The organism is Photobacterium panuliri, assembly GCF_059920555.1.
Window position 1 is genome coordinate 346028 of the sequence record NZ_CP197193.1, and the last position, 56994, is coordinate 403021.

The 56994-nt window shown below is 45.2% G+C and carries 59 protein-coding genes and 1 riboswitch (2 of these 60 only partly in view); of the genes, 42 read left to right on the plus strand and 17 right to left on the minus strand.

What is annotated here, in order from left to right:
* The 8 genes in view from ACSF8X_RS17685 to ACSF8X_RS17720 are tightly spaced (at most 6 nt apart) and all read left to right on the plus strand, a layout consistent with a single transcriptional unit that may run on beyond the window.
* Positions 1-1040: the 3' portion of a TadA family conjugal transfer-associated ATPase gene (locus tag ACSF8X_RS17685; protein WP_047879938.1), read on the plus strand. Its footprint begins 229 nt before the window's first position; the window shows 1040 of its 1269 coding nt (coding positions 230-1269); its start codon lies off the left edge, out of view; the stop codon is at positions 1038-1040.
* A 3-nt stretch (positions 1041-1043) separates the two neighbouring features.
* Positions 1044-1952, plus strand: a complete 909-nt coding sequence (locus ACSF8X_RS17690; protein ID WP_047879939.1) for a type II secretion system F family protein — start codon at positions 1044-1046, stop codon at positions 1950-1952.
* The gene (locus ACSF8X_RS17695) at positions 1952-2797 is read left to right on the plus strand and encodes a type II secretion system F family protein (RefSeq protein ID WP_084722337.1); all 846 of its coding nucleotides are present in this window, start codon (positions 1952-1954) and stop codon (positions 2795-2797) included. The genes ACSF8X_RS17690 and ACSF8X_RS17695 overlap by 1 nt, the downstream gene beginning before the upstream one ends.
* Positions 2798-2803: 6 nt before the next feature.
* A complete protein-coding gene (locus ACSF8X_RS17700; protein WP_500851844.1) occupies positions 2804-3520 on the plus strand; it encodes a tetratricopeptide repeat protein in 717 nt (238 codons plus the stop codon).
* 5 nt (positions 3521-3525) lie between these two features.
* Positions 3526-4011: a TadE family protein gene (locus tag ACSF8X_RS17705; RefSeq protein ID WP_500851845.1), complete on the plus strand. Its 486-nt coding sequence runs from the start codon at positions 3526-3528 to the stop codon at positions 4009-4011.
* A complete protein-coding gene (tadF, locus tag ACSF8X_RS17710; protein WP_500851846.1) occupies positions 3992-4546 on the plus strand; it encodes a tight adherence pilus pseudopilin TadF in 555 nt (184 codons plus the stop codon). The genes ACSF8X_RS17705 and tadF overlap by 20 nt, the downstream gene beginning before the upstream one ends.
* 1 nt (position 4547) lies before the next feature.
* On the plus strand, positions 4548-6041 hold the full coding sequence (locus ACSF8X_RS17715; protein WP_500851847.1) for a TadE/TadG family type IV pilus assembly protein: 1494 nt from the start codon (positions 4548-4550) through the stop codon (positions 6039-6041).
* Between the two features lie 6 nt (positions 6042-6047).
* The gene (locus ACSF8X_RS17720; protein WP_500851848.1) at positions 6048-6689 is read left to right on the plus strand and encodes an OmpA family protein; all 642 of its coding nucleotides are present in this window, start codon (positions 6048-6050) and stop codon (positions 6687-6689) included.
* 140 nt (positions 6690-6829) lie between these two features.
* Here ACSF8X_RS17720 and thiD read toward each other — a convergent pair whose 3' ends face one another.
* The gene (gene thiD, locus ACSF8X_RS17725) at positions 6830-7657 is read right to left on the minus strand and encodes a bifunctional hydroxymethylpyrimidine kinase/phosphomethylpyrimidine kinase (protein ID WP_500851849.1); all 828 of its coding nucleotides are present in this window, start codon (positions 7655-7657) and stop codon (positions 6830-6832) included.
* Positions 7658-7727: 70 nt separating this feature from the next.
* Positions 7728-7840: riboswitch (TPP riboswitch) on the minus strand.
* 171 nt (positions 7841-8011) lie between these two features.
* On the minus strand, positions 8012-8575 hold the full coding sequence (locus tag ACSF8X_RS17730; RefSeq protein ID WP_047879947.1) for a PhnA domain-containing protein: 564 nt from the start codon (positions 8573-8575) through the stop codon (positions 8012-8014).
* 232 nt (positions 8576-8807) lie between these two features.
* Here ACSF8X_RS17730 and ACSF8X_RS17735 point away from each other — a divergent pair, with 232 nt between their 5' ends.
* Both ACSF8X_RS17735 and ACSF8X_RS17740 read left to right on the plus strand, forming a co-directional pair.
* A complete protein-coding gene (locus ACSF8X_RS17735; RefSeq protein ID WP_500851850.1) occupies positions 8808-9287 on the plus strand; it encodes a hypothetical protein in 480 nt (159 codons plus the stop codon).
* Positions 9288-9458: 171 nt separating this feature from the next.
* The gene (locus tag ACSF8X_RS17740) at positions 9459-10697 is read left to right on the plus strand and encodes a trypsin-like serine protease (RefSeq protein WP_047879949.1); all 1239 of its coding nucleotides are present in this window, start codon (positions 9459-9461) and stop codon (positions 10695-10697) included.
* A gap of 71 nt (positions 10698-10768) precedes the next feature.
* Here the strand turns inward: ACSF8X_RS17740 and ACSF8X_RS17745 are convergent, their stop codons facing one another.
* Entirely contained in the window at positions 10769-12055 is a 1287-nt protein-coding gene (locus ACSF8X_RS17745) for a cytosine deaminase (protein ID WP_500851851.1), read from the minus strand.
* Positions 12056-12067: 12 nt separating this feature from the next.
* Positions 12068-13309: a cytosine permease gene (gene codB / locus ACSF8X_RS17750; RefSeq protein ID WP_500851852.1), complete on the minus strand. Its 1242-nt coding sequence runs from the start codon at positions 13307-13309 to the stop codon at positions 12068-12070.
* A gap of 777 nt (positions 13310-14086) precedes the next feature.
* On the opposite strand from codB, the gene ACSF8X_RS17755 reads away from it, so the two are divergent.
* Positions 14087-14749, plus strand: coding sequence for a response regulator transcription factor (locus tag ACSF8X_RS17755; RefSeq protein ID WP_047879952.1), 663 nt, complete (start codon positions 14087-14089; stop codon positions 14747-14749).
* A 40-nt stretch (positions 14750-14789) separates the two neighbouring features.
* Here the strand turns inward: ACSF8X_RS17755 and ACSF8X_RS17760 are convergent, their stop codons facing one another.
* Both ACSF8X_RS17760 and ACSF8X_RS17765 read right to left on the minus strand, forming a co-directional pair.
* Positions 14790-15053, minus strand: coding sequence for an Lpp/OprI family alanine-zipper lipoprotein (locus ACSF8X_RS17760; RefSeq protein ID WP_047879953.1), 264 nt, complete (start codon positions 15051-15053; stop codon positions 14790-14792).
* A 184-nt stretch (positions 15054-15237) separates the two neighbouring features.
* Positions 15238-15834 (minus strand): SCO family protein, encoded by a 597-nt coding sequence (locus tag ACSF8X_RS17765; protein WP_500851853.1) that lies wholly within the window; start codon positions 15832-15834, stop codon positions 15238-15240.
* A 778-nt stretch (positions 15835-16612) separates the two neighbouring features.
* Here ACSF8X_RS17765 and ansB point away from each other — a divergent pair.
* Positions 16613-17674, plus strand: coding sequence for an L-asparaginase 2 (gene ansB / locus ACSF8X_RS17770; protein ID WP_047879956.1), 1062 nt, complete (start codon positions 16613-16615; stop codon positions 17672-17674).
* A 79-nt stretch (positions 17675-17753) separates the two neighbouring features.
* On the opposite strand, the gene ACSF8X_RS17775 is transcribed toward ansB, so the two are convergent.
* From ACSF8X_RS17775 to ACSF8X_RS17785, 3 genes are all read right to left on the minus strand, one after another.
* Complete coding sequence (locus ACSF8X_RS17775) at positions 17754-18665, minus strand: polyprenyl-phosphate transporter (RefSeq protein WP_500851854.1); 912 nt, start codon at positions 18663-18665, stop codon at positions 17754-17756.
* Positions 18666-18782: 117 nt separating this feature from the next.
* Complete coding sequence (locus ACSF8X_RS17780; RefSeq protein WP_500851855.1) at positions 18783-20075, minus strand: sensor histidine kinase; 1293 nt, start codon at positions 20073-20075, stop codon at positions 18783-18785.
* Positions 20076-20077: 2 nt separating this feature from the next.
* On the minus strand, positions 20078-20752 hold the full coding sequence (locus ACSF8X_RS17785; protein WP_047879959.1) for a response regulator transcription factor: 675 nt from the start codon (positions 20750-20752) through the stop codon (positions 20078-20080).
* A 140-nt stretch (positions 20753-20892) separates the two neighbouring features.
* Between ACSF8X_RS17785 and ACSF8X_RS17790 the strand changes: the two genes are divergently transcribed.
* The 4 genes from ACSF8X_RS17790 (at position 20893) to ACSF8X_RS17805 (ending at position 24328) form a co-directional block, all read left to right on the plus strand.
* Positions 20893-21909, plus strand: a complete 1017-nt coding sequence (locus tag ACSF8X_RS17790) for a glycosyltransferase family 2 protein (RefSeq protein ID WP_500851856.1) — start codon at positions 20893-20895, stop codon at positions 21907-21909.
* Positions 21910-22042: 133 nt separating this feature from the next.
* On the plus strand, positions 22043-23389 hold the full coding sequence (locus ACSF8X_RS17795; protein ID WP_500851857.1) for an ArnT family glycosyltransferase: 1347 nt from the start codon (positions 22043-22045) through the stop codon (positions 23387-23389).
* A 103-nt stretch (positions 23390-23492) separates the two neighbouring features.
* A complete protein-coding gene (locus ACSF8X_RS17800; protein WP_047879962.1) occupies positions 23493-23744 on the plus strand; it encodes a hypothetical protein in 252 nt (83 codons plus the stop codon).
* Between the two features lie 167 nt (positions 23745-23911).
* The gene (locus ACSF8X_RS17805) at positions 23912-24328 is read left to right on the plus strand and encodes a VOC family protein (protein WP_240478335.1); all 417 of its coding nucleotides are present in this window, start codon (positions 23912-23914) and stop codon (positions 24326-24328) included.
* A 48-nt stretch (positions 24329-24376) separates the two neighbouring features.
* On the opposite strand, the gene ACSF8X_RS17810 is transcribed toward ACSF8X_RS17805, so the two are convergent.
* Both ACSF8X_RS17810 and ACSF8X_RS17815 read right to left on the minus strand, forming a co-directional pair.
* On the minus strand, positions 24377-24547 hold the full coding sequence (locus ACSF8X_RS17810; protein ID WP_169753942.1) for a hypothetical protein: 171 nt from the start codon (positions 24545-24547) through the stop codon (positions 24377-24379).
* A 289-nt stretch (positions 24548-24836) separates the two neighbouring features.
* Complete coding sequence (locus tag ACSF8X_RS17815) at positions 24837-25148, minus strand: DUF3081 family protein (RefSeq protein ID WP_047879964.1); 312 nt, start codon at positions 25146-25148, stop codon at positions 24837-24839.
* 304 nt (positions 25149-25452) lie between these two features.
* Between ACSF8X_RS17815 and ACSF8X_RS17820 the strand changes: the two genes are divergently transcribed.
* Positions 25453-26637, plus strand: coding sequence for an amino acid aminotransferase (locus ACSF8X_RS17820; protein ID WP_500851858.1), 1185 nt, complete (start codon positions 25453-25455; stop codon positions 26635-26637).
* Positions 26638-26698: 61 nt separating this feature from the next.
* On the opposite strand, the gene ACSF8X_RS17825 is transcribed toward ACSF8X_RS17820, so the two are convergent.
* The 4 genes from ACSF8X_RS17825 to ACSF8X_RS17840 all read right to left on the minus strand — a co-directional run bounded on the left by ACSF8X_RS17825 (position 26699) and on the right by ACSF8X_RS17840 (position 30495).
* Positions 26699-28417 (minus strand): ATP-binding protein, encoded by a 1719-nt coding sequence (locus ACSF8X_RS17825; protein WP_500851859.1) that lies wholly within the window; start codon positions 28415-28417, stop codon positions 26699-26701.
* 8 nt (positions 28418-28425) lie between these two features.
* On the minus strand, positions 28426-28959 hold the full coding sequence (locus tag ACSF8X_RS17830) for a heme NO-binding domain-containing protein (protein ID WP_047879967.1): 534 nt from the start codon (positions 28957-28959) through the stop codon (positions 28426-28428).
* A 218-nt stretch (positions 28960-29177) separates the two neighbouring features.
* Complete coding sequence (locus ACSF8X_RS17835) at positions 29178-29684, minus strand: hypothetical protein (RefSeq protein WP_047879968.1); 507 nt, start codon at positions 29682-29684, stop codon at positions 29178-29180.
* A gap of 82 nt (positions 29685-29766) precedes the next feature.
* Complete coding sequence (locus ACSF8X_RS17840; RefSeq protein WP_500852113.1) at positions 29767-30495, minus strand: nitroreductase family protein; 729 nt, start codon at positions 30493-30495, stop codon at positions 29767-29769.
* Positions 30496-30820: 325 nt separating this feature from the next.
* Here ACSF8X_RS17840 and ACSF8X_RS17845 point away from each other — a divergent pair, with 325 nt between their 5' ends.
* The 4 genes from ACSF8X_RS17845 (at position 30821) to ACSF8X_RS17860 (ending at position 34659) form a co-directional block, all read left to right on the plus strand.
* Positions 30821-31522, plus strand: a complete 702-nt coding sequence (locus ACSF8X_RS17845) for a hypothetical protein (protein WP_500851860.1) — start codon at positions 30821-30823, stop codon at positions 31520-31522.
* A 122-nt stretch (positions 31523-31644) separates the two neighbouring features.
* Positions 31645-32274 (plus strand): SDR family oxidoreductase, encoded by a 630-nt coding sequence (locus ACSF8X_RS17850; RefSeq protein WP_500851861.1) that lies wholly within the window; start codon positions 31645-31647, stop codon positions 32272-32274.
* A gap of 139 nt (positions 32275-32413) precedes the next feature.
* Positions 32414-33538, plus strand: a complete 1125-nt coding sequence (locus ACSF8X_RS17855; RefSeq protein ID WP_500851862.1) for an acyl-CoA desaturase — start codon at positions 32414-32416, stop codon at positions 33536-33538.
* A 239-nt stretch (positions 33539-33777) separates the two neighbouring features.
* Positions 33778-34659 (plus strand): L,D-transpeptidase family protein, encoded by an 882-nt coding sequence (locus ACSF8X_RS17860; protein ID WP_047879972.1) that lies wholly within the window; start codon positions 33778-33780, stop codon positions 34657-34659.
* Positions 34660-34710: 51 nt separating this feature from the next.
* Here ACSF8X_RS17860 and ACSF8X_RS17865 read toward each other — a convergent pair whose 3' ends face one another.
* Positions 34711-35340, minus strand: coding sequence for a hypothetical protein (locus ACSF8X_RS17865; protein ID WP_500851863.1), 630 nt, complete (start codon positions 35338-35340; stop codon positions 34711-34713).
* Positions 35341-35514: 174 nt separating this feature from the next.
* On the opposite strand from ACSF8X_RS17865, the gene ACSF8X_RS17870 reads away from it, so the two are divergent.
* A complete protein-coding gene (locus ACSF8X_RS17870; protein WP_500852114.1) occupies positions 35515-36864 on the plus strand; it encodes a HAMP domain-containing sensor histidine kinase in 1350 nt (449 codons plus the stop codon).
* Positions 36865-36938: 74 nt separating this feature from the next.
* On the opposite strand, the gene ACSF8X_RS17875 is transcribed toward ACSF8X_RS17870, so the two are convergent.
* Positions 36939-37385 carry a hypothetical protein gene (locus tag ACSF8X_RS17875; RefSeq protein ID WP_047879975.1) on the minus strand — a complete coding sequence of 149 codons (447 nt, stop codon included), beginning with the start codon at positions 37383-37385 and terminating at the stop codon, positions 36939-36941.
* A 271-nt stretch (positions 37386-37656) separates the two neighbouring features.
* On the opposite strand from ACSF8X_RS17875, the gene ACSF8X_RS17880 reads away from it, so the two are divergent.
* The 20 genes from ACSF8X_RS17880 to dhaK all read left to right on the plus strand — a co-directional run.
* Positions 37657-39750, plus strand: a complete 2094-nt coding sequence (locus ACSF8X_RS17880; protein ID WP_047879976.1) for a TonB-dependent siderophore receptor — start codon at positions 37657-37659, stop codon at positions 39748-39750.
* 162 nt (positions 39751-39912) lie between these two features.
* Positions 39913-40674: a DUF3450 domain-containing protein gene (locus tag ACSF8X_RS17885; RefSeq protein ID WP_500851864.1), complete on the plus strand. Its 762-nt coding sequence runs from the start codon at positions 39913-39915 to the stop codon at positions 40672-40674.
* Position 40675: 1 nt separating this feature from the next.
* Entirely contained in the window at positions 40676-42019 is a 1344-nt protein-coding gene (locus ACSF8X_RS17890; RefSeq protein WP_500851865.1) for a MotA/TolQ/ExbB proton channel family protein, read from the plus strand.
* Positions 42019-42579, plus strand: a complete 561-nt coding sequence (locus tag ACSF8X_RS17895) for a MotA/TolQ/ExbB proton channel family protein (RefSeq protein WP_500851866.1) — start codon at positions 42019-42021, stop codon at positions 42577-42579. The genes ACSF8X_RS17890 and ACSF8X_RS17895 overlap by 1 nt, the downstream gene beginning before the upstream one ends.
* A complete protein-coding gene (locus ACSF8X_RS17900; RefSeq protein ID WP_500851867.1) occupies positions 42579-42983 on the plus strand; it encodes an ExbD/TolR family protein in 405 nt (134 codons plus the stop codon). Before ACSF8X_RS17895 ends, ACSF8X_RS17900 begins: the two co-directional genes overlap by 1 nt.
* Entirely contained in the window at positions 42983-43600 is a 618-nt protein-coding gene (locus ACSF8X_RS17905; protein ID WP_047879980.1) for an energy transducer TonB, read from the plus strand. The genes ACSF8X_RS17900 and ACSF8X_RS17905 overlap by 1 nt, the downstream gene beginning before the upstream one ends.
* The gene (locus ACSF8X_RS17910) at positions 43597-44772 is read left to right on the plus strand and encodes a tetratricopeptide repeat protein (RefSeq protein ID WP_500851868.1); all 1176 of its coding nucleotides are present in this window, start codon (positions 43597-43599) and stop codon (positions 44770-44772) included. Before ACSF8X_RS17905 ends, ACSF8X_RS17910 begins: the two co-directional genes overlap by 4 nt.
* 326 nt (positions 44773-45098) lie before the next feature.
* The gene (gene fusA, locus ACSF8X_RS17915) at positions 45099-47120 is read left to right on the plus strand and encodes an elongation factor G (protein WP_500851869.1); all 2022 of its coding nucleotides are present in this window, start codon (positions 45099-45101) and stop codon (positions 47118-47120) included.
* Positions 47121-47501: 381 nt separating this feature from the next.
* Positions 47502-47969: a GNAT family N-acetyltransferase gene (locus ACSF8X_RS17920; RefSeq protein ID WP_500851870.1), complete on the plus strand. Its 468-nt coding sequence runs from the start codon at positions 47502-47504 to the stop codon at positions 47967-47969.
* Positions 47970-48366: 397 nt separating this feature from the next.
* A complete protein-coding gene (locus ACSF8X_RS17925) occupies positions 48367-49440 on the plus strand; it encodes an SGNH/GDSL hydrolase family protein (RefSeq protein ID WP_500851871.1) in 1074 nt (357 codons plus the stop codon).
* A 178-nt stretch (positions 49441-49618) separates the two neighbouring features.
* The gene (locus ACSF8X_RS17930) at positions 49619-50248 is read left to right on the plus strand and encodes a PepSY-associated TM helix domain-containing protein (protein WP_500851873.1); all 630 of its coding nucleotides are present in this window, start codon (positions 49619-49621) and stop codon (positions 50246-50248) included.
* Positions 50249-50276: 28 nt separating this feature from the next.
* Complete coding sequence (locus ACSF8X_RS17935; protein ID WP_047879986.1) at positions 50277-50798, plus strand: DUF2271 domain-containing protein; 522 nt, start codon at positions 50277-50279, stop codon at positions 50796-50798.
* Between the two features lie 18 nt (positions 50799-50816).
* Positions 50817-51650 (plus strand): DUF4198 domain-containing protein, encoded by an 834-nt coding sequence (locus tag ACSF8X_RS17940; RefSeq protein ID WP_500851874.1) that lies wholly within the window; start codon positions 50817-50819, stop codon positions 51648-51650.
* Between the two features lie 65 nt (positions 51651-51715).
* Positions 51716-52033, plus strand: a complete 318-nt coding sequence (locus tag ACSF8X_RS17945) for a hypothetical protein (protein ID WP_500851875.1) — start codon at positions 51716-51718, stop codon at positions 52031-52033.
* Positions 52030-52605 carry a DUF6162 family protein gene (locus tag ACSF8X_RS17950; RefSeq protein WP_500851876.1) on the plus strand — a complete coding sequence of 192 codons (576 nt, stop codon included), beginning with the start codon at positions 52030-52032 and terminating at the stop codon, positions 52603-52605. Before ACSF8X_RS17945 ends, ACSF8X_RS17950 begins: the two co-directional genes overlap by 4 nt.
* Positions 52606-52672: 67 nt before the next feature.
* The gene (locus ACSF8X_RS17955; protein ID WP_047879990.1) at positions 52673-53596 is read left to right on the plus strand and encodes a metal ABC transporter solute-binding protein, Zn/Mn family; all 924 of its coding nucleotides are present in this window, start codon (positions 52673-52675) and stop codon (positions 53594-53596) included.
* Positions 53596-54351, plus strand: coding sequence for a metal ABC transporter ATP-binding protein (locus ACSF8X_RS17960; RefSeq protein WP_047879991.1), 756 nt, complete (start codon positions 53596-53598; stop codon positions 54349-54351). Before ACSF8X_RS17955 ends, ACSF8X_RS17960 begins: the two co-directional genes overlap by 1 nt.
* Positions 54351-55223 (plus strand): metal ABC transporter permease, encoded by an 873-nt coding sequence (locus ACSF8X_RS17965; RefSeq protein WP_047880031.1) that lies wholly within the window; start codon positions 54351-54353, stop codon positions 55221-55223. The genes ACSF8X_RS17960 and ACSF8X_RS17965 overlap by 1 nt, the downstream gene beginning before the upstream one ends.
* Before the next feature lie 23 nt (positions 55224-55246).
* Positions 55247-56158, plus strand: a complete 912-nt coding sequence (locus ACSF8X_RS17970) for a metal ABC transporter solute-binding protein, Zn/Mn family (protein ID WP_500851877.1) — start codon at positions 55247-55249, stop codon at positions 56156-56158.
* Positions 56159-56842: 684 nt separating this feature from the next.
* On the plus strand, positions 56843-56994 hold the 5' end (the start) of the coding sequence (dhaK, locus tag ACSF8X_RS17975) for a dihydroxyacetone kinase subunit DhaK (protein ID WP_500851878.1). The gene runs 913 nt beyond the window's last position; the window shows 152 of its 1065 coding nt (coding positions 1-152); it begins with the start codon at positions 56843-56845; the stop codon falls past the right edge of the window.

A 56994-nucleotide genomic window follows, 5' to 3' on the forward strand; every position in this document is an offset into this window, starting at 1 on the left:
TCGAGGATCAGTCGATCACAGACATCATGGTTAACGGTCCGGACAATATTTTTTTCGAGCGTAACGGTAAGTTGCAACGCTCGGATATTACATTCGTTAACGAGCCTCAACTGTTGGAAATTGCCAAGCGCATTGCGGCGCGTGTTGGCCGACGGGTGGATGAAATGTCGCCGACAGTGGATGCTCGTCTTGAAGATGGCAGCCGGGTCAATATTGTTATCCCGCCCATCGCGCTTGATGGTACCGCGATCTCTATCCGTAAGTTCCGTGAACAGAAAATTGGACTGGAAGAGCTGATCAGCTTTGGTGCGCTGTCTTATGAAATGGCGCGTGTGCTGATGATTGCTGCGCGTTGTCGTTTGAATATTTTAATCTCGGGTGGTACTGGTTCGGGTAAAACAACGTTGCTTAATGCATTGTCGCAATATATCGATAATGATGAGCGTGTTATCACCATTGAGGATGCGGCAGAACTTCGCTTGCAGCAACCTCATGTTGTACGCCTAGAGACGCGTGCCGCCAGCATAGAGAATACCGGTGCGATCTATCAGCGTGATTTGGTGATTAATGCCCTGCGTATGCGCCCTGATCGAATTATTTTGGGCGAGTGCCGTGGTGCTGAGTCTTTTGAAATGCTCCAGGCGATGAATACTGGCCATGATGGTTCGATGTCAACCTTGCACGCCAACTCGCCGCGTGATGCCATTGCTCGTGTTGAGTCTATGGTGATGATGGCGAACTTGAATCAGCCGTTGGATGCTATTCGCCGCACTATTGTTAGCGCGGTGCAGTTGGTTATTCAGGTTAACCGTCTTCGTGATGGTTCGCGTAAGATCACTAGTATTTCTGAGATCGTGGGTCTTGAAGGAGATAATGTCGTAATGGAGGAGATTTTCCGTTTTCAGCCTGATGACACCCACTTTAGTGAGAAAGTACAGGGGCAGTTTGTTACTCAGGGCATTATGCAGCGTTCAGAACTGATGAAAAAAGCACAGTTCTTTGGTTTGCATAATGAGCTGATGGCTGCGTTTAGGCAGTAAGCGATGTTCTTTTCCTTATCTTTGATTTTGTTCGGTATCGCCCTATATCTTTGGTGGGGCGGTAAGCGTGCTCGAAAAGTTTCATATTTTGAAGATATTAGCCAAGATGTTCCCAAGCTCGAATTTCAAGCAATAAATGTTAAAAGCCTGAATAAAGGCGGTCGGTTTCAGAGAATCAAGGATGAGTGCAGTCCGATCCTCGCCATGCTGGGAGATCGCGCTACGGTCATCATTACGGTTTTTCTCAGTACTGTGGTTATGGTGGCTTGGTACATTAACTCGCAATTGCTGCATTTGCATTCGCAGTGGGTAACCTTGCTGTTTCCTGTGGTAATGATTTGGATGGGGTGGGGCTGGCTGATAAAGAAACGCCGTAATGATTTTGAACGTAGTTTCCCTGATGCATTGAATTTGTTGATGAGTGCGGTTACGGCCGGTGATAGCTTGATGCAGGCCATCAGTTATGTGGGTGAAAGTCTAGATAACGGGATAGGGCGTGAGTTTAAAAATATGGGCGAACGTCTGAAAATGGGCGAAAGCCCTGATGTTGTTTTTCAGCGTGCCAGCAAAAATTACCCTTATCCGGCTTTTTTGTTTTTTGTTGTGACAATGCGGGCCAATATGGCCCGTGGCGGCCAGTTGAAAAGCGTATTGGCTCGCTTGATTCGTGTATTGGTCGATGCACGTACGCTTGAAAAGAAAAAGATGGCGATGACATCAGAGGCACGTATCTCTGCCAAAATTGTCGCAGCCATTCCAGTGCTATTCATGGTGTTGTTAAACTATATTAATCCGGCAAATGTGGATTTTATATTGAATGACCCTCAAGGCCGTTATGTTCTTTATTATGTACTAGGCAGTGAAGCGATTGGTTTAGGCATTGTTTGGCTGTTGGTTCGGAGTGTGAAGTAGTGGCTATTTTTATATCTATTATATTGTTTGCTGTTGTTTTCGCTATTTTGTTCACTCGACATTATAAAAGTAGGCGTGCTAAGGCTAATGCGCGAGTCTATTTTAATATGCATCGTGAAAGCATGATTGAACGATTGAATATTATGCTGGTGCGTTTTGGACAGAAATACAGGAAGGAACTCGAGCAAAAGTTGATTGATGCTGGTATTTATAACACCAATTTTGCTAAATATTATTTTCCGATAAAAATGTCAGTTATTGGAATGGTTAGTATATCTATTGTCATGAGTGATTTCTCTAGTAGTAATAAACTTGTGATCGGTATGCTTTGCATGATTGCCATTATTGTAATTCCGGATATGGTATTAGCCGCACGTAAGGCGGCATTGATCCGAAAAACATCGCAGCAATTGCCTTATATGCTGGATATGATGTCGGTATGCGTACAGACCGGAATGACCATTGAGGCATCGCTGGTGTATCTTGGTGCTGAATTGGAATCGTTCGATAAGGACTTGTGCTTTCAAATACGTAAAACATCAGATTCGGCCCGATTATATGGGCTCGAAAAAGCCCTCAATGATTTAAGCGAGAGGATCCCGACCAGTGAAGTACGTAGTTTTGTTCTTACTTTAATCCAAAACTTACAATACGGTACATCGATTGCTAATGTATTGAGTGATTTATCGGAAGATATGCGAAAGATGGAAGTGCTGACGATTGAGGAAAAGATCGGAAAATTATCAGCGAAAATGAGTATTCCATTGATTTTATTTATCATGTTTCCAATTGTTATTTTGATTTTGGCTCCTGGAATCATGCAAATGTCACTAGATATCGGATAATCGGCTATGAAAAAAAATCAGTTTGTCATTGCGACTATGGTGGTAGCATTATTGAGTGCGTGTTCGTCTACCGTAGCACCTACTTCAACCGTAACTGACATGACTAAATTGGGTAACACTCAAGGTGTGATTGAATATTACAAACAGCAATTAGTTACCCATTCTGACGATGAGTCTATTATGATTAAATTGGCTGATGCGTATTTTAAATCTGGAGATGTAGAGTCAGCGTCATTTTATGTCCATCATGTTCTTGAAAAAAATCCACGGATTGAAAATGCTCAACTTTATGTATTGTTAGGTGATATATATAGTCGGCAAATGCAATATCAGAAGGCACTTTCTGCTTTTGATAGAGCCTATGTAAGTGGTGATGCTAGTTCTGATTTACATATTCGCCGCGGTATGGCTTATACCGAGTTGAAACAATATTCTGACGCAGAATATGAATTTAATGCAGCACGCCTTAACGGCGGTGATGATCTGACAATAAAGAATAATCTTGCGGTACTGATGTTAGCACAAGGGCAATATAAATCAGCCGTTGAGATGCTTATGCCTGTTTATAGACAGAACCCTAATAATCAGACATTGAATGTTAACCTTGCAATTGCATTGATAAAAGCAGGCAATAAGGACACTGCAATTGACGTATTGAAGACGATGTATGGCCACGAAGATTTGAATAAACTTGTGTTGCAAGTACAGCAGATGGGGCAATAAGTCTTATGAGACTGGCAAGGCAGAAAGGTGCTGCTACCATCGAGTTTGCACTTGGCGGGATCCTGTTGATGCTGGTCTCGTTCGCAGTTATCGAGGTTTGTTTTCGCATTTATGTCGTCAATGTGACGGAATATGCCTTACGAGAAACGATCCGTGAGACGAAAACATATCAAGGTAAAAGTAACTACGATCGCTATCAGATGCAGTTTAATCGTTTTTTATCTCAAGAAGGGACCTTATGGCATTTTTTGATAGCCAAAGATCAATTTACTCTGTCTGCAAAATATTATAAATCATACCGCGATTTGGTTGATAATCGAGCCGCGAGTGCTAGTGATGTTTCACCTGAGTATGTATTGGCAGATATAACCCTTTCTTATTATTACCAGCCACCTTTATTGGCTTTAGCAGATAAAAAAGTCACGATTTCGCGATCGATGTTATTGAACTTAGAGCATGAAGGATGGCCCGGTGAAGATATTGGTCGGTAAGCAAAAACAGCACGGGGCAATGGTTGTTGAGTTTGCACTGGTGCTGTTTATATTGTGTGCATTGTTTGTTTTTGTTTCTGATCTTAGCCATCAGTTATTGGTGCGCTCGCAGCTTGACCGAGCGAGCTTTTCATTGGTTAACATATTGAAAGAACGCACTCGTTATTATGGGTCAATGGTTGATGGCAAGCCTGTACCTAGATTTGAACTGTCGCAAAGAGATATTAGTGATATGCAGAGATTGGCAGGGCGCTTGCTTGATACTCCCGTTGATGATGTCGCCATTAGTATTGAAGCTATCGTTGATAATGATATTCAGCCCGCTTTTACGAGTGCCGCGTTTAGGCGTCTGGGATGTGTGCCAGTGTCGTCGATGGTGTCAAATCGGGAGTTGGTTCCCGTGGAAAATGGTAAGGCATATCCGCTATATCGAGTGACCTTGTGTTCGCCCGTTTCTTCGTGGTTTGCACCATTTATGGGGATGAAACGTAAAAATCCCACGGTCGTTTCTAGCTCAATTATGCCAGGCCGTTAATATGAATGGGCCATTTTATAGAGCACAAAAAGGTGTTGCCGCAATATGGTTTGCGATGTTGCTGGTGCCGTTAATGGCGCTGATCTTTTTGGCAATTGAAGGAACGCGGTATATCCAGGAAAAAAGCCGGTTGGAAGATGCCACCGAAGCCGCTGCTTTGGCGATTACAATTGCCGACAATAAGGGTAAAGCCAAATCCATGGCTGAAGATTATGTTCGGGCATATGTACGAGATATCGATGCCATCAATATAAAAACGGTTCGTACATTTCAAGAGAGCAAGCCCAACATCGGTCAGGAAGAATATGTGCAATACAGCGTTGATGCCAGAACGTGGCAGCATACGTGGTTTACGAGTTCCCTTATTCCTTCTTTTTCGCCCGAGCAAGATATTGCTGGTCATTCACTGGCTAAGAAATATCCTCAGTATCTCGGCGATAGGGATGTCGATATTGTTTTTGTTTCTGATTTTTCAGGTTCAATGAACAGAAGTTGGCAGGGACGTTCGCAGTTGTTTTGGTTGAAGAATGCCATCAATAGGATTTCATCTAATATTTTGGTACCTGATCCGGATGATCACATTATCAAAAACCGAGTGGCCTTTGTTCCGTTCAATATGCGGGTACAAGACAAAATCAACAATAGGCTGATTTGCAATACTCAGCTTCGATATAACAATTACCGAAGCTCGGTGAGTACGCTGGATTACGAAGAAGTTGATTGGTCGTTTTGGGCTCCATACAGTCTCAATACTCTTCAGCAATGTCGCCAGAATTCTCGTTATTGTCCTGGTTATTCAAGAACCACCAAGCATCATCGGCGAGAGGAAGCCAAACGAATCTATGATGTATTGTCTACTAACTCATGGCGTTTGATTGACTACCCGTATTATGTTGATTATTCGCAGACAGTTGCTGATGCATTTGTAAATAAAGTGGACTATGAACAACTGCACTATGACAGTTCAGAGAACAATCTATATAGCCAAAAGTATAACTGTTCGCGTGGTTCTGACGCATTCTGGACGATAGGATTGTCATCGTCTCAATCGGCGCTATATAGGGTGCAGCAGATGGGGGCAAACGGCGCAACGGCGGCTTATCAAGGAATTTTGCGCGGAGCGCAGGTAATGGCTGAAGGGCGTCCAAAAAGCCATGATCCAAAGGTATTGAAAGCGTATCGAGAGCGCTTGAAGATGATCTTGATATTGAGTGATGGCGAGGAATCTCCATATCGAAATGTTCTACCTGAGTTAGTTAACAGAGGATTATGCGATAAGATTCGTGCTGGTTTTAGCGATAGCGAACAGCCGCTATATATCGGTGTTGTCGGCATTAATTTCAACGCTAGCCATCAGAGTGGTTTTCAACGCTGTGTGGTTAATCCCGATGAAGATATTATTGATGTCAACGATGTTGATGATCTGATAGATAAAATTGAAGAGTTAATTAAAAAAGGTGCCCGTTCAAGCGGTATTACAAAACTGTACGGATAATTAAAAATGTTGAAAAAGTTATTTCCACTCGTGTGTTTATTACCATTGAGCTGCGTTGCCGCTAGTGGTGATGATCTGGCGATTGAAAGTTATTGTAGTACTGGCCAGTATGCCGTTGTCCATCGGGTCGAAATTGGGCAGGTGCAGGGTATCGGTCAGCATCGGAATGGTTTTTTGCAAATATCGGTCCCCAGTGAGTCAAAAGCCTTGAAGAAGGCATTGTTGGATGCTGCGCAGCCTCTGGGGATATCGGCCCAGTGCATAGAGTATCTTGATGGCAAGCAACTGCTAGTAATGACAGGCGATAAGTCTCCTCAGTCGTCATTACTTGGACGGGTCTATTTTGACTTTGACAATGCACAGTTAACCCCATTCTCTAAACAAATTTTGGATTATGTCGCTCGTCAGTTAGCAAAATCCGAACAGGTTGTCGCATTGCAGGGCAATACGGATAATCGTGGTAGCCAAAAATACAACTACCAACTAGGTATTAAGCGAGCTGAGCAAAGCGCAGATTATTTGCATGGAAAGGGGATTCGATCACAGCGTTTGCTTGTAGAAAGTAAAGGTGAGCAGGCCCCCATAGAAACCAACGATTCCGAATTTGGTCGTGAGAATAACCGTCGGGTAGATATTATCTTGCCGTAATGATTTTTGGTTGATAATTCGTACGCATGAAAAAGCCAGCCTTTTTAGGGCTGGCTTTTTTATTGTCTATGAAAAGCCGTTGGGTTGCTGTGCAATAGTAAATGCTCATCCGTAGATCGATGCTGAATGAGAAGGTTTGTCTAGCTTGGTTTACCGTTGAAGGCAAAGAAGTGATGGACCGGCCCATGCCCGGAACCAATCTTCAAATCGTCAGCGTGTCTGAGCGCGTCTGTAATATATTGCTTGGCAAATTTGACGGCGATTGGAAGGGGATAGCCCTGGGCAAGAAATGAGGCAATGGCAGCAGAGAGGGTACAACCCGTGCCGTGGGTATTGCGTGTGGCAATTCTGGGCGTTGAAAGACGAATGACCTCATTGGGCAAGATAAGGAGATCAGTACAGCTTGCAGCTTGTTCTAAATGTCCGCCTTTAAGCAAAACGGATTTTGCACCCAATAGGCGCAGCGCATCAATCAGGGTTTCCATTTCATCTTCAGAAGTGGGAATTGGGCAGCCTAGTAGGGCGGCGGCTTCAGGCAAATTGGGGGTGATGATATCAGCTAGCGGTATTAGCTCAGATTGCAGGGTGGAAATAGCCGTTTGTTCAAGCAGCAAATCACCGCTGGTTGCCACCATAACGGGATCGATAACAAGGAACTTAGGTTGGTATTGCTGCAATTTGTTTGCAACGGCTTTTATGATGCGACTATCGCTAAGCATGCCGATTTTGACTGCTTGAATATCGAGATCAGAGAATACAGCGTCTAATTGTTGTTCGACAAATGAAGGATCGATTCCTAAGATACCACTGACACCTTGGGTATTTTGTGCGGTAAGGGCGGTAATGACAGAGCAGGCATAGCTGCCCGTAGCGGAAATTGCCTTGATGTCTGCTTGAATACCGGCACCACCACCACTGTCCGAGCCAGCGATAGTCAGAGTGATGGGAGTCTTGGATGAATTGGCCATGTCTACCTCGTTATTTGGCGTGGGTAGCGTGGCTTTTCTATGGGGGTAGTTGGTTTACACCTATAGAGGGAACAAAGTCATGCTAGTTCCCTACGCCATTATTAAATGGATCAGGTTCAACGGGTCCCACTCTTTGCGCTTGGCGGTGGTGGTCTCAGCCTTTTGGCTCCCCGACTAACTCTGTTTATATTAACAGATATATTCTTGAAAATTCAATTTGAGATAGATTCTTAGCTTTTGATCCACGTTGAGGTATCAAACTCATCATATTCAAAGAATGGCAAATAAAATTTGATGGCGTCTATTATAAAAAAACCGCCATTAAAGGCGGTTTTTTTGGAAAGAGTCAGGCTCTTATTTCTTACGGCAGTATTCAGCAATGATGAACATTGTCTGACCGTTTACTTTGCCTTGAATGTGCTTAGGATCATCAGTCAGGTTAACACCACGAACAGCAGTACCCTGCTTGATTACCATGCTTGAACCTTTAACTGGCAGGTCTTTGATGATAGTAACATCATCGCCTTTTTTCAGTTCAACGCCGTTTACGTCGCGTGGTTTGTCTTCGTCGGCTAGTAGGCCTTTTTCTGCCCACTCAATTTTGTCTTCTTCTAGGTACAGCATGTCTAGTAGATCTTGAGCCCAAGTTTCAGAAGACAGACGCTTAAGCATACGGTATGCCATTACCTGTACAGCTGGTTCTTGGCTCCACATGCTGTCGTTCAGGCAGCGCCAGTGGTTTTGATCTAGTGTTTCAGCATCTTCGATTTCGCTACGGCACTTTTCACATACCAGCACACAACTTGCAGCAGTTGAGTCTGGAGAGGCTGGTACTTCATATACTTTTAGATCGTCAGTAGAAGAACACAGTTCACATTGCTCGCCAGCGCGCTGTTTTACGATTGATTCAATACTCATAGTTATTATCCGTAGATGTGTAATGGTAGAAGTTACCCATACAGGTAATTGTTCTGTTTATTATGCCATTAAATATAAATAATGGAAGGAATCAAGATCAAGATCACATTAATTAGCTATATTGTGTTCAAAATTCCAGCAGTTAACATTGCGTTTGTAATGATAGTGTGATGCAGGTGTGAGTGAAATGAGTCTATAATCTGAATAAAAATATTACTACATGAGGGATTATATGAAAAAAACATGTATTTTTTTGTCATTGATGGCGCTATTCGGTTGTAACGATGATGATATGGAGGCTGCATTAAAGGGAGACACTCGGGTTTTTGCAGTTGATGGGGCGAAGGTGGATACCGTGCTCGTGAGTAAATATTACACGCTTGATGAGGCGGAAGCGTTGATCGTTATTCCCGATGAACTGCCGCGAGGTGATCTTGCCGGTTTGCAAAATTTGGGGGTAAAAGAAGAGGTTCAGTGTGGCTACATTGATACGACAGATGAAATTTGTTTTACGCTAAATGATTCAGCCAGTTGTTTACCAAGCGAGGTAAAAATGCTCGGTGTTAAAATCTATACGATTGATATTGAGAATATTGATGAAGCGGTAGATTTTGGTTTTTATCCTACCATTACCTCTCAGTTAACGGGGGCATTTATTGATTTCGATATTGAAAGTGCCCCTTGTCCATTAACAGGCAATGAGGTCATTTAAGTTCACTGTTAACAATGGGTTATGGAACTCGCATAGCACTAAAATGATGCAATGATGTAAGTTAACTCGAATGTGGGGCGTAATGACTCGCATTTTGTCATTCTTCTATCTGTGGTTTCTATAAGGGCTTGTTATTCTGCTCAGATTGAATGGATTCTGGAGTAGTTAGGAATGAAAAAAGCCCTTCTGGCCTTGGCGACCTCTATGCTTTTACCATCGATGATGGCAGGAGCATCGAATGTTACCCCTTATGTCGTTGGTGGTGATCCTGTAACCGATATCAGCAATCACAGTTGGATGGCTTCGTTGCGTGTTCTTCCTATGGATAATGCTCATAACTGTGGCGCGTCAGTCATTAGTGAAAACTGGGCATTGACAGCAGCCCATTGTGTCGTGAGTTATGATTCGAACTCGAAAAAGCACTTTGTAATTCAGCCGCACCAACTAAATCTTGCGGTTGGCTCACCAACGCTTGAGTTGACCGATGTTGGTCACCTTTATTCAATATCGCATGTCGTTGTCCATCCTGACTATTCACCGGGGGCTTTGGTTGAAGGTGACTTTGATGGTTCGCAAGAAGTGGTTAAAACTGCATTGCAGAACGATATTGCTCTATTGCGGGTTAGCCGTCCATTCCCATCGGATTCGGTGACACCGATTACTCTAGCGGCCCCAGATGTTGCCAGTGAGATCGATACCCGTTTGGCTCAGGAGTGGGATCCGGCAAACCGTGTTAAAAATAATAGGCTATCTGGATGGGGATTTGTTGATCCAGGTGCCAGTATTCTACCTAATGAGCTTCAAGAGGCTTATTTGACCCATGTTCCTATTGCTGATTGTTTTGCCCTTATTGAGCAAGGTAATGGGATGCACGGTATTATAGCCAGCCCGTTCGATCAGACTAAGATATGTACTATAGCACCTGAGATTCGAGATGATATTGTGATTGATCCTGATGATCTGACCAATGAAGGGGAAGAGGAAGAGGATCAAGAGGAAGTGTTGGATGGTGATTATGGTGCTGACTCCTGCAAGGGGGACAGCGGTGGCCCGCTTCGCGCACAAGATGAGTTAGGTAATTGGGTTCAGGTTGGTATTGTGAGTGGTGGTGTGACAGGTATACCGACATGTGGTTCGGTTAATCGTCCATCATTCTATACTCGTGTTGGCACTTATTATAATTGGGTGATGCGAGTGATCGCGAAAGTGCCTGAGAATCCAATCTCGCCACCAGCTTATATCATTGAGCAGGATAAAGAGGCCAGTGGTAATGGATGTAATCCTAATGCAGATGGCATTTCACCAACGAACTGTGAAATGGGCAAATATGTTGATTCAAGCGGTGGCTCTACCGGTTGGGCATGGTTGCTAACATTGGCAGGTCTCGGGTTTATTCGACGTAAGCGCTAACCATTCGAGTTGCTTTTAAAAGAAACGGACGCATTTCAGCGTCCGTTTTTGTTTTGTGTTAAGTCGACGATTTAGCGACGAAAGGTGACAGGCTCAGCATTCTCTCCGAGATGAATATGAGTAACCGCTGGCTGCGTTTTAGCAATAATCTTGCCTTGGCGAATTGAGTAGCGAACAGGGACTTGGCGGCGAACGGCGTCAAAGCCGTTTTCTGCTGGCAGAATCAAAAGGTTGCCTGGCTTGCCCTCTTCGATGCCGTAGCGATCTTGAATGTTCAGAGTTCGCGCTGAATGAGTGCTGATCAGATCTAGCCCATTGTTGATTTGCTCATAGCCCATAACCTGACAGACATGGAGCCCCATGTGAAGTACTTGCAACATGTTTGCCGTGCCTAGTGGATACCATGGGTCAAAGACATCATCATGGCCAAAGCAGACATTAATGTTGGATGCTAGCATCTCTTTGACGCGCGTAACGCCACGTCGTTTTGGATAGTCATCGAAGCGCCCTTGCAAGTGGATGTTTACCAATGGATTGGCAACAAAGCTAATACCCGACATTTTGAGCAAGCGGAACAGACGGGATGCATACGCGCCATTGTATGAATGCATTGCAGTGGTGTGGCTTGCCGTGACTTTATCACCCATCTCATATTTGTGGGCGAGTGCAGCGAGAGTCTCTACAAAACGAGACTGCTCATCGTCGATTTCATCACAGTGCACATCAATGAGGCGGTCGTATTTACGTGCTAGCTCAAAGGCAAAATGCAGAGATTCAATACCGTACTCACGGGTGAATTCAAAGTGGGGAATTGCACCGACGACATCTGCGCCCATTTTAACGGCTTGTTCCATTAATTCTTTGCCGTTAGGGTAGGAGAGAATGCCCTCCTGAGGGAACGCTACGATTTGAATATCAACCCATTCCTTCATTTCTTCTTTGACTTCAAGCATTGCTTTAAGGGCAATGAGCGTTGGGTCAGAAACGTCGACATGGGTACGGACATGCTGGATACCGTTGGCAATTTGCCATTTCAGCGTTTGCTTTGCACGGCGTTTGACATCTTCCACTGAGAGCATTGATTTACGTTCTGCCCAGCGTTCGATACCTTCAAAAAGCGTTCCGGAAATGTTCCAGTTAGGCTCACCGGCCGTTTGCGTGGTATCAAGGTGAATATGCGGTTCACAAAACGGAGCGATTGCCATGCCGTTTTCGCCATCCAAAATGACACCATCGAAGTGGAAGGCATTATCCATAGTTTTGATCGCTGTAATAGTTCCCTCTTCGATGAGGATTTGATGCAGGCCTTCCTTGCCACGTAGTGTAATGTTTTGAATTAGCATGTTTGTGCTTTGCATCGAGAACGATCCTTATGCATTTGCCGTTTGTTGGTTAGGTTTACGGTTCAGTAGCGGGTTAAGTACAAGGTAGCTTACCGCGCCGCCGATAACGGCGTTGATAGGTACGACACCTGGCAGGAAGTGACCTGCTGCAACACCCACCGCAACACCCATGATTGCCGCCCAGTTAACAGTGTTGAATTCTGCGTTAGCAAAGTCTTTGTAACGATGACGGTTTTTCAGAAAATCTGCAATGATAATTCCGCCGATAGGAGGAATCGCCGCCGACAAGAAGGTTAGCCAGCCAACGAAGTTGTTGTACAGCCAAAGCGCACACAGGGTACCGATAAGGCCGTTTGCCATCGATAGGTATTTGCTGGACAGGCCGGTAATGTTTGAGAAACCCAGACCTGAAGCGTATAGCGCGTTGTCATTGGTTGTCCAGATATTCAAGCCGAGTACGATGATAGCTGGAATCAATAAACCTTGTGCAATCATTACTTCTGAGATGTCAGATTGGCCAGTTGCCGCAGCACCCGCAGCGCCAAATATAAACATCAGCGAATTACCGATGAAGAAGGCGATCATCGTGACCAGTACAGCTCCCATCGGCTTTTTGCCAAAGCGGACAAAATCAGCTGTTAGTGAGCCAGCAGAAATAAATGATCCGACAACTAATGCTAACGCGGTAGAAAATTCAATAGGTTTTTCCGGTGTAATGGTTTTGAGGCCTTCGATGCCCCCAGCACTGCCAACGGCTTCGAATACAGAGTAGCCACCAAGAATTGCGATGGCAGGAACCGCGATGGCGGAAAGAATCATGAGGGCGGAAATGCCGAAGTAGACCGTGGCGGTCATGAGTAGGCCGGAGACTAAGATAAGAATGTTAGTGTCGATGCCAGTCGCTTTTTGAACGGGAATAGCGAACATTGCGACCCCCACACCAAACCAACCAACTTGTGTACCGCCGAGAAGAAGAGAGGGAAGCCAAGAGCCTTTGGAGCCGAAAGAGAAACGAGCGAGAAGATGGGTGGAAAGTCCAGTGGAAGCGCCGATGTAACCGAGGAAGGAAGTGTAGATACCGAGGATGAGATTGCCAATAAGAACTGCGAGAAAGAAATCATTGAAGGAGAGTCCCGTTCCTAATGTTCCTCCTGTCCACATACTGGCTGAAAAGAAGGTTAACCCTAACATTACCATGGTTAAGGAGAGAACACCTTTGCGTGCCGTGCTTGGTACTGGACCAAGGCTGTAGTTGTTGTCGCTTGCCATTCTTAAACCTCTACATCTCGCTATTATCGTTATAAATCGCCTACCTTTTAGGTAAACGGCGCGTATTTTATGTTTTGTTTGTTTTCTGTCAATTATAAATTGATGTTTTTTGTTTGTTGAGATCTTTTAGTTTTAAAATCAATTACTTAAAAATAAGGCGTTTTTTGTTATCTTACGAATAAGTGTTGTTATTTTACGTATTTTGAGTTTGGTTTCTGGTTTTAATCTGCGGTTTGATTTGATAGCGGTCTGTGCTGTCTGTTTTTTCATTATTGATTTATGGAGCTCGAGAAGTAAACGGTTGCGATTTCGATTTCATCTTAAGTGCGTGTTTTTGTGATATTTATTCTCATTTAAATCATATTTTTCTTTGGTAAATTACAGTTATGCTCCTTTTTTGGGTTGAGGTTGCTATTTTTGTGTGTTTTGCAGAGAGGGTTTTGAACATCAGTAGTGTGCAGAATACGTTTTGTGAATATATTATGCTTTTTCTTATTAGCCTGTGGATAAGTGATTTATCCACAAAAGCTGTGAGTAACTCTGTGGGAAAGGCGTAGGGGCTATGAACCATGCCGCTTTCAGTAAAGTCAATACTTTATGATGCTAAAAGTGATGTAATCGTTTGCGGTATTTGTTCTGAAATCCGTCATAGTTGGTTGGCTAGATATGATGGATGAGTTCGCTATCAACTCGTGGTTGTGAGCTTCTATTACTACTTGCTTGTACGCTGAGAATACATAGAATTACTATTTTCAATTCCCATAATATGAGAGTGTTTTGTCAAAGATTCTTGTCGTAGATGATGACCAGCTGCTTTGTGAGTTACTAGAAGAAGTGCTCGTTGATGAAGGCTATGATGTTTGCTGTGTTCATTGTGGTGATTCAGCATTACGTTACTTAGAAGAGCGGGGTGTTGACCTTGTTTTGTTGGACGTTATGTTGCCAACTATTGATGGGATGCAGGTTGCAAGACGTATCTGTCAACGTTTTGCAATACCAATAATGATGTTGACAGCGTTGGCTGACGAATCTTCATTACTTGATGGGTTAGACGCTGGTGCCGATCATTATTTAGCTAAGCCTTTCCATGTGCCGGAGTTACTTGCTCGGATTAAAGCAATGCTGCGCAGAGTGGGGTTAGAAAAACAGCGTATTCATATGGCTCCTTCTGCGACTCCGATTTATGCTGAGCTTGATCGTGTTCCTTTGACTGGTACTGAAAAAGAATTGCTTGAATATTTGGTCAGCCATAATGGTATTGTGGTCTCAAAAGCCGAATTGCAAAAAGAAGTACTAAAGAAAGAACTCAGCCCGTTTGACCGAAATTTAGATATGCATATTAGTAATATTCGTCGCAAAATGGTGATGTCAGGTTTATCTAAGAAGCATATCAAAACGGTAAGGGGATTAGGCTATAGTTTTCTGGAAACAGCCGGATAATGGTGGGGATAAAAAAAAGAGGCGCCGAAGCGCCACTTTTTTATTTTCTATAGGAACTTGCAATGTTGTCAATACGCTGATTGGCGCGCATTGCTTCTTGATATGCAGCGTCAGAGGCTGCGCGTGCGTCGTTAACTGCACCTGCTAGTTGATCCTGCTGACTTTGCAGCGCACCTACTTGATCAGAGAGCATATCGACTTTATTTGTGAGCTGCTGCATTTGATCGACTTCATCTGAGCTAGAGCAACCTACAAGTGTTGCACTCAGAAGAATGCCTGCAAGGATAGATAATGAACGGTTCATTTTTCTTTCTTCTCCTTTGTTTGCCACTACAGACCGAGCGTTAAATTATCAGTCGGCAGAATTAGTATGGCAGATGTTGATGCATTTGCTGCTCGAACATTAATTTATCTTATTATTTTTCTCTCAAATATGAGAAAACCCGACTGAGCGGGTTTTCGCTGTTTTGAGTGTAATAATTCTGATATTAAGCTTTGTTTGAGGATGTTTGGAGCACTCGTGAAATGGCATCGACAAGAATATCAGGGTTTAGAGTATGCTGTACCTTTTCTATTAGGTCGCCGTTTGGGGTAAGGAAATAGAAGTAGGAGCTGTGGTCAACAGCATAGTCAAGAGCAGAGTCTTTGAGCTCGGTTCGGATATAGAGCACACCGTATTTTTCAGCAAGAGCTTTAGTCTGGGCTTGTGTTCCTGTCATACCGATAATATTTTTATGGAAATATTGTGCGTATTGAGCACTTTTTTCTGGCGTATCTCGGTCAGGATCGAGCGTAATGAAAATTGGCCATAGTTGTGACAGTTGCTGAGGTTTGATTTTCTGTAGCGCCGCGGAAAGAACTGCTAGAGACGTTGGGCATACATCTGGGCAGTGGGTATAGCCAAAGTAGATGACACGTATCCGAGGATCCTTGGGATCGTATAGATCAACCGCCTCATTAGCCGTTTCCAAAAAATTCAACGGGTATTCCGGTCCTGTTTTCTCAGGATTGCTTCGGTCAACGATAAGGCTGGTTATAAGGCCGGCAGCAAGAGCTAGGGCAAGGATAATCCATTGATATTTCACTTTTCCATCCTCAATGAGATAAATACAGGTTCAAATTCATGCTCATGGTTGGAAGGGATAATCGTTCCTTTCCATGTCATAGCATCTGATGTACAAAACGGTAATATTATCTGGCCATTATACCTATTATCTTGAGCTGTACGGCTTAGTTTTAACTTATATTGTCCCATCATCATCTCATGGCCTTCGAGTATGAATTCAAGATTTTCCACTGAGACAGGGAGGGATGGCCATACCACGTCCACGTCAGTGGCGATCATAGGTTTGACGATATCGTGTGATAACCGTATGTTGATTTGGTCATTTATGCAGGGGGTACGGCTGAGTTGGCAGTATGTATCGCTCTGAGGGGGCTTGGTTGTGAATAAAATGTAAGATAGCCCCAGTATGATAGCGCTACTGGTTGATAGCATCGGCCATTTCCTTTTTATGCTCATTTTCATCCTTACTAACGGATTGCGATACTCAGATTACCGATGGTGTTTCGATATCCTATCATCTTGCTGTAGTTCTATCTTCGTAGAGCCTTTCTTTTGTGACACTGTTGTAATCTTTGTGTTGTTATGTCTGCGTTGTTAAATTAATGGTGCTTTTGTTTTTGGTGTTTCGTGCTGTGTGGCCTGATGTTAACGGGTTACATCGTGATGATGTATCTGCAAGCTAGATCAAATTTTCTCTGCTTCATTTAGTGACAAAAACCACAAAAATATTATGTGTTTCGCATATTATTCACCGTAATTAAAAAATATTAAGATATATATCCAATAGGTGAAAAATTATGAAAAAGAGTGCGATTTCAATTGGTCTGCTAACTGCTGGTCTATGTTTTAGCTCATTAGGTTTTGCAGGTGATCTACCGAATATCAAGATTCTGGCAACAGGCGGTACAATTGCTGGTGCTGGTCAGTCAGCGACAGATTCGAGCTACACGGCGGGTAAAGTTGGGGTAGACTCCCTAATTCATGCTGTACCGCAGATGACAAAAATTGCAAACATCAGCGGTGAGCAAGTTGTTAGCATCGGCTCTCAGGATATGAATGATGAGGTTTGGCTGAAGTTAGCTAACCGAGTAAATGCTCTGCTAGCAAAAGATGATGTGGATGGTGTTGTGATCACCCATGGTACGGATACTATGGAAGAAACGGCATACTTCCTTGATCTTACAGTAAAAAGTGATAAGCCTGTTGTATTGGTAGGGGCAATGCGACCTTCAACAGCCATGAGTGCTGATGGTCCGGTTAACCTTTATAATGCGGTAGTGACAGCTGTGGATGCCGAGTCAAAAGGCCGTGGTGTATTGGTTGCGATGAACGATACAGTTTTTGATGCCCGCGATGTCACAAAGACTAGCACAACCGCTGTAGATACGTTCCAGTCGCCTAACATGGGCCCTCTTGGTTACGTGCACAATAGTGATGTGAAATACCAGCGTAGCCCTGAGCGCCACCATACAACAGAAACAGTATTTGATGTATCGAAAGTAAAAGCGTTGCCTAAGGTCGGTATTGTTTATAACTACGCAAATGCGACAGATTTGCCGGTTAAAGCGATGGTTGATGCTGATTTTGACGGCATTGTAAGTGCTGGCGTGGGTAACGGTAACATGTACCATACGATTTTCGATGGGCTGGCAAAAGCGAGCAAAGACGGTGTGATGGTTGTGCGTAGTGCCCGTACGGGTTCAGGTTCCACAACACTGGATGCAGAAGTTGATGATGCTAAGTACGGTTTTGTTGCGTCAGGTACTTTGAATCCACAAAAGGCACGTATTCTTCTTATGCTTTCTCTGACTCAAACTCAGGATTACAAAGAAGTTCAGAAGATGTTCCAGTACTACTAAGCCTATTTTCTCTATAAAAAAAGCCGCCAAATTGGCGGCTTTTTTATTATCTCTTACCTGGGATGGTTGCTTGAGGCGCTTATTTTTCGGAGAGGCGCTCTAGTCCCCATACAAGCGCAATACCAAGGATCATTGCCATGATAGCGTAGCCGATGAAGGCTGGTTGGCCGGTGATTTGTTCGAAGTGGAACGGAGAGAGGTTCTGTTCAAGTAGCGGAACTTGCTCGCCGCTTGAGTTGGTTCGCCAAGTTAGCGTCTCTTTCCAAGGCCAGATTTTGCTAAGAGTACCAATCATCAGGCCCGTAAGGAATGTTAAGGCGATATCACGATAGTGGCGCAGCACCCAAGATAAAACATGAGAGAACGAAAGTAGGCCGATAACACAGCCACTGGCGAAAAGTCCCAATGTGATGATATCTAAAGATTTTGCAGCGCCTAGGATAGGGGCATACATACCTAGCAGAAGCAAAATAAAGCTACCGGAGATGCCCGGTAGGATCATGGCACAAATAGCAATGGAGCCTGACAGAATAATATTGAAATAAGTTGGCTCCAGCGTCAATGGGTGCAGTACGGTGATGCCGTAGGCAAATACGGTACCCGCAATAACGGCAATAACGCGGCTTGCTCCCCAGTTTGAAACCTGTTTGAACATATGGATCACCGAGATGATGATCAAGCCGAAGAAGAAGGACCACAATGGAATTGGATGAGTGTGCAGCATCCATGTAATGACCCGGGCCAGTGTGAAGATACTGGTTAAGATCCCTGATAGGAGCAAGATCAGAAAGGTGCCGTTAATGTGTTCAAATGCAGCCTTAAAGCCATTTTGGCGCCAAATACCAATTAAGGATGGATTGATACGGCGGATGCTTTCAAGCAGTGTGTCATAAATACCTGTAATAAAAGCAATGGTGCCGCCTGAAACGCCAGGAACGACATCTGCCGCACCCATCGCCATTCCTTTAAGAAATGTAAACACTTTACTCATGATTGTCCGTTAGCGTTGAATAATAAACGAATGTCATTATACCGCGTTATGGTAAAAAAAAAGTTTTTCTATCAAAGCGATTAATATGCATCCCAAAACTTGTTTTTTATCTATTGGTTAAATATTGGGTGCTTCGTCTGCTTTAAATGTAATGCAGGCGCAGCACCCACCGCCTGGGTTGTCACGATGCTCGAGTTTCCATCCATACTTGCGGCAAATATCATTGGCTATGAGTAACCCCAAGCCATATCCGTTCACGCCTTTGTGAGAAGTCCCCAGTCCCATTCCTGTATCGCAAACGGTAATTTGATGTTGTGAAACGCTAATTTCAACAGATCCTTTATCTGTGTATGCAAAGGCATTTTTGATGAGATTTCCCAATAGAATGTTGAGGGTGTTCTCTGGGATTTTGAGAGTTACACCTTTATCTACACGCACTTGCCACTCTATGTGTTTGTCTGAAGAGATGAGGTGGGTGTGAGCGAGGGTGATCTGAGTAATTTCGGTTTTGGTAATAGGCCTCGCAGTTAGTGCGTCGAAATTTTCCTCTCGGGTTAATGAGAGTAAGGTCGTGACAAAGTCATTCATTTCATCACTGGCATGTTGTAGGCGTAATCGCTGCTTTTCGATGAATGTAGGCTCATGTGACTGGCCGAGCAGGGAGGTAGCCCCTTTTATTACCATTAATGGCGTTCGTAGTTCATGGCTTGCATAGCGATTGAATGCTCGCTCGCGGTTGAGCAGCTCATCAATGCGGGACATGTAGCGGTTAAAGCTATCGACGAGTTGTAGCAGCTCGCGTGATACCGTACCGCTTGGCACCTCAACGGGAGAAAGATCATTTGCACTGCGTTGTTCCAGGTTATCGGCCAGTTCTGATAACGGGTGAGTGAGTCGTCCTGATACTTTTAGTACGACAAGCATCGTGGCAGTTAAGAGGATAAATGAGATTGCGAGCTGTTTTAGTTGATTATCTAAGATCTGTTCTTCGCTAATTTCAAAAATATCATCGTAATAGAGAAGGTAGAGATCTTCATTATTCTTGTCGTTTGTGATGCGGTTGCGTTGAATAAAGTACTCGGTGTCATTGTATTCATCGCGCTCAACCTCAATTGTTTTGCCATACGGCAAATCATCCGGTATGGCGAGATGATCCGGTAAGGATGCTTTCCCAACGAAGGCTTTGGTAAAAGGTGGGATGGCAAATTGCTCAAGATGTTGTTCAGCCAAAACCTCCATAGCAACCTGACGAGCGTGTGTCAGACGGTTATTCGCATTGAGCTGCTCAAAATCATCCAGCGTTGAATCCATCAAGGTAAAATGCAGCGTTAGGATCGCAAATGCAATCGCCGCAAAGTAGGTAAAGGTAAGTTGCTTGGCACTCTTGGCCTTATTGACGCTGACAGTCACGACTAGTCCTCTTTAACCAGTTGATAACCGACTTTCGGTATGGTTCGGATATATGCTTGCTTGAAGGGCTTGTCGATAATACTTCGCAACTGATAGATATGGCTGCGTAATACATTGCCTTCGGGCTCTTCGTCATCCCAAAGCGAGGAAACGAGCTCTTCTTTAGTGACCACTTTGGGTGAGCGGGTAATAAGGAGTTTTAGTATTTTGAACAGCGTAGGGTTGAGGGTAAAGGTGCAACCTTCTCTTTGGGCTGTGTGCGTATTGAGATCAAGTGTGAGATCGCCAAAGTGTAACGACGTTTGGGCCGTCTCTCCACTACGACGGCGAGTCAGGGCTTTTATCCTTGCCTCTAGAATGTCAAGGTCGAACGGCTTGACAAGATAGTCATCAGCGCCGGTTGCGAAGCCTTCGAGCGTATCCTCTCGTGTATCGCGGGCAGTTAGCATGAGGATCGGGGTATCGTTCCCTTGTTCTCGGAGAAGTTTGCATACGGTGAAACCATCCATTTTGGGCAGCATGACATCAAGGATGATCAAATCATAATGATTGCTCGATGCCAATTCTAACCCATGTACGCCGTTGCTGGCATAATCGAGGGCATGCCCTTTAATTTCAAAGAAATCGAAGATAACTCCGGCTATATCCTGATGATCTTCGACCAATAATAGTTTCATTGCGAACTCCGACAGTCGGCTTGTTAGCCTTAGGTATTCCCCCTATTTTGCCATACTAGCGTGTGAAAAAAATGTCAGTGACATTTTTCTCACAAGGTTATGTTTAGCCTGTGGTTATTTTCAAAAACGAGAAAATAACCATGTCATCTATTGCTATGCTGCCCCGCCGTCCGGATGAGGCCTACATTGTTCAGCCTTTTCTTAGCGTCATTGTTCCGATGTACAACGAATCTGAAGTTCTGGCAACTTGCCATGAACGGTTGTGCGATGCATTGGATCAGCTATACAGGCCATGTGAAATTATTTATGTTGATGACGGAAGCGCTGATAGCTCTTGGTCTTTGGCTGCGGCATTTACTTCGCCACACCATACAGTCAGGGCGGTGCGTTTGAGCCGCAACTTTGGTAAGGAAGCCGCGATGAGTGCAGGGCTTGCACAAGCTGCGGGGCAGGCGGTCATAATTATCGATGCCGATTTGCAAGACCCGCCAGAGCTGATTCTGGAGATGGTAAGTCAGTGGCAAGCTGGCTTTGATGTTGTCGATATGCAGCGGAGCAAGAGGCACGGAGAAGGTTGGTTCAAACGATTTACAGCAGCAGCATTTTATCGTGTGATTAATCATATTAGCGAGGTGGATTTGCCCGCTAACGTTGGTGATTTTCGTCTACTTGACCAGCGTGTTGTCCGTGAAATTAATCAGCTGCCTGAGCGTACCCGGTTTATGAAGGGGTTATTTGCTTGGCCGGGATTCAAGCGTACTACCTTACAGTTTGAACGGGACTCTCGCCAGGCCGGTGAGACGAAATGGAATTATCGCAAATTATTGCACCTCGCATTCGAAGGCATTACTTCATTTAGTACTCGACCTTTGCGTATGGCTACGGTGGCTGGAGCGATGATATCTGTTGCTGCCATAGTGTGGGCTTTTATTGTATGGAGCAAGACCCTCTTATGGGGGGATCCGGTCGCTGGCTACCCGTCCATGATGATTATGATGCTGCTGATGGGTGGGATTCAGTTATTGTCGATAGGGCTGATGGGAGAGTATATCGGCCGGCTATTTATCGAAGCCAAGCAGCGACCGTTGTACGTGGTGATGGATGAAAGCGTGTCGGTTGGTTACGAGCAGAGCAGGGAGACTGAAGATGGGGTATAAGCATTCAGTTTCCACACTTGCTCGTACGGGGGGGTATTTGCTCTTCGGTTCATTGATCGTTCGTCTGATGACGTTGGGTATTTACCCGCTCATGGATACCACTGAAGCACGTTACGGTGAAATGGCGCGGATCATGTACGAAACGGGCAATTGGATTACACCGATGTTTGACTATAACGTGCCTTTTTGGGGTAAACCGCCCCTATTTGCATGGTTAAGCGCATTGGGGTTTGAGGTCTTAGGCGTTAACGAGTTTGCAGCTAGGGTACCGCATTTAATGGTGGGGGTACTCATTCTTTATCTTGTCTGGTATGCCGCGAAACGGACGCTCGGAGAGAGTATGGCATGGTTAGCGACAGGAGTCTTGGCGACCACAACGGCTTTCATTGTTATTGCTGGTGCGGTTATGACCGATACAGCACTGACTCTTGCTGTAAGTTTGAGCATGGTGAGCTTTTGGTTGAATTGGCAAAATAAGTCATCGTGGCATGGGTACTTGTTTTTTACGGGTTTGGCTATTGGCATGTTAGCCAAAGGCCCACTTGCCTTGGTGCTGGTGGGTATTAGTTTGACGATGTGGTTGTTGCCTGATCATCGTTGGAAGCGAATTCCCAATCTTCTCCCATGGAAAGGAGGGATTATATTATTCCTGTCGCTCACCTTACCGTGGTACTTAATTGCCGAATGGAAAACACCGGGGTTTCTGAATTATTTTATTGTGGGCGAGCATATTATGCGTTTTGTGGTTTCCGGTTGGGAGGGGGACTTATACGGTACAGCTCATGATGAAGTTAGAGGAACGATTTGGCTATTCTGGTTGTTGGCGGCATTTCCATGGGCGCCTGTCTTGCTCTATCAGGTATGCCGAAAGTCAAATCCAGCGACATTGAACACCATCATACCTGATGGGTATATTGGTTATTTGTGGTGTTGGATGCTCGCCCCAATGCTATTGTTTACCTTTGCAGGAAATATCTTGCCCAGCTATGTATTACCGGGGCTGCCAGCATTGGCGTTACTGGTGTGTGCATATCAGAAGCAAAAGCCATTGGCGACTTGTGTCTATCGGCTGGGGGAGATAACACCGATCATGATCGCCATCATTGCTATATTGCTTGCGTTTAATTTAGTTGGGAAAGAGGCGGAAAAAGGGCTATTGGCAACGTGGAAGAACGACCCAAGTAACGTGGCGAGTGATTTGGTTTATATAAATCAACGCCCGTTCTCCGCCCAATTTTATTCGCAGGGTAAAGCTGAGCAAAAGAACCTGCCGCTGGAGGCAATACTTAACGAACAGCAGCGGAGTAGTTATTATGTTATTGAAAAAAATAAAGTTCCTGAAGGTTTCATTTGGGATAAACAGCGCTGTGATTTGATCTCTGAAAACCAGAAGCGCCAGTTGGTACACTGTAACCCACCATCTTCGTATGTTCAGGCTGTTTCCCGTAGTCGCTCAGAGGCGGAGCAAGAAGAATTGTGAGCCATGTCAGTTGTTGCTTTTTTGAACTGTGACGGGGTGATAATGACCTTGCAAAAAGTATGTGATTATATAAGCCGTTAATTTTTTGGCTTGGAGCACGACTATGTTTAAGGAAAAACTGGGTATTCCCAAAGATCACAAGTTGATACGCACTGATATGAAGTGGGATGAGGGAAAAAAAGTGGATGTCGATACTTTTTGGTATGACGAGAGGGATGTCAGCGATGATATTGTCGCTAAATATATCATTAAAGTGACTAAGTATATTTATCCTCCTAAAAGATCAGATGTTACGTTTCAAAAATATACGGCTGATAGTTTGAACTTGTTGGCGACGGGTGATTTACCCGCGTAATATTGTTATTAACTACATGGCTTTTCATAAAAAGAGTGGTATTCGTATCACTCTTTTGCTTTTGTTACGAATAGTTTGTGATAGCAGTCATGAAATGCGCAGAGCGTATTATTTGTTCAGTTGTATATCTTAATCATGAAGACTAATATATTGAATTGAAACCATAAATGGAGTTTAAGTTCGAGATGATTCCTCAAGATTCAACGTTACGTGTCGTGCGACCTACAGATAATTTAAATAAAATCGCTTTAATGTACAGCAAGGCGTTAGGCTTTGAGATGTTAAAGCAATTTAAGGATTATGATGGTTTTAATGGTGTAGTTCTCGGACATAAAAAGCACGCTTATCATCTAGAGTTTGTTGAAAAAATTGGTGTTGAAGCGGGTAGAGCACCCTCTACTGAGCATTTGCTGGTTTTTTATGTTGATTGCAGCAGGGTGTGGGAACGTTCTTGCCGTAATATGATTGATGCTGGTTTCACCGTGGTTGAATCTAGCAATCCATATTGGGAACAAGTCGGTAAGACATTTGAAGATATCGATGGTTATCGGGTTGTTCTACAAAACCGAGATTGGTCACTATAAACACAGTAACGTTTAATTGTGATAAAAAAACCCAAGCATGCTTGGGTTTTATTTGTTTCCGTTTAGTTGGCTGAAATAAGCTGAGCGAAACAGCAATACAAAGCCTTCTTGCGTTAGGTCTTTAGCTGTTAGGTCGGCTTCATCTAAACGACGGTAGCATTCGTCAAGCGCTCTGATCACCGCTTCTTGTTCATTGGTTTTAAGTTGTTCTGCAAACACGATAGCCTCATTTGTAAAATGTTCAATCACTTTGTTAAATCTTATTTGTAATTTACATGAGCGATATTGAACGAAGTCTGAACAGTATTCCTACGTATTGCTAATTCGAACTAAAGTATATTCATTATTGGCGAAGACTCTGTCAGCGTACTGTAATTCTTGAACGTATGAGTGTGAATTGCGATAGGGTGCAAAAAAAAGCTATTGTGTTATTTGTTGCACCCAGAATATTGCGGTTAAGATCGTATTATTTTATCTTTATGTATTAATTCTATATTGATAATCTCCATTAATATTTATCGGTGAGATTTTCGAGTTTTTTTATAAAATCTTGTATTTGTGCTTCGTTATTGTTGTGAAATTCTGCTTTGGTTTGGTTGATAACTGAGTCTGGGTCTTCATTCATAGTGTGGAAGTGATAGGCATTATGAAAGTGGATATCTAAGCTGACATGGTCATCCGATAAGCTCACAGAGTATCCGTCATGGCTTTCTGTACATTTGATGTCATCAAGTTGCTTACCAAACTCAATTTCCTGTCCCTGAGTTTTGATCTTCTCATAGGCTGTTAGCAACATTTTGATATCAACACTATTTTTCATCTCAACCTCCGACATGCTAAGACCAGCGTCAAATGCTAGGTGGTAACCAGCTTTAAATCACAAAACAGCTTAATAGTACGCGAGTTATTTATACCTATATTAACTGTAGGTGTTTAACCGCTACCTGCAAGTGAAGTTACACAATGGTTAATCTAGATCAAGAATTTAGCATCGCTACGATTGGGATGACAGCGTGAGTCAAGGTGCGGTTGCACAAGGAAGAAGACGATTAGCTCACAAATCTGATGACGTACAGAGATTGAAGTGATAGAAATAATAATCCCTAGTTAAACGGAATTTTGACATGTTTAAGCAACTTGCAGAGGCGCAACCCGATCCTATTTTATCTTTGGGTATTGCGTATCGTGATGATCCCCGCGACTGTAAAATGGATTTGGGCATAGGTGTATACCGCAATAGTGAGGGTGTAACGCCAATTATGCGAGCGGTACAACTTGCACAGCAGCGGGTTGTTACTCATCAGATGACAAAAGCCTATGTTGGTTTATCCGGAAATGAGCAATTTAACCAAGCTATGATGGATTTGTTGCTAACCGGTACATCAGCCCATGAGCGCGCTGCCGCGGTGCAAACTCCCGGCGCAAGTGGTGCCCTGAGAATGCTCGCTGATCTTATTTATCTGGCTAAGCCCGAAACGACGGTGTGGATTTCCAATCCTAGCTATGTGAATCACAAACCTGTTATGGAGGCCGCAGGACTCCAGGTTCGTTATTATCCGTATTTTGATCCTGAGACCAAGCAGGTTGATAGCCAAGCAATGCTAGAGGTATTGGCTGAAGCGGGAGATCAGGATGTGGTCTTGCTGCATGGTTGTTGCCATAATCCGACAGGTGCAGATATTTGCTTTGAAGATTGGCAGTCAATAACTGAGTTGGCAAAGAAAAATGGATTTATGCCTTTTGTTGATATCGCGTATCAGGGATTTGGTGATGGCCTTGAGCAAGATGCTGCTGGGCTGCGCTATATGGCTGATAACATCAATGAGATGGTGATAGCCGCCTCGTGTTCTAAGAATTTTGGTCTTTATCGAGAGCGAACAGGGGTTGCTATTGTTGTGGGTGAGTCGTTGGCCGAGGCACAGAAAGCCAAGGGACGGATCCTTAATATTGCACGGTCTACATATACCATGCCGCCTGATCATGGTGCAGCACTTGTTGCTGAGGTACTGGGTGACGCTGAGCTTACGGCTGAATGGAAGAAGGAGCTGCTGGAAATGAATCAGCGGTTAATTTGTCTACGTCAGGGGTTGGTTGATACCATCAGGGCAAAAGGATCTCATCAGTTTGATTTTATAGCAAAGCACAAAGGCATGTTTTCTATTACGGGATTGACGGCAGAGCAAGTCAAGAGATTACGTGATGAATTTGGTGTATATGCAGTTAATGACGGTCGTATCAATATTGCAGGGCTACAGGAGGAGCAGTTGGACTATTTTGCAGACGCTCTTCTTGCTGTCACCCAGTCGTGACACCATAGTTATCTGTAAATGATAAGGTAGTTTCGTTTGCTAGAGATGATATGGAGTGTAGTTAATCCTTGCTCCATTTTTCGAGTAATTCTCGTAACTCTTTGGTTTGATACGGCTTGCATAAAATATCATTCATGCCAGCAGCAAAACAATCGTCACGCTCAACTCGTGTGGTACCGGCGGTTAGAGCAATAATTGGCTTGTTATAGCCCGATTTACGTAGTCTTTCTGTGGCTGTGTAGCCATCCATTATTGGCATGCGGCAGTCCATAAGGATTATGTCGAATGTTTGGTGCTCAATATAGGATAGAGCTTCTTGCCCGTGGTTGGCGATAGTGGGCTTTATTCCAAATTTGCTAAGCATCAGATTGATAATCATCTGGTTTGTTTTCAGGTCTTCCACGACAAGGATATTGAGTTTGTCGATGGGGAGGGCTGTTAGTGCCTCTTTGTCATTAACTTTGGCTTCGTGTACGTGTTTAGCCAAAGGAATTGAAACAGAGAATGTTGAACCTATTCCCATTTTGCTTTCGACAGAGATGTTACCACCCATTTGTTCGGTCAGTCGCTTGCAAATAGCCAGTCCCAGTCCGGTTCCTTCATGATTGCGTTGGCTTGAGTTGTCAACTTGGGTAAAAGGTTCGAATAAACTTACGATTTTTTCCTCGGGAATACCGCAACCAGTGTCGCTTACAATGAAGCATAGTTGGTTATCTTGCCATCGTATTTTGATTGATATGGCTCCTCTTTCAGTAAATTTGATAGCATTGCTGATTAGGTTGACAAAGATTTGCTTGATACGGTCTTCATCACCGATTATCCACAGAGGAGTCTCTTTGGTGATGTCCATATTGAGTTCAAGTTGCTTCTCGTTGGCTCGATGCTGAAAGATGTCATGTAGCATCATCATCATTGTGTGACTGTCGAAGGGTTTATTTGTGAGTTCAAGCATCCCGGCATTGATTTTACTATAGTCGAGTAAATCATTGATAATTGAACGAAGTAACTCACCGGAGTGGTTGAGAGTTGATAGTAGTCGCTGCTGGTGGCTGTTTAGGTTCGTATCCGCCATGAGTTCGGCAGTACCGAGCAATCCATTCAATGGCGTTCGAAGCTCATGGTTTATCATCGCGAGAAAGTCGCGGATTGATTTTTCTGATGCTTCCGCCTGTTCTCTTGCTGTAATGGCTTCTTCAAGTTTAAGTTGGCGATCAATAGAGGATCTAATCATATCGCTAAACAGTAGCATTTGCTTTCTGATTGTTTCGAGCCAAGTGCCTGATGCTTTGATTCTTGTGGCCAAATAACCATAGGCGATGCCGTTCTTGTCTAGAGAAAGCCATAGTATCTTTTCGTTTTCATCCCAGATTTCGCCAAGGTTTTTTAGGTTTGGTGGACATTGCCAAATCTGTTGGCGGCCTGAGGTATGGCATACGTTTAGGCTAGCTACACTTGGGCATTCCAGCCTGAAACTACACGCCTGTACAAAGCGGCTATCTACAAGTGCATTGGTGAGTTCTTCAATGAGTTGATTGTTAGGTGAGTGTTTAATAAAACGTCTGCCAAATTCCAGCAGCAAGTTATCGACCTTGGCTTGGTATGTGAGCAGTTCTGAGTCGTTTTCAGCTTTGGCTTTGACTTTTTCAAGACTTTTTTCAATGACTTTATTTGCTTCAAAGAGCTCGAGGCTTTTCGCTTCTAATAATTTTTCCGCATTGCGTCTTGCATTGCGCTCACGGCTAATTTTCTTTTGCAAAAGCTCAATTTGACGATTATCCATAATAATCCTCAGACTAGGTTAATAGTAAACCGAACATGTTTTTTATCTGGAGAAATAGCCGTCATTGTGATGTCGATGTTTTCGTCAAAATGTTTGGCGCAGCCTTTGATAAGACCGAAGCACACATGTGACATACAGCGAGCAGATTTATAATCCATGACCATTGATGTGGCGGTGTGAGATAGAAAATCAAATTTAGGTGGAGTTGCATCGGGATAGAGTTTTTTAACTTCAGTATGGATATGCTCTTCAACTCGCTTGATAAAGCCAAAGGTGTTGTCAGGGTTGTCGTTGATCTGGGGAAGGCTATTGAGAAGGCGTATAAAAACAGCTTCGCCGTATATTTCTTGCAGTGACTCGGCAGAAATATGGGTTATTTGGGAAAGGGCTACGATCAGCTTTACGAGATCTCGGTGATCATAGCTACCGACAGCAGTGTAACTCCCTTCGTCTGCGGTATCATCAAGCATTTGTTGGCAAACTTCCAGCCCAAAGTTATCTTCAATAATATCAAGAAACTCAGTAAATATGATTCCCTTCATAAGGCCTCCCTATACATATTCAACGGTAAATAAAGTATGGGAAAAAAAATAAATATGGTCAAAAAAGGACACAGAACAACATGTCACGAAGAAAAAGTTTGATGACAGGAGCTTACAATAAGTAGCAGGACATTTGTGATGAAAAGAGAGGGGGCAGGAAAACAAACTGGTAAGAGATGGTCACTTACCAGTTCTATAAAGATCTAACCGTGATGTGATTAGGCCGCGTTTTTTTCAATATAGACGCTGGAGTGATGGCAGCGGCTAATCAATGCCTGATGCATATCTTCAATGAGTTGAGCTTGCTGGGCAATAGGCAGAGCGTATACATCTGCGATCAAATCACCATGTTGCTCATCGTGGAAAATCATACCACAGGCTGCGGGCTTGCCGTGGTAAAAGCCGACATACAATTCAGCAGGTGATTCAGGCTCAAACATGATTTGAGTGAGGTACTCAATCATTGCTTCCTTCTCAGTCTCATCTTGCCATTGGCTTGCCAGTACAATGGAATAACGAATGGTTAGCGGGTGGCAGTCAACCGGATAGATAGTAATGGCTGATTCAGATTGAGAGGGGTGAGCCTTGGAAGTATCGAGAGTGACACATTCACGGGGCTTGGATAAGTATATCGACAGGCCTGTTTGGCTTAACGGTGTTGGGAATTGTGCCTCAGTAATGTGGCTTGCCATCCAGTGATTTTTTTTGTCTACGATATTTTCCATCTGACCATACTATCTATCGTTGTTTCCCACACCATACCCCATTTTTCCGGTAGAAGGTATGGGAAAAACAGCAATTGGTTAATTAATGACTCATTATGACCTCATCGCTGGCAACGCGATGACGGTCGCTGTAAATTCCGTCGTCCGCTCGCTTGCCACAACTGATGATCATGGTTATTTCGGCATCTTTATGCAAGCCGAGTAGCGCTTTGGCCCGTTTTGAGTCGAAACCTTCCATCGGGCAGGTGTCATATCCTTCAGCTCTCATTGCTGTCATGAAAGTCATGGCTGCTAGTGAACTACTCTTATGTAGGCAGACGCGAAGATCACTTTTTCCAACTTCACGAACCATAGGCTTCTTTATACCAATGAAAAAGCTTAATAGTTTTCGGGCGAGACCAAATAGCCCCAAACGATCGTTGTTATAAACGAATGGGATCAGTTTTTCGTAGTATTTCAGTGCGCGCTTGGCGGTGGCATCTTCTCGGCCATCGAAAGCGTGACGAATTTGTGCAGCATTGAGTTTTGCGCGACCTCGCCATTTGTGAGGTGTTACCACGAAAGCCACAAGCTCATTGGCCGTTTTGGCGGCATTTTGTCCCATGCAAATGTCCGCTAGTTGCTCGCGTTTTTTGTCTGAGATTATCCGGTGGAACTCCCATAACTGCATGTTGGAACTGTTGGGCGAAAGGAGGGCGAGCTCGAGTGAGCGCTTTACGGCATCGTGATCGAACATGGCTTCAGGGTCATATTTACGAACAGAACGACGTGAGTGGATCAGCTCGGAATAAGCGCAAGGATGTTGTGGCATGATTGGGTCTGGTTGGTGGCTGTTGCAATGTACTATACCGAGTTTGCCAGCCTGATGCGAATAGTTGCCAGACTGATTTGGATCACGGGAATAATTGTTTCTGCTCATGGGGTATAGGCTTGTATTTCAGTGAATGGTTACTAGTGATTCACGTCACGAACAGTACGAAAAATAGTCATGTTGATACACTGTGGTTTGGCAAGTTTAGTTGTAGTTCAAATTTTATGAAACTAAGCGCTTACAGTTTGACAGATTTGGTATAAGACAAGAGGGAGTGTGTATACCTTTTAGTGATAATTTTATTAAACCATGGCGGAATACTTTCATGATGGAATATGATTTCAAAACTCATCCGTTTGTTAAATTGACTGAGGCTGTACAGCCTGAGGAGATGGCGAAAAACATGCAGACGGTACTATTGGCCGGTAAGGCATTTGAGTCGATTGCAGTTTCAAATGCCAAATATGTGCTGGATAACAGTTATCAGCAGACAGTCAGAATACTGGAAGAACTTGATCAACAATGGTTTGATGGCACGCCGGTTGAATCGTTACGATTTCCGTTTGATTTGATGGATCAGGTTACTCGCAATGCCGCCTCTCAGTGGGAAAGGATGTCGAGTGATCCATCTGCGACTAATGAGGAATTGAACCAATTTAAGCAGACGGTACAAGAGTTGGAACAGACGGTCGGCTCCCTAGAGCAAGCTATTGCTATGGCTGAAATACAGCAGCAAGATGCCGAAGAGACAGCTGATAAAGCGCATAAAGCTAAATTGACAGCGCAGCGCAACAGCAGGAAGTTAAAAGTAGAGATAGAAGAGCACCAAGCTGCTTTCGAGGCTCAGAAATCCCAGATCCAAGAATTGGAGGCATATAGCCAGTTACAGGCAGAAGAGCTTGAAACACTGCAAAATAGCCATGACATGCTAAAAGCTCAATTGGAGCAAGTGCAGACCGAGTTTGATGAATTTAAACATCAGGCTCAGCAAAATTCACCTGCACCTTCAGGAGAAGCATCAGCGTAGTTCTACTAGCGTAGTTTCACTGAAGGCACAGCAAACAAAAAAGGGAAGCCGCAGGGTATATGGTTTCTCTTTTTTATGTGTGATAATGATATTTATATTCATTATCATTTACAGGTTGTAGCATGAAACATTTAGTACTTTTTGGAGCAAGTCGAGGATTAGGACTCGCTATTGCAAAGCATTATCGTGAACTAGGTGGCTCGGTTACCGCAATGGTCAGACAGCCTGAGTCAGCAGAGGCTTTGCAGGCTTTGGGGGTAGATGTTGTTGCGGGTGATGCCTTGTCGATTTCTGATATAGAGCATGTCTTGTCTACGGCAGAAAAGGATAGCTGGGTGATTTCGACGATGGGAAGCTTTGGTGCAGAGTACCCTGTTGACTATACAGGGCACCGTAACCTAATTGATTCTCTTGAGCATTTTGGGATATCCCGTTTTTTGATGGTTAGCTCTCTTGGTTGTGGTGACTCATGGGCTACATTATCTGAACGTGCCAGACAAGCATTTGGTCAGGCTGTGCGAGAAAAGAGTCTTGCCGAGTCGTGGTTACAGACCAGCCAGTTAGCATTTACTATTTTGCGCCCAGGTGGATTGAAAGACGGGTCATCGACAGGGCTGGGTGAGCTTAGCCAAGGCAAAGAAGTACATGGATTGATTACCCGTGGTGAGGTGGCTCGCTTGGCCATTGAGCTACTGAATCGTTCAGAAAGTGTTGGTCAAGTTTATTCGTGTGTGGATCCGCATTATGTATAGCTTCTGGCGATTACCTTGCTAAAGCCAATTTAGGAATACGTAGAGTTGACTCGGCATCACGCCGAGTTTTTATCTATATTGATAGCAAACGTTTCCGTTATTATTCTTGGCTTACACGTGTAAGCTAAAGGTTGACAGGATGATGACCGAAAAACCACGTATTATTTGGCTAAATGTGGCCATATTCTCATTGACGTTCGCTGTAGCAATTATTGGTACGCCGTTGTACGCGTATTATATTGGTTTTGACTGGGTGCAGGTTTTGGGACTCGTCATAGCATTTTGTTGCTGCGGGTTATCCATCACCGCGGGTTATCATCGGTTGTGGTCGCATAAGACTTATGAGGCGAGTAAGCCACTTCGATGGGCTTTTGCAATAGGCGGAGCTTTTGCTTTGCAAAACAGCATATTGCATTGGTCATCAGATCACCGCATCCACCATCGCCATGTTGACGATAATGATAAAGACCCTTATTCAGCTAAGCGCGGTTTTTTTTATAGCCATATTGGTTGGATGCTGCGTGAATATCAAAAAAGTCGTTACCGCGATTACACCAATTGCCGTGACTTGCAAAAGGATCCTGTTGTAGTTTGGCAACACCGTTACTATGTTCCTTTAGCTATCGTGACCAATGTGGGAATACCACTATTGTTCGGGCTAATACATGGTGATATTTGGGGGGCTTTGTTACTTGTTGGGGTTGTACGCTTGGTGCTGAGTCATCATACGACCTTTTTTATCAATTCCTTAGCGCATCTTTGGGGTAGCCAGCCATATACGGATAAGAACACCGCTCGTGATAATGGTTTGTTGGCTTTTTTGACGTTCGGCGAGGGGTATCATAATTATCATCATATTTTTGAAAATGATTACCGTAATGGAATTTATTGGTGGCAATTTGATCCAACCAAATGGCTGATAAAATCCTGCTCTTGGGTTGGATGGACGTATAAATTGCGAACGTGCCCTGAGGACAGAATCGAGAAGGCCAAAGCGGCAATGGTACACCAGCGCTTGCAGGTTAAATTAGCTGCAATGCCAGAAAGCCAAGCGAGTTTGGCAAGGTTAGATGCTGAGTACGAAGCGCTTATTGCTAAAATTGCTGATTATTATTCCGCCAAAAAGCGTCTGCTTGAGCTGAAGAAGAAGAAAATGCTCAAGCATTGCGAAAGTTTTGAATTGATACAACAGTACGAAGATATGAAGCAAAGATTGGATTTACAACGTAAGGCGTGGAAAGTGCTTATCGCAAAATATGCATGATGCAAGACAGGCGTGATATGGTGTGAAATTGCTCGGGCAACCTTACTTAGGTCGCCCGAGCATTTTTTTAGGGCTTGCTAAGATTAACATTGACGTTATGCTGACTTAATATGCATGTTGGCCCGTTAGGATCAGCCGTCTTAACATTGAGAAACCTGACGGCCGACAATCGTCAATGATGTTATTTGCCATACTCGTGCAAAGAAGGTGGAGGCACTGTGTTTAAACGTATATTGCTCATGATGCTGGCCGGTTTGATGGCGTGCTCTGCGCAAGCAGTAGAGTACCAGCGACCGGGTCAAGGTAGTAAGCTCGTGGGTATAATGGAATATTATCAAGTGAACAAAGGCGATAGCCTGCTAGATATCGCTAATAAGTACAATGTTGGCTTGTTACACCTGATGGCTTCTAACCCCGGGGTCGATCCATTTCTTCCCACGCCTGGCTCGTTGCTGCAAATTCCCATGCAGTTGATTTTGCCTGATGCAAAGCAAGAAGGGATAGTGATCAATCTGGCTGAGCTGCGCTTGTACTACTTCCCCGAGCACAGTGACCGAGTGTATGTTTTCCCTATCGGTATTGGCCGTGTAGGTCGTGAAACACCGAAGATGACGACGCGAATAAGTCAGATGATTAAGAATCCGACATGGACACCAACGGCGAATATCCGTAAGGAGTACAGCGCTAAAGGGATTGAACTGCCCGCTGTTGTACCTGCCGGTCCGGAGAATCCATTGGGTGATTATGCGATGCGACTGGCCCAAGGAGGAGGGCAGTATCTAATACATGGAACAAACAAAGACTTTGGTATCGGGATGCGAGTCAGTTCCGGCTGTATTCGAATGAATCCGTGGGATGTTGAATGGCTATTTAGCCAAGTTTCACGAGGAACAAAAGTCAGTATCATCAACCAAGCATTGAAACAGACTGTTGAACCGGATGGTTCCATGTATGTTGAGGTTCACGAGCCGTTGTCGCGGAATGAGTCTCAGCTCGGTCAGCATAAAGTTGTTGCAGCACCGAATTCGCTAGTATCTGAAGTTGCTGGTGATATGCAGGCGAGCGCAGTGTTGGATCTGGCTCTGCTTGAGCAAAACGGCGTACCTGTAAAAGTGAAATAGGTGTGTGGGCCATACAGTATTGAAAAAACGGCAGTGTAGACTGCCGTTTTTTTATTCAATGATCGTCACGCTCTTTATTGGTGCTTGTAAGCCTTTGAGGTGTTGCGGGTTGAAGTCAAGGGCTGCTTGTTCAGGGAACCGGTTAGAGAATGCTTCCTGGTCTTGTACTGTTGCTTGGTGGTAATCAAGCTGACCCAAACCCGAAGGATATTGGGTATTCCACAATGTACTTTTGGCAACAAGGCTGGATGTTACGAATTGGCCTAAGAATGTGACTTCATTTGGCTCAACGGTAAAGTTTACACCAAGCTCCGACTCAGAGCTGGAGTAGAGTGCTCTCACACCGTTGTTTGATTTGAAACTGACGCTATAGAGCTCATAGTTACCCGCAGGGAGAGGTACAGAAAAAAGTTGTCCGCGGATTTCTTCAGAGCTGTAATCAATACCGGATTGGGTACTGGTGATGGAGAATATATGCCTGCTGGCAGTGTGCCGAAAATTGAGTGTGGTTGCGATATTGTCAGCGGTGAATGGCCAGATTCGAGAACTGGCGAGATCACCGGATAGATAGCCAATGCCTTGTGGGTTTTCTATCAGTGTGTCTGGTTTGCTTATCGTGACCCCTGTACTGCTACAACCTTGCAGAATGAAGGTAAGAAAAGCGGGAACAACGTATTTCATGGTGCATCCTGCGGTATTATCTTTTGTTATTGAATATAAAATAGAGGCTGAAGATACAATAGCCTTGAAGTAAAAAAGTGCGATTAACCCAAAAATCAACCGGCAGGGTGTTAAAATAGGGTTGATTTTGAAAGATAAGCGACAGTAATGATAATAGTACAACAATTGAAAACGATGTTTGGTTTGGGCAATCGCGACGGACTTGCATTTAAATTATTTTCTTATTTTGCGGTGAGCTTGATTATCCTCTTTGCCCTTCAAAACATTGCCGAAGCTGTCTTGGTTAAAGTTCTGTTGCAGATCCCCCAGAATATACAAAATGAGATGCGGGAGTTGGCTTATCAAGCTGATGTGATGGTACAAGATGGTGATATGGATGAGTTAGCCGATTGGGAGCGAGGTCAACGCTATACTTTGTTTGTTCTTGGCCCGGATAATCAAGCGATAAGTGGCCGCGAGCTGCATCCTCATTTCGCATTCAAACTCAAATATACGCGTGATATTGATACGGTTTTTGATAATGAAGTAAACCAACCACTTATTGGCATACCATTGTCATCGGGGTATCAACTGGTTATTCAGTTTCCGCACCAATATCATCCCGCCCATAGTTTTGCTTATTATGCTTTTTTTATTAAATTGCTAATTACAATACTCATTTTATCGGTGTTTTCATGGCTATTGGCACGCTATTTACAAGCGCCTCTAGCGACATTACAGGCAGCCAGCCACCGTTTGGCGGAAGGGGACTTTTCTGTAAGGGTTGGTGATGAAGTGGGTGATACAGCCTCGGAGTTTGCACAGCTCGCTGCTAGTTTTGATCACATGGCTCATCGAATTGATTTGTTGTCTGCGCAACAGAAGCGATTGATCCGTGATGTTTCCCATGAGCTAAAGACACCATTGGCCCGGCATGACCTGGCTCTGCATTTGCTCAAACGAAAATTGCCGCTAGAACAGCATGGTCTGGTGGTGAGGCTTGAAAATGAATCAGCAGCAATGAATACGCTGGTGAGTGAAATTTTAGAGTTTAGCCGGTTGGAAAATGCTCGGCATGATTTGTCTTTGGTTCCTGTCGATGTTGCTGCGTTATGTAGTCAGTATATGATAACAGCGCGTGAGCAGGCATTACCCGGACAGAGCATTCACCTACATATTCAAAATGACAATGTCTTTGCATTGGCAGATCAGCGTCTGTTACTGCGCTCATTGAAAAATTTGGTTGAAAACGCATGTAAATATGCCGGCGAGCAAGCCGTGGTTGAGGTTTCAGTACTACGGGGCGGGGAGCATATCGAGTTGGTGATAGAAGATAATGGCGATGGGATCCCTGAGCATGGTCTTGGAACTGTATTCGATCCGTTTACCCGTTTACAGCCGGCAAGGGATAAGCTGTCGGGGGGGAATGGCTTAGGCATGGCCATAGTAAAAGAGTCAATGAGTATCATGAAAGGCAGAGTAGAGGCTGAGAACCGTAAGTCTGGGGGACTACGAGTTACCTTGTTTTTGCTGGCAGCCCGATAGTGTATCTTGACTATGTGTATATGGGTGTACATGGTTAAAATGAAAAAGCCTCTATTGTAATAGAGGCTTTTTATTTATTTGGATTGCTTTAGCTTTTCGACATCAATGACATTTTTGAACTTGCTTGCCTTTGAGAGGATGTAGTCCACATCTGGCGGGAAGTCTTTGTTGGACTTGGCATGCTTCATCATGTCGAAAACGGTAAATTCCGTCAGGACTGCATATTGGTATGGCTGGAAGTCACCCTGTGCCTGCAAAGTAGGGTCATAATACTTATCACCCTTGCGGATAATCGCGTGGTCAATGATGGTTTCTTCACAACGATACCCCAAGACGTAACGCTCACCTTTGCCATAGATAACATTCATATAGCTATTGTAGAAGCATTCGCCTTCGGTGGCGGTGCAGCTTTCCAGCATTTCTTCGTCCATCGCCTCGACGGTGACAAAGCGCATTTTATCGGCTTTGTAATTCAGCGCAGTCAGTTGCTGATGAACGCTTTCCTGGTTTACTTCTGTCACTTGCTCTTTACCGGATTAACATAAACCCGTGAATTATACCTACCTACAGGCAAAATAGCATCCAGAGTCTATCGTCAGGAGGCATTGACGATTCTTTACATTCCTTTACGAATGCAAAGAATGTAAATTAGACTGCAAATGCTAATAGTTATCAATTATATTCCGTGTCAGTTTTTTACTTGGGAATGCAGTACATACATTCCAGCCGTGCACTTACTTATAACAATTAGTCATTGAGTGTCGGTACATTTGTTTATTGGAGTAACGGAATATGTTTACCAAAAGCCAGCTGACTTTGATGATCGGTGCCATTCTGGCCGCACCTGTCGCCCTCGCCGAGACGGCTGTATCAACCACCGATGTTGACGAGCATATGGTTGTCACCGGCCGTGACTATGGGTACAAGGCAGATACCAACACAACTGCTATGCGTATTGAAGCAACCCAGCTTGAAACACCGGGACAGGTTGCGGTGATCGACGAGCAGGTGATTGATGAGCAGCGAGCGAGCACCTTGGGTGAAGTACTTAAGAATGATTCAAGTATTTCAGAAGGTGGCAAGGGACGTAACCGTGAAACATTTACACTGCGTGGCTTTGAGCTTAGCAGTGGCGAAAGTTTCTTGCGTGATGGCAAGCAGCATTGGTCTCATTACCGTCAGCCGATTGAATTGCTTGAGCGTGTTGAGGTATTGAAAGGACCTGCTGGCTTGCTGTACGGCAAATCGGCCCCAGGTGGCTTGGTAAACATGGTTTCTAAGAAACCGACATACGAGACGCAGGTAAACGTCAGCCAGGATATCGGTTCAAATAACCGTACCCGTACGATGGCAGATATTAGCGGTTCGCTAAATGCTGATCAGACATTGCGTGCCCGTGCCGTATTGGCGAAAGAAGATTATGATTCATGGCGTAGCTATACAGATGGCAGCACACCGTCGACGAATCGTTTTGTTGGTGGTCTGTTCGTTGATTACGATGTTACCGATAACGTAACCGTATCATTTCACTATGATCGTACCAATGACGACGGCAGCGTAGATACCGGTGCCTACATCGTTGATGGTGAACCGGTATTGGGCCGAGAGCATGTTTGGGATGCACAATGGTCGAACATTGAGAACGACGTTGAGAATATAGGTGTTGATGTTGTTGCACAGCTGTCGGATGTGTGGCGTGTTGCGGCAAGTTATAATCATCAAGATTTTGAACGTCGTGATATTGAAAGCTTCTCTAAACCAGAGACATATGATCCGACCACAGGTACCTTTACTTACAATGGTTATGATCGCTGGGACAACTGGAAATTCAATACCGCGAACGTAGATTTCGTCGGAGAGTTTGATGCGCTAGGTATGTCGCACCAAATGCTGGTGGGAGCTAACTGGTTAGGGTATTACTACAAAACTCAAAGTGAGTATTTGAAAGGCTATACGGCAACAGTCGGTCAGCCAATGATCAAGCCTAGCGAGTTGCATTATTCGAATGGTCGATACAGAGAACCTACCGAGCGAGACTCATACGGTATCTATCTACAAGATATGGTAACCATTAATGATCAGTGGCAAGTATTGGCTGGCGTGCGTTTTGATCGTAACGAGACTGATGCTGGCAACTTCAACAATGTACTGCCAAAAGCAGCCGTGATCTTCCATCCTGCCGAGAATGGTTCAATCTACGCGACATACTCAGAGAGTTTTGAGCCAAAAGATCCAATCGATGACGCACAAGATGTTAACGATGGCATGGAATTAGACCCAGTGAAAGGTATCCTATATGAAGTGGGTACGAAGTGGGAACTATTTGACGGACAGGCACTGGTTTCTGCCGCTATCTTCGATATCACTCAGGAAAACAAAGTGGTCACCGAAGATGTCAGCAACGTGAGCGGCAAAGAAAGTATTACAACGCAGGTTGGTGAGCAGAAGCATCGTGGTGCAGAATTCTCGGCAACGGGTTATGTGACAGAGAAACTAGCACTAAACGGTAGCTTTACGTATCTTGACGCAGAGATTATTGATCCGACAAACGCCACAATTGATGGTAAGCGTCCAGCGGATGTGCCGGAGTATGCTGCAAGTATTTGGTCTCGCTACTCTGTAACAAACAATACTGATGTTAATCTTGGCTTGTTCTATCAAGGTTCTCGTTTTGGCGATAGTGCCAATACGTATAAGAAGGATGCCTACACTCGTGTGGATGCAGGTGTGGCTCATACGATCAATTATGATCAGAACCTCGATGTTATTATGCGTCTGAACGTTAATAATTTGTTCGATACTGATTACCTAGCAGGTGGTAGCCAGACGAAGACGATTATCGGCGAGGGTCGCAACTACATGGCAACGGTTGAGTTCCGTTACTAAGTACCTTGAAGGGGGGGAGCATGTCTCCCCTTTTTCTGTATGTCTCTACTTTAAATGATTTTTGTTTGCATTTAATATGCTCGCCTGCTTGTTAAGCAGGGTTTCTTTGTTTTTGTCTATCTCTTCATTGGGAAGCGATTTTTTCTATCAAATGTAAAAAGAATGAATGTTAAAAAAACCAGTTTAGCTTTATTACTGCTAGGTTCGATTTCCGGGGTACAGGCAACAACCCTTGGTGAAGCGCGTAGCGTTGAAAATGCAATGAATAGCTCATCGGCTAAGAGCCAGAATAGAATTGATGCTAGCGCAGAAGCGGCCTTGTCGATGCAGGCAGAAATGGAACAGTTGCAAGAAGAAGTGAAGAATCTGACGGTCTACCGCGATCACATGGCGAACTTGGTTGCCAATCAAGAGCAGGAAGCGAGCAGCCTTGCCGATCAGATTTCAGGCATCAAAGAGACCCGTCAAGGTGTCGTGCCATTGATGTACCGTATGTTGGATGGCTTGGAGGTAATTGTTGAGAATGACAAACCGATCCGTCACTCTCAGCGATTGGCGCGTATCGCCAAGCTGCAAGCAATGATGACACAGGCCGATGTCAGTGACGCGGAAAAATACCGCCGTATTCTAGAAGCCTACCAAATTGAAATGGATTACGGTACCAAGATGGGGATTTACCAAGGCGAGGTACAGCTAGACGGCGATCGCATTGAAGCCGATTTGTTATATCTCGGCCGCATTTCGTTGGTTGCCCGGAGTCTTGATGGCCACCAATTCTGGGCGTGGAATGATATGTCATCCCATTGGCAGCCGCTCGATAGTAGCTACGCCAAAGATATCAACAAGGCGTTTGCTATCGCGTCCAAACAAGCGGCTCCAAGCTTGATCACCCTGCCTGTATCTGTCGACGTGGAGGCGAACTAAGATGAAACTCAAAGTGCTAGCTACGGCTCTTTGCCTTGCCTCGACTGTTTTGCTGCCAGTTCAGGTTCAAGCTGACACCGCTTTGCTTGATCAGACGCGCCAAGAGCAACGAGTGCAGAAGGCCCATGACGTCCAGCGCGAAAAGGGCTTCAAGCTGACAGAAGCGGAAATTCGTTCTCAGCGAGATGCATTGTTGCGCCAACGTGATCAGCTTCAGCGCGAAACGAATGTGCTGAGTAAAAGTTTCAGTGAAAATGAAAACAAACTTGCCCGTCTTGAAGAGCAGTTGCGCTTGGAGACCGGCAGCCTGGGTGAATTGTTTGGCGTTGTACGTCAGGCTGCCAAAGAATTAGAGAGTGAAATGGCGTTTTCGGTAACCAGTATTGACCGAAATAGCCACCAGCGTGCGGTTGATGAAATTGTCGCCGCCAAAACGCTGCCGTCCTTGAATCAACTTTCCGGCCTGTGGAAAGGTATGGAAGATCAGATTTTTGCAAGTCGCGAGATGCGTAAAGTTTCTGTGCCTTTCATTAATGGTCAAGGACACCAGTCTGAAGTAACGGCATACCGTCTAGGTAGCATGGGGTTGATAGGCGAGCAAGGTTACCTTGCATGGGATGGCGATCGCAATGCGGCTAAAATCTACCTAAAGCAGCCTGAAAACGGGCCTGTTTTGGCTTCAATGGCGTCATTGGCTCAAACGGGGATGCTGCCAGCCGTTGTTGACCCGTCGCGTGGTATTATGCTTGAGCAACTTGCTAATTCACCGAGTTTATCAGAGCGCCTTGCCCAAGGCGGGGTAGTGGGGCAAATTATCCTTGGCCTGCTGGGTATTGGTTTGATTATCGCCCTGTTCCGCGGTGTGAAATTGGCTGTTTCGCGCCAGCAGATCAACAAGCAGCTTAAGAATCCGCAGCAACCAGGGAATAACCCGTTGGGGCGAGTTTTGAGCGTATACAGCAAAGAGCAGCAGCGTAGTGTTGAAGCGCTTGAATTGCGTCTATTGGAAACCATAGTCGACGAGCAGCAAGGGCTTGAAAAGGGCCTATCTATGCTGAAGCTTTTGGCTGCATTGGCGCCGATGCTCGGCTTGTTGGGTACGGTGACGGGGATGATCGAAACCTTCCAAGTGATCACCCAGTTCGGTAACGGCGATCCGACCATCATGGCTGGTGGTATTTCAACGGCGCTGGTTACAACCGTATTGGGCCTTGTTGCGGCGATGCCATTGTTGCTGGCGCATAATATTTTGAGCACCCAGTCTGAAAATATTCGCTGTATCCTCGAGAAACAGGGGATCAGCATGGTGGCAGCGCAGGCCGAGAAAGTAGGAAAAGCCGCGTAATGGAAAACAGTCTTTATAACATCCCGCTGTTGCATACATCGATGTTTGAAGCCTGGTGGTTCTCGTTAGAGCATTTTATGAACCAAGGTGGCCAGATCCTCTGGTGGCTGGCTGCTGTGGTTGTATTTAGTTGGCTATTGGTGCTTGAGCGGGTGCTGTATCTTGGCTTTACCTATCCAAAGCAGAAAAAACAGTGGTTGGCGCAGTGGCAGGCGCGGGACGATCAAACATCATGGTATGCGCATGCCGCCCGTGATGGCTGGCTTAATCAGGCCCATTTGGCGTTGAACCAGCACTTGAACCTGATCAAGGTGTTGGTGGCCATCTGCCCGATGCTTGGTTTATTGGGTACGGTAACCGGGATGATCTCGGTCTTTGATGTGATGGCTACGCAAGGCAGTAGCCAACCGCGCCTGATGGCCTCGGGGATTTCATTGGCTACTCTGCCGACAATGGCCGGTATGGTGGCGGCGCTGACAGGAATGTTTGTTCATTCCCGTCTATCCAAGGCATGCCTGTTGCGTGAACTTAAACTAGAAAAATTGTTAAGGAGTCAGTGATGAGACTGAGTCGTCCGTCTTCTGCCCGTGAGGATGCCCAAGTAGATTTGACATCTATGTTGGATATCGTCTTTATCATGTTGATTTTCTTTATTGTTACTAGCTCATTTGTACGTGAATCCGGCGTAGAGGTTAACCGGCCGCAAGCCAGTAATGTCGTGAGCCAGAAAGACGCCGGTATTTTTGTCGCGATCACCTCGTCGAATGATATATATATCGACAAGCGAGTCATCGATTCCGAGCGTGTACAGGCGACCTTGGAGCACCTGTTACTGGAGCAGCCGGAGGCATCATTGGTGATTCAGGCCGATGAGCATGCCTATAACGGTACTGTAGTGAAGGTCATGGATGCCGCGAAAGGCGCAGGCGTGAAGAATATTGCGCTGGCTGCGGAGAAACGCTAATGCTGCGTTTTCTTATCGCGTTGCCACTGGCTATCGTCACGGCATTGGGTTTGTTTACTTTTATGGCGTGGATGGTCGATAACGGCCATCAGCGAGCACAGGAAGAAAAACAAGCCCTGTCGTTTGACATGGTCATGGTTGAACAGGAACAAGAGATCCAACGCCGCCAGCGAGCGGTACCTGAAAAGCCCGAAACGCCTGAACCACCGCCGGAAGCGGTCCCGATGACATCGCAAGCATCGGCAACGGCAAGCGTAACCCCGACAATGCCAAGTTTGAGCCTGGACACGGCTATTAGTGGTATTGCGATTAATATGCCGACGTTTTCAGATTTCGGCTCGAATCAGCAAGCCATGCCGCTGTATCGTGTCGAGCCAAAATACCCAGCCCGTGCAATGAAGCAGGGCGCAGAAGGGTATGTGGTGATGTCGTTTACTATCGACTCGCAGGGGCGTCCGAGTGATATCAAAGTGCTTGAGGCAAAACCCCGCCGACTGTTTGAGCGTGAGGCGATGCAGGCATTGCGTAAATGGAAATATCAGCCGAAAGTGGTTGATGGGAAGGCAATCGCTCAGATTGGCCAAACGGTAAGACTGGAGTTTAAACTTCAAAAATGATCAAAGTACTGACATTACTTCTCGCACTTGCGTTGCCGTTGACTGTCTTTAGCGAGGGCGCAAAAGCGGAGCTGTCGCAGTTCACGGCCAATAAGGTTCAGCGGGCCAATACCCTGCAGCAAGATGAGCGTCTGCCTGAGGCAATTGCCTTGCTGGAGGGGGTGGATCCGTCACGTGATTACGACAAGGCATTTGTCCAGCGTATGCTGGGGGTATTTTATTGGCAGCAAGGCAATCACGATAAGGCTGTACGTAATCTCAGCGCGGCGGTTGCCTCTGGACTGCTTCAGGATGAGCAGGCTTGGATAACCCAAAGGATGCTGGCTGATATTCTGCTCTCAGATGAAAAGTTCAAGCAGGCACTGCCACATTATTACGCGCTGACTAAGCATATACCTGCGACCCAGAAAGCCGACGAGCTATGGCTGCGAATTGCACAGGCTCATTATCAGATTGGTGAGTGGCAACCGGTTATAAAAGCGATTGCCCAGTACGATAGGTATGAACGCAAGGCAAAAGTCCAGCCACTGACATTGAAACTGGGTTCACAACTGCAGCTAAAACATTGGAAAGGGGCCATCCCGACCCTTGATACGCTGATTGGTTTGGAGCCGAATAAAGTGGTTTGGTGGCAGCAACTGGCAGGTATTCAGCTTCAGTTGGGGCGTAGCAAGGATGCGCTGGGTACGTTAGCAATGGCCAAGCGCAAAGGCGTATCGCTAACACAGCAAGATTTGAAAACATTGGCGCAGCTGTATGCGCAGCGTGGGATCCCCGAACGCGCTGCGGAAATTTATGCGGAGCTTGATGGCGCAGCGTCAGACCCTAAATTGGTTTCTACTCAAGCCTTATATTGGCAAATGGCAAAAGAGTGGGAAAAATCAATAACGGTATGGAAACGTGCCGCCAAGCTTGATAACCAGTATCGCTGGCAATTGGCACAGCTGCTATTGCAAGAAGGGCATTATCAGCAAGCGTTGGTTCAGCTAGATAAAGTCAGGGGGAGTAAGCATAAAGCCGATGTTGAGTTAGCAAAGGTCAGGGCTTATTACAAACTGGAAGATTTTGAGCAGGCCATTGTTCATGCCAAGCGAGCTGATAATCTTCAATCGAGCTCGGCGTCTAAGAGTTGGATCAAATACTTGAGCCAAATGCGTAAAATGGACAGCTAGCCTCAAGTATTGCCTTAGTGATATTGGGTCGAAAAGCCACTGTTGAGAAACCGGATGACGGGTATCACAACAGTGGCTTTTTCTTTAATTGTGCCCTGCATGATCCCTCCTCGTATGAAACTCATCACAGTAAATCCGCTGTAAGTATCGCAGCATGGGTATATAACCTATTCTTAACATGCTGACACGCCCAAGCAGTAATGCGTGAACACTAGGTTGATGCCTATGACAGTTCCCATAAGAAAAATGACTTGGAAGACGAGATGGCGGGGTATCCCGCCAGCACGCTGTTTTTATCGTTTTCTAATCGTTAGCAAGGGGGCTGTATGCCAATCAATGTTATTCGCAATGTTGCGTTCGTCGGTCAAAGTGGAGTAGGGAAAACGACGCTGATCGAACGTCTTCTTTTTACCGCTCAATCAACCACCCATTTAGGTAGTGTAAAATCTGGCGATACCATCACCGATTTTGATCCTCAGTCTATTCAATACCAACACAGTATCGAAGCTACCCCAGTGAATTTGGCTTGGCAAAATCGGCGAATGAATATTATTGATACGCCGGGATTGCCAGAGTTAGTTGGGCGTTGCTTGAGCGTATATCCTGCCGTTGAAACAACAGCATTGGTACTGGATGCCAATACGCCGATAAGCCAGCTATCCGATCGCCTTTTTGCTTACGCCTGTGAGCAAAGCAAATGCCAGATGATTATCATCAACAAGATTGATCTGAATCCAGAGAAAATCGCAGAGTTAATAGCCTTGGTAACCGAGCATTTTGGCAATGCCTGCTTGCCTATTAATTTGCCAAGCCCTGATGGGAGCTCGGTAGCAGATTGTTATTTCGAGCCGGCATACGATGAAGTATCGGCTATCGATACGGTTACTGATGCTCATGAGCGGCTAGTCGATCAGGTCATTGAGCTTGATGAGGATTTAATGGCACTCTATCTTGAGCAGGGATCAGCGTTAACGCCAAAGCAGCTCCACGCACCTTTTGAAGAAGCGCTGAGAACTGGTCATATCGTTCCGATCTGTTTTGTCTCGGCTGAAACTGGGGCGGGAATTGAATTGCTGCTACGCACGTTGGCCGAAATTATGCCGCGTCCTGATGAAGGCAACCCTCCGCATCTGGAACAGCAGGGTAATATTGTTCGGATCGATTGTGATCAAATGGATCATGCTGTTGCCCATGTTTTCAAAGTGAGTGTGGATCCGTATCTTGGAAAGCTTGCATATATCCGAGTATTTCAAGGTGAGATCAATACAGGAGCACAGCTTTTTGTCGGCAATAGCAACAAGCCGATAAAGGTTGGTCACCTGTATCAGCTACAAGGTAAAAAACGGATGGAAATCTCTCAGGCAAGGGCTGGGGATTTCTGTGTATTGGCAAAAGTGGATGATTTGGCTTTTGATGTTGTGCTCCATGACTCTCATGATGAAGATGGTGTGGTCATGAAGGATTTGGATTTTCCCGCCCCCATGTACAGCCTTGCGGTCAGTCCAGTTAAGCGGGGTGATGAGCAGAAGCTGTCCGAGGTTTTGGGCAAGATTGCAGCGGAAGATCCGACATTGCGGGTAGAGCACAGGGTCCGAACCAATGAAACAGTATTGAGTGGTCAGGGGGAGTTTCATCTTAAGATTGCACTGGAGAAGATGGCCTCGGTGTATAAACTTGAGGTTAGTACGGCCCAGCCAAGTATTGAGTACTTTGAGACGATCACCCAGCCTGCCGAAGGGCATTATCGCCATAAGAAACAGAGTGGCGGGGCGGGGCAGTTTGGTGAAGTGCAGTTGAGAGTGCGGCCATTAGAACGCGGGATGGGATTTAGTTTCGTGAACAAAGTGGTCGGTGGGGCAATTCCTACGGCATTGATCCCTGCAGTCGAGAAAGGGGTTCGTCAGGCGTTGTCGGAAGGCGCGATTTCGGGTAACCCGATCAGGGACATAGAAGTAACGGTCTATGACGGGAAATACCATTCGGTTGACTCCAAGGAGATTGCGTTTGTTATTGCCGGTAAAAAGGCATTTCTTAACGCTGTACGTGATGCCAGCCCGATCGTTCTTGAGCCGATTGTTGAATTGAACCTGACGGTGCCTGTGAGTGCGGTAGGGGATGTGACGGGGGATCTTGCTGCCAACCGGGGATTAATTCTGGATACGCGAGCAGGGGATAATCAGCGAACCCAGATCATGGCAAAAATCCCCCAAAATGAGCTTGAGGATTACGCGCAAAAGTTGCGGGCAATGACAGGAGGTGAGGGGAGCTTTACCTTAAATATGAGCCATTTTGAAGCGGCTCCGCCGATAATTCAAACAGAGGTTTGTAACACAGCAAATAATCATTAAATGTAAAAGTAACCAGCCAGTTTCTGATTTTTACTTTTGGAATCTGGCTGGTTAATATTGTGTAGCGTTAAGTCTGAATATAAGAGAATGGTTTGATGTATTTCATATCAATGTGATTGAAGTTTTATATTGGTAATATTTTTAATGACAATCGTTAATATGTAACTGAAGTCATATTTCATCAATTGTAATTAAAGCAAATGTACCAGTGTCCATACATTCCAAATAGGAATAAATCTAGCTTGGAATGGTGATTGCTTTGTACATATGTCAGTATTATTCAAAATGCTCATCTCAATTTTTTGTTTATTATAGTTAGTTATAGAATTTTATAAATTTAGTCCTCATAATTATCATGTGAAAATGATATTGAGGTTATAAGTGAACATTCGTCATGCCACTGAAGGTGATTTTGATTTTCTGTTTGATTTGAAAAAGTATGCTGAATATGGACCTATTACCGCTAATTTTGGCTGGGATGAAGGAGTCCAACGTGCGATGCATGAGCAAGAGTGGGCGGAAGCGAGGCCTGAAATCATAGAGGTTGAAGGAGAGCGTGTCGGGTGCTATTTGGTGCAAGACAAACGTGATCATTGGTATTTCGCTCGCTTTTTTATAATGCCACAAATGCAGGGGAAGGGATTAGGATCAAAGATTCTGTCTATGGTGCTGGCCAAGGCCGACAAGTTGTCAATGCCTGTTGCGTTGTGTTATCTGCGAGGGAATCGAGTCGGTGAACTCTATCGACGATTCGGTTTTGAGGTGACTCAAGAAACCGTCAACTTCATTTACATGTATCGTGATTGCGTTGAGAGGCGTGAGTCACCAATCATAGAAAGTAATTCATAGATATTAGGGGGGGATAAACGCAAAGTGTATTCCCCTTGATAGTCAGTAAGATTTATTCTTTTGAGGTATTTCCTGGTTGAGTTTGTGCTCGTCTATGACTAGGTGATACCAATGGTTTGTCGTAATTCTTATCTTAATTCAAAAAAAATGTATTTTGCATGTTGTATTGATGATGTTTTTTATGACTAATGCATATTTTTAATCATTTGTTTACTTTATATCGATTAGCTTATTTACATGTGTAAGCTGTTAAATATAGATTATTTGTGCTGTTGTAAAAATTAATTATATCTGGCTAATAGTCTCAGTAGTCGAAGGTTAATGATCGTTATACTGCTTTCATGAGAATGTAGTTGCCAGATTCATTGCTATTTAAATTTAATTGAGGTTATTCGTTATGTTTATAAAAAGCGTTGCTTTCTCTGCAATTGTACTCTCTACATCGGTTTTTGCTGATGCCACTCCTGCTACTCATTATGCTATTGATTATGAAGGTCGTGCAGTTAAAGATTATAATTCTGGCCATGTAGAATTTAACTGGCCGGGTACTCATGTAAAAACACAGTTTACCGGAACAAATTTCTCCGTTGATATGATCGGTAATGGCGACCATTTTGATGTGCTAATTAATGGTAAAGTTACTGAGAAGTTGATAACTAATTATGGTGGGGTTACGCAAACATTTAAATTGTTTAATAGCTCAGAGCCAACAACAGTTACTATTGAACTTGTCAAACGAACTGAAAATTATGAAGCGATGACGAAAATCATTGCTTTTGATCATGACGGGCAGCTTGAAGGAATATGGGAAAACAAGCCTCATATTTTGTTTATTGGTGATTCCATCAGTGCGGGATTCGGTAGCGAGTCAGATAAACGTGATTGTACCTGGCAGGAAATTTACGATACCTCCAATGCCCGCGTGGCGTTTCCCTATCAAACCGGCGAGGAACTGGGGACGAGTATCACCCAGATTTCCTTTTCAGGGCTAGGGTTGATCCGTAATTGGAACGGTAACCAGCCATACCATGATTTGACCTATTATGCCGATAAAGCAGGGGCTATTTTTGGTAATAAGATGGATTTTGAAGATAAATATCCGGATCTGATTGTAGTCGAAGTCGGTACCAATGACTTCAGTACGGATCCGCAACCCCATGAGCAATGGTCGGACATAGAGGAGGTTAAGGCCGCTTGGATTGATCGGATGGTCGAGTTTGTCGGCGAACTTAAGTACCGTTACAACGATGCCAATGTTGTTCTGATGCCGCGTCCTGCTTATCCTTATGATTACATTATCCCGGCAACAGATGAAGCGATAGATTTGCTGGAAAAGCAAGGTAAATCAGGTGTGTACAGTCATGTCTTTGTTTCTCCGCTTGAAGGTTGCGGCTGGCACCCAACGCAAACCGAGCATGCTGATATTGCGAATAAATTGAGTCAATTCATTCGCGATAACAAGTTGTTGTAACACTTCATCTCATTTGATGGGCGGTGCGGCTTTGTAGCCGCATTGTCATCGCTTCCTGTCCCAGATTTCTCTATTGCATCACTCTTATTCACATTCGTAAACTTTGTAAATTTGAATGCCAATGAAAACAATTATCATTATGATGCCTTCATCTTAGAGTGGTTAATACATTGTTTTCATGGTGCTTAAAAACAAAGCAGTACAACTTTGGGCGCGACGCCTACATATCTATGTTTCTATGGCGTTGCTGCTGGTTGTGTTGTTCTTCGCAGTTACCGGCATCACGCTCAATCGTCCGGAGCTATTCGTAAAATCCCAGCCAGATATTACCTCGCAGACGTTGTCCGTACCTGAAAGTATTTTTGCTTCTGGTAACGAAGCATTTGTGCCAGATCAAGCAGTGCTCTTGGCTTATTTGGCAAAGCATGCGGATTTATCAGGCACGCCTTCAGCGATGGAAGTGTTCAAGGAGGTCGAAGACGGTGAGTTGATCGAGGGTGAAATCGCAATGGATTACAAAGGCCCAGGTTTTAACGCCACTGTGTTCATAGATTTGCCTAGTCGTACCGCTGAGATTGAAGCATCCCATTACGGTGTGGTTGCAGTGCTAAATGACCTTCACAAAGGACGTAACAGTGGTGAGGTCTGGAAATGGTTTATTGATATTACCGCGGTACTCATGGTGCTGTTTGTGATGACAGGGGTGTGCTTGTTGATCCCGAAGAAGAAAACGCTTCATACCTCGATGAAGTGGATGTTCGCTGGGTCACTGGTTACCTTGCTGGTTTATTTTGTTGCTGTGCCGTAAGTAACAGCGTGTTGTAAGTAGGAATGTTATGAACACTTTCGCTAAATCTATCGTCGGCATGGCCCTTGCGCTGCCTTTGTCTTTTGCCGTGCACGCCAAGCCGCTACCAGACAGTGCGCAAATGGATATTGAGTTTGCATTGCCGAAAATCGAAACGTCGATGTATGCCCGCCCTTATGTTGCTGTCTGGATTGAAGATGCACAGCGTAAACCTGTACGGACGGTTCAGTTGTGGGTAGGCAAAGATGAATGGCTTAAGGATTTGCGTAGCTGGTGGCGCAAAGTAGGCCGTTATGACCGTGAGTTGGTCGATGCGGTAACGTCAGCCACTCGTCCCGCTGGCGATTATCGTTTTGTGTGGGATGGCTTGGATGATAACGGCAAGCGAGTAGCGCAGGGGGAGTACACCTTTTATGTGGAAGTTGTTCGTGAACATGGCGGCCGAAACTACCTGCGCCAAAAACTGACTTTGGCTGAAACCTCTTTTAGTCATCATATAGCGCCGACCGAAGAAACGGGCGATATCAACCTGCATTATTCTGTGAAGTAATTTAAAGAGACATAGTTTATGAAAAAGAACACTTTCAAAGCCGCTTCACTGGCTTGTGTGATTGTCGCTGGCCTTGCGGTATCTGCCACGGCGAATGCTCACCCGCGTTGGATTTTGCCCTCGCATTTTACCGTGTCTAAAGAAGGCGGTGATTGGTTGACCTTTGATGTAACCGCATCACACGGTACGTTTGTTTTTGATAAGCCAGCAGGCGCTGAGACTGGTGAGATCATCATGCCGGATGGACGAGTAGAGCGACCAACGTATGTGACCCGAGGTAAGCGTCGTTCAGTGTTCGATTATCACTTTGTCGAAGAAGGCACGCACAAAGTACGTGTTAACAATGTTCCTTCTTACTACACCCAATACAAAGCGGGCCGCCGTGATACGGTGAAGTGGGTGAAGGCCCACAAAGCTGAGCGTGACGAGGTGCTGCCGAAGAAATCTCGTGACGTTGTGACGCAACTTAGCTTCACGCGTGCTGAGAGTTATATCACCGTAGGTAAACCGACGAAGGAAGCCTTCAAACTGGAAGGAAAGTATCTGGAAATGGTGCCAGTGACTCATCCGGCCGATATCGTGGAAGGTGAAGATGTTCAGTTCCAGTTCTATTTCAATGGCAAGCCTCAGCAAGGCGTGACGGCTGAAATTACCCGCGAAGGGACACTGTACCGTAACCACCAAGAACAAATTGATGTTGTTAGTGATGAAAACGGCATGGTGACATTTACCCCGAATCAGGCTGGTCGCTGGTTGATGAAAGCAAACTACAAAGGTGATTTGGTCAATAATCCGCTAGCTGATCGTGCCAGCGTTAACGTTCACCTGTCTTTTGAAGCCGTGCTTCAATAATTTCGTATTGGTTAATAACGTGGGAGGTTTGCTATGCAGGCCTCCGTGCTTGCGTTGAGGTTGTAATGAAAAAGCTGATTGTTACCTTGTCTACAGCGGTAGCCCTACTGGCACCGCTATCGGCTCAAGCCCATTTCCCTTTGATGAGTTGTTGGCTTGAATCTGAAAAAGTGGTTTGCCAAGCCGGATACAGTGATGGCAGTACGGCTGTCGATTATGCGGTAGATATGTTTGACTATGACGATAACCTGATCAGTCGAGTGCAGACAGACAAGCGTTCAATCGCAGAATTTAGCCACCCGGGAACTGATTTTTACCTTGTGTTCGATGCCGGGCATGAAAATCCTGTCGAAGTTGATGTTGTCGAGATCGAAGAGAAATGATCCGCGAAGCTGTGAAGCCGGAGAATGGCAGTCAGGAAGGCAAATGGGTCGGGTTGGCCATTGTGCTGATTTTACTGTTTGCTGCCGTGGCATTGCCGTTTCACCAGTCTGAAACCGAGTCTGTTGAATTGGCAGCCCATCAAGTTGCTATTTCTGAGTTGGCTCAACCGGAACTGGCAATGCTGGCTGATATTCGCTTGGCCCATGAAGAGATCCGCAATATCTATTTGGATAATTTGGCTGAGGCGATCACATCAGAATGGCCTGAGGTCAGCGAGCTTGAAGAAATGTGGCTAGCACCATTTGTTAAGGATAAGAGCTGGCAGCATAAAGGGGAACATCTGTGGTTTGCCAATAATGATGGTGGCTATTTAGGGGTTCGCCAAGCACAGCAAGGGTCGGCATCTGTCATATTGCTTTCCTCGGGAGATGAGCCGGAAGTCTGGTTTTCTTATGCTCCGGTGACAGAAGGCCGTGCGTTGCTGCTGGCACCAGATCTGCGGCGTACCTTGCAAGATAAAGGCTGGAAACAGCTGTCAGTTGCACAATCTCACCAACAACATTCTCATTAATATCTATGGGTTCGGTTTGCTTGCCGAACCTTGTTTCGCGCCTATTCCTACCTAAGGTAGAGCAACAATGATGAAAATACATTCACTTCGCCATATTTTTGCCTCGGCACTGCTTTGCGTCTCTTCGTTTGGCGTGCAGGCTCAGGAAAAACTGACCATTGGAATCACCTTACAGCCGTATTACAGCTATGTGAAGGCGGTGGTAGGGGATAAAGCTGACATATTGCCTCTGGTCGATGCCGGGTTCAATCCTCACAATTATCAGCCTCAGCCCAACGACTTGCGACGTCTTAATCAAATGGATGTTATTGTCGTTAACGGGATAGGCCATGATGATTTTGCCTTGAAAGTGATTGCCGCGGCTAATCGTTCGGATTTGGTGGTGATTGAAGCGAATAAGGATGTTCCACTGCTGCCTGCTATGGGTCAGTCTGTCGGTGCTGGCGCGGTGAATCCCCATACTTTTGTTGGCTTGTCGACAACAATCCAGAAGGTTTACACCATTGCCAATGAAATGGCGCGTCTCGATCCGGACAATGCCCGTACCTATCGTGCCAATGCCCGTAAATATGCGGCTTCTTTCCGTAAGCTCAAGCATGAGGCGATGACGACACTTGGTGATTTGGACACTAGCGGGATGATTGTTGCGACCACCCATAATGCCTATGGCTATTTGTTACAGGAGTTCGGCGTCGATGTCGCAGCTGTTATTGAGCCTGCTCACGGGGTCGAGCCAAGTGCCAGCCAATTGCAGGAAACTATCGAGAAAATCCGCAATTCAGGCATCGATGTGCTCTTTTATGAGCTCAACATGCCTAACCGTTATGTAGATACCATCGAAAAAGCCACGGGCGTGCAGCTATATCGTTTTTCTCACATGACGCACGGTCCTTACGAGGACAATAAAGTAGAAAAAGAGATGAAAGATAATTTGGACACCCTCATTGAGGCAATGCAGTTTGCTGCAGCCAATAAGGCAAAGGTGGGTTAATGCAAGGTCCAAGTATCATTCTGGATAATGTCGGTTTGCAATATGGCGATAACACGATTTTGCATGGCATTAATCATACCTTTGAGGCAGGTCAGTGCCATGTGGTGATGGGGCCAAATGGTGGTGGTAAAACATCCTTGTTGCGCTCTATTCTCGGGTTGACGCCGTTTGCCGGGAATATAGATATTTGCTGGGGAAGCAAAAAGGGCAAGGTCGGCTATGTGCCGCAGAAAGCCGTGTTTGAATCCAGCCTTCCACTGACAGTGATGGATTTCATCCTGTTGAACCAAAGCCGCACACCACTGTTTTGGTCGCGCTGGCGTAATTTGTCGAAACAGCAGGCGACGGCCCTCGAGCAGCTCGATCGTGTCGGGATGGCTGAGCGAGCCGAACGTCGGATGGGGCAGTTGTCTGGCGGTGAGCAGCAGCGTGTGCTGTTTGCACAGGCACTGTTGGATAATCCTGATTTGATTGTACTTGATGAGCCAACGACAGGAATGGACGAGCAAGGTGTCCGCTATTTGGAAGCGTTGATTTTAGAGCTCGTAGCCGAAGGCAAGACCCTGCTGGCGGTTCACCATGATGTGAGTGCGGTACGCCGTTTGGATGCCAAAGTCCATGTGGTCAACCGTACTTTGATCGACAGTGGCAGTGTGGCCGACGTGTTGACGCCTGAAAAAGTTGAGCGCTTGTTTAATCATTACACGAGTCAGACTGAAGTGATGGGTGAGATCGCACGGGAGCAAGCCGCATGATGGAGATGATTCGCCATTGGGCATTGATGGGCGTTGAGGCGGGGTGGTTAAGTGAGAGTTTCTCCTATGCCTTTGTGGTCAATGCCGTTGTGGCCGCTTTGCTGGTGGGGCCGCTGCTAGGTGGTTTGGGGACATTGGTTATTGCCAAGCGCCTTGCCTTCTTCTCAGAGGCTGTTGGCCATGCGGCCCTGACGGGGATCGCTCTGGGGGTGCTGTTAGGTGAGCCGCCGGAGAACCCGATTATCGGCTTGTTCTGTTTTTGTATGGTTTTCGCTCTGCTATTGCACTTTGTTCGCAATCGTACCAACGTGCCTTACGATACATTGGTTGGGGTATTCTTGGCGTTAGCCTTGGCTGTTGGTGCCGCCCTGTTAATGTATGTTGCTCGCAAAATTAACATCCATATGCTTGAAAACGTGCTGTTTGGTTCAATTTTGACTGTAACGGATCAGGATATTCTTATCCTTGGAGTAAGCTGTTTATTAATAACGCTGGTATTAATCCCGACGTTTAACCGCATCTTATTGACTTGTATCAGTCCGGATATTGCCCGTGTACGTGGCCATGCGACGCATTTTTACGATTACCTGTTTGTAATGATGATAACTTTGGTCACTATCGCTTCGGTGAAAATTATCGGTGCAGTACTGGTTGGGGCACTGTTATTGATCCCTGGTGCTACCGCTCGACTGATGACTCACAAGATGGGTGATTTTGTTCTGGTATCGGCTTTGCTGGCAACGGTAAGCTGTTTGGTCGGTACGATTTTGCCGATGGAGCTTGAACTGCCTGTGCCTTCTGGGGCCGCGATCATTATCGTATCGGCGACGTTTTTCTTGCTGGCGACCTGCTATCGCATTGTTCGTAAATAGTTTTGGTGCGAAAGGATAAATATATGACATTAAACAACACACAACACATCTCGCGCCCGGCTAAAACGAAAGCTTTTGCGTTGTTGGCAACGATGGCGCTGGCGGTGCTAGCAACGCCAGCAATGGCCAAGGATATTCTGACAGCGACACCGGTTACCTATATGTTGGCAACGGAGTTGACGCGGGGTACTGCACTGGAAACCGAGTTTCTACCCCCTAAGCGCTATGGTATGAACCGCCTGCCGAACTGGTTTGCCAGCAAAGGGGCAGAGGCAACGGTGAAAGCAGCTCAAGGTGCTCAGGCGGTCATTACGCTGTCTGCGGTGTGGCCGGCGGATCCACTCTATGTTCATGCTCGTCAGGGTAATATCCGTATTGTTGAAATTGATGCGTCGCAGGCTATCTCGCCTCGAGCACAAGGGGTTGCGGCCCTGCGTTTGGCTGACGGCTCTATTTCGCCATATAGCTGGCTAAATCCAGCAAATATTACCCGAATGGCTGCCATTGTCGGGCAGGATCTTCAGAAAATTTGGCCTGAGCATGCAGATCGAATCGCTGTTAACCAGCAGGCGCTGATGCTTGAAGTCCGCCAGTTGATCAATCAGCAACAACAGGCGTTATTTGAAGCCGAGGTTGATTCGGTGATTCTACTCTCGTCAGAGCTGGAAGATTTTGCGTCAGGTAACCAACTGTTTGTTGTGGAGCGCTATACTCGCCCTGAAATTGAGTGGAGTAAGGCAGACAAGCAGGCATTTGTCGAATTGCTAAATACCGATAAAACCCTATGGTTGCTCAGTGCCAAAAAGCTGTCAGCTTCGATGAAGGCGATGTTGCCGGAAAACGTGAAGGTCATGGTGATCGACAGTGTTGACCGCTGGGGACGTGAAGGTATTGATGCCAAAGAACCGTTGCAACGTTGGGAAATTCGTCTTTAAGCGTTAATTAGTTCGTTTTGAAGCCCGGTGTATCGATAGGATACACCGGGCTTTTTGTTATGGCCGCAGATGAAAAATAGACATTACGCGAAATCGCTATCCGGTTTACTCCATTCTCTCTCCCAGATCTTTTTAGAGGCAATATGCGTTTCTTATTGGAACGCCATGAGTAGTTTTGGCAGCAAAATGTCTTTGCTAGTAGCGAGTAATTCATCGTCTATTCCTAGTGCAGATATTTGTGCTTAAGGATATCAGGTTGATTAGGCAATCGTTTTCTGTTTTGCCAATGTCCTCACGGAAAATGTCCATTAATCATGTCTATTAGATCGCCCCACTTTGCTTGTTGTGTTATTTTCTCTTTTTAATCAGCTAGTTAAGTTAAAATTGGGGGCGTTGTTATGTAGGAGCATGATGTTCTCTTGATACCTGATGGCGATAGATTGATATTCATATAGGTTTCTATTGTCAGGGCGTGTCGGTGATCACGAAATTGGCCATACTCTTTATTTTTGTTTCAAAATGAAACGGATTTTGTGTCTGTACCATTTCATTGTGAAACGGAAAAAAATGCCATTGTCATGAGGGTAACTGGCTCTAGGATGGGGCAACACCTTAGCAAATAACGTGAACAAATACGCCGAAGAGCGAATTAAAACACAATCCGAATTATAAGAGAGGGATGGCATGAAAAAGTTAATCAATCGTGTAGAAGACGTTGTGAAAGAGCAAATGGAAGGCTTGGCCTTTTCTCGCCCTGAGCTGCTAGTGAGTTATGAACCGCGCTATATGTGGCACGAACCAAAACAAAAACAAGTCGCTTTAGTGTCTGGTGGCGG

What these genes read in the sequence shown, in the direction of transcription:
- ansB (WP_047879956.1), top strand. Translation starts at nt 16,613, where the DNA reads ATGAAAAAGAGTGCGATTTCAATTGGTCTGCTAACTGCTGGTCTATGT.
- ACSF8X_RS17930 (WP_500851873.1), top strand. Translation starts at nt 49,619, where the DNA reads ATGGTGCTTAAAAACAAAGCAGTACAACTTTGGGCGCGACGCCTACAT.
- ACSF8X_RS17840 (WP_500852113.1), bottom strand. Translation starts at nt 30,495, where the DNA reads ATGCCACAACATCCTTGCGCTTATTCCGAGCTGATCCACTCACGTCGT.
- ACSF8X_RS17850 (WP_500851861.1), top strand. Translation starts at nt 31,645, where the DNA reads ATGAAACATTTAGTACTTTTTGGAGCAAGTCGAGGATTAGGACTCGCT.
- ACSF8X_RS17945 (WP_500851875.1), top strand. Translation starts at nt 51,716, where the DNA reads ATGAAAAAGCTGATTGTTACCTTGTCTACAGCGGTAGCCCTACTGGCA.
- ACSF8X_RS17865 (WP_500851863.1), bottom strand. Translation starts at nt 35,340, where the DNA reads ATGAAATACGTTGTTCCCGCTTTTCTTACCTTCATTCTGCAAGGTTGT.
- ACSF8X_RS17760 (WP_047879953.1), bottom strand. Translation starts at nt 15,053, where the DNA reads ATGAACCGTTCATTATCTATCCTTGCAGGCATTCTTCTGAGTGCAACA.
- ACSF8X_RS17925 (WP_500851871.1), top strand. Translation starts at nt 48,367, where the DNA reads ATGTTTATAAAAAGCGTTGCTTTCTCTGCAATTGTACTCTCTACATCG.
- ACSF8X_RS17805 (WP_240478335.1), top strand. Translation starts at nt 23,912, where the DNA reads ATGGAGTTTAAGTTCGAGATGATTCCTCAAGATTCAACGTTACGTGTC.
- ACSF8X_RS17800 (WP_047879962.1), top strand. Translation starts at nt 23,493, where the DNA reads ATGTTTAAGGAAAAACTGGGTATTCCCAAAGATCACAAGTTGATACGC.
- ACSF8X_RS17905 (WP_047879980.1), top strand. Translation starts at nt 42,983, where the DNA reads ATGCTGCGTTTTCTTATCGCGTTGCCACTGGCTATCGTCACGGCATTG.
- ACSF8X_RS17690 (WP_047879939.1), top strand. Translation starts at nt 1,044, where the DNA reads ATGTTCTTTTCCTTATCTTTGATTTTGTTCGGTATCGCCCTATATCTT.
- ACSF8X_RS17970 (WP_500851877.1), top strand. Translation starts at nt 55,247, where the DNA reads ATGACATTAAACAACACACAACACATCTCGCGCCCGGCTAAAACGAAA.
- ACSF8X_RS17950 (WP_500851876.1), top strand. Translation starts at nt 52,030, where the DNA reads ATGATCCGCGAAGCTGTGAAGCCGGAGAATGGCAGTCAGGAAGGCAAA.
- ACSF8X_RS17965 (WP_047880031.1), top strand. Translation starts at nt 54,351, where the DNA reads ATGGAGATGATTCGCCATTGGGCATTGATGGGCGTTGAGGCGGGGTGG.
- ACSF8X_RS17730 (WP_047879947.1), bottom strand. Translation starts at nt 8,575, where the DNA reads ATGAGTATTGAATCAATCGTAAAACAGCGCGCTGGCGAGCAATGTGAA.
- ACSF8X_RS17735 (WP_500851850.1), top strand. Translation starts at nt 8,808, where the DNA reads ATGAAAAAAACATGTATTTTTTTGTCATTGATGGCGCTATTCGGTTGT.
- ACSF8X_RS17795 (WP_500851857.1), top strand. Translation starts at nt 22,043, where the DNA reads ATGTACGAAACGGGCAATTGGATTACACCGATGTTTGACTATAACGTG.
- ACSF8X_RS17815 (WP_047879964.1), bottom strand. Translation starts at nt 25,148, where the DNA reads ATGAAAAATAGTGTTGATATCAAAATGTTGCTAACAGCCTATGAGAAG.
- ACSF8X_RS17745 (WP_500851851.1), bottom strand. Translation starts at nt 12,055, where the DNA reads ATGCAAAGCACAAACATGCTAATTCAAAACATTACACTACGTGGCAAG.
- ACSF8X_RS17960 (WP_047879991.1), top strand. Translation starts at nt 53,596, where the DNA reads ATGCAAGGTCCAAGTATCATTCTGGATAATGTCGGTTTGCAATATGGC.
- ACSF8X_RS17955 (WP_047879990.1), top strand. Translation starts at nt 52,673, where the DNA reads ATGATGAAAATACATTCACTTCGCCATATTTTTGCCTCGGCACTGCTT.
- ACSF8X_RS17940 (WP_500851874.1), top strand. Translation starts at nt 50,817, where the DNA reads ATGAAAAAGAACACTTTCAAAGCCGCTTCACTGGCTTGTGTGATTGTC.
- ACSF8X_RS17705 (WP_500851845.1), top strand. Translation starts at nt 3,526, where the DNA reads ATGAGACTGGCAAGGCAGAAAGGTGCTGCTACCATCGAGTTTGCACTT.
- ACSF8X_RS17885 (WP_500851864.1), top strand. Translation starts at nt 39,913, where the DNA reads ATGAATGTTAAAAAAACCAGTTTAGCTTTATTACTGCTAGGTTCGATT.
- ACSF8X_RS17825 (WP_500851859.1), bottom strand. Translation starts at nt 28,417, where the DNA reads ATGGATAATCGTCAAATTGAGCTTTTGCAAAAGAAAATTAGCCGTGAG.
- ACSF8X_RS17910 (WP_500851868.1), top strand. Translation starts at nt 43,597, where the DNA reads ATGATCAAAGTACTGACATTACTTCTCGCACTTGCGTTGCCGTTGACT.
- ACSF8X_RS17715 (WP_500851847.1), top strand. Translation starts at nt 4,548, where the DNA reads ATGAATGGGCCATTTTATAGAGCACAAAAAGGTGTTGCCGCAATATGG.
- ACSF8X_RS17790 (WP_500851856.1), top strand. Translation starts at nt 20,893, where the DNA reads ATGTCATCTATTGCTATGCTGCCCCGCCGTCCGGATGAGGCCTACATT.
- ACSF8X_RS17700 (WP_500851844.1), top strand. Translation starts at nt 2,804, where the DNA reads ATGAAAAAAAATCAGTTTGTCATTGCGACTATGGTGGTAGCATTATTG.
- ACSF8X_RS17860 (WP_047879972.1), top strand. Translation starts at nt 33,778, where the DNA reads ATGATGCTGGCCGGTTTGATGGCGTGCTCTGCGCAAGCAGTAGAGTAC.
- ACSF8X_RS17880 (WP_047879976.1), top strand. Translation starts at nt 37,657, where the DNA reads ATGTTTACCAAAAGCCAGCTGACTTTGATGATCGGTGCCATTCTGGCC.
- ACSF8X_RS17820 (WP_500851858.1), top strand. Translation starts at nt 25,453, where the DNA reads ATGTTTAAGCAACTTGCAGAGGCGCAACCCGATCCTATTTTATCTTTG.
- ACSF8X_RS17830 (WP_047879967.1), bottom strand. Translation starts at nt 28,959, where the DNA reads ATGAAGGGAATCATATTTACTGAGTTTCTTGATATTATTGAAGATAAC.
- ACSF8X_RS17835 (WP_047879968.1), bottom strand. Translation starts at nt 29,684, where the DNA reads ATGGAAAATATCGTAGACAAAAAAAATCACTGGATGGCAAGCCACATT.
- ACSF8X_RS17900 (WP_500851867.1), top strand. Translation starts at nt 42,579, where the DNA reads ATGAGACTGAGTCGTCCGTCTTCTGCCCGTGAGGATGCCCAAGTAGAT.
- thiD (WP_500851849.1), bottom strand. Translation starts at nt 7,657, where the DNA reads ATGGCCAATTCATCCAAGACTCCCATCACTCTGACTATCGCTGGCTCG.
- ACSF8X_RS17740 (WP_047879949.1), top strand. Translation starts at nt 9,459, where the DNA reads ATGAAAAAAGCCCTTCTGGCCTTGGCGACCTCTATGCTTTTACCATCG.
- ACSF8X_RS17855 (WP_500851862.1), top strand. Translation starts at nt 32,414, where the DNA reads ATGATGACCGAAAAACCACGTATTATTTGGCTAAATGTGGCCATATTC.
- ACSF8X_RS17775 (WP_500851854.1), bottom strand. Translation starts at nt 18,665, where the DNA reads ATGAGTAAAGTGTTTACATTTCTTAAAGGAATGGCGATGGGTGCGGCA.
- ACSF8X_RS17935 (WP_047879986.1), top strand. Translation starts at nt 50,277, where the DNA reads ATGAACACTTTCGCTAAATCTATCGTCGGCATGGCCCTTGCGCTGCCT.
- ACSF8X_RS17870 (WP_500852114.1), top strand. Translation starts at nt 35,515, where the DNA reads ATGTTTGGTTTGGGCAATCGCGACGGACTTGCATTTAAATTATTTTCT.
- fusA (WP_500851869.1), top strand. Translation starts at nt 45,099, where the DNA reads ATGCCAATCAATGTTATTCGCAATGTTGCGTTCGTCGGTCAAAGTGGA.
- ACSF8X_RS17785 (WP_047879959.1), bottom strand. Translation starts at nt 20,752, where the DNA reads ATGAAACTATTATTGGTCGAAGATCATCAGGATATAGCCGGAGTTATC.
- ACSF8X_RS17845 (WP_500851860.1), top strand. Translation starts at nt 30,821, where the DNA reads ATGATGGAATATGATTTCAAAACTCATCCGTTTGTTAAATTGACTGAG.
- codB (WP_500851852.1), bottom strand. Translation starts at nt 13,309, where the DNA reads ATGGCAAGCGACAACAACTACAGCCTTGGTCCAGTACCAAGCACGGCA.
- ACSF8X_RS17890 (WP_500851865.1), top strand. Translation starts at nt 40,676, where the DNA reads ATGAAACTCAAAGTGCTAGCTACGGCTCTTTGCCTTGCCTCGACTGTT.
- ACSF8X_RS17895 (WP_500851866.1), top strand. Translation starts at nt 42,019, where the DNA reads ATGGAAAACAGTCTTTATAACATCCCGCTGTTGCATACATCGATGTTT.
- ACSF8X_RS17720 (WP_500851848.1), top strand. Translation starts at nt 6,048, where the DNA reads ATGTTGAAAAAGTTATTTCCACTCGTGTGTTTATTACCATTGAGCTGC.